Below are 57,126 nucleotides of genomic sequence, written 5' to 3'. Positions count from 1 at the left end.
CTCGCTCTGTGCAGCCAGCGCCTGCTGGAACGGCTGGCGGAAATCTTCGTAGCTGCCATAGCCCACCGCGCGGGCCAGCCGCAACATCGTGGCCGGCGCCACCCCCAGCGTCTGTGCCTGCCGGCGCATCGACCACAGTCCCACCAGCGCGGGATTGGCCACCACCCAGCGCGCCGCCCGCTGCAATTCGGGTGGCAGTTGCTCCAGCTTTTCCTGGAGGGTGGCGAGCAGGGAGGACGGCAGGGACATGTAGACAAGGCCGGATAAAACCGTAAAAAACATATGATAAATAAAACATCATGAACAAAACATATGTTTTTTAGTGGGGCTTGCCCGCAGGTGGATGTGCCTCGCTGGCCCCCGGCACAGCGGAATCGGCGTGCTGACAAGTCCATTCATACTGCAGTCATCCTCGCCAAATCCACGTTCATTTATTTACATCGTGCCCGGGTTTTTGTTTGACTCGAATAAATCGGGCGCATATGATTCGTGTAGAAATGATTTTGCCCGAACCTTCCGTATCCATGACTGACGCCGCGAAAACAGAAACCACTCAGCAGTACGACCTGCGCATTTTGCGAGCCCTGCGCCGCATCACGCGTTCGATCGCGCTGCATTCGCGACAGTTGTCCGCGGTCAGCCACATCACTGCACCGCAATTGATGTGCCTGCGCACTGTGATCGCCAACGGTCCCATGACCGCTACGGCGATCAGCCGCGAGATGCACGTCAGCCCCAGCACGGTGGTCGGCATCCTGGATCGCCTGGAAGACAAGGCGCTGATCCGCCGCGAGCGGGGCCGTGAAGACCGCCGCATCGTGTTCGTCACCGCCACCGAGGCGGGACATGAATTGGCGCAAGGCGCGCCGTCGCCGCTGCAAAAGCATCTGGCTGACGCGCTCAATGCCTTGCCGGAATTGGAACAGGCCACCATCACCCTGTCCTTGGAGCGCATCGTGACGCTCATGGAACAGGACGGTCAGGCCGCAGTCGACACGCATGGAGACGTGTCGTCGCCCATCCTTGAAGTGCCCACGGGCGGGGCACCCCCAGAATCGGGAATCGTTGCATGAAGAAAAACGAACTGGATACCCCCACACTCTCAAGTGCCGTGGCGCCGGCGGTCAGCGCGCAGACCCATACCATGCGTCTGCCCGACCGCAAAGACGGCGCCGCGATCCACCGCCTCATTTCCGAGTGCCCGCCGCTCGACCTGAATTCCCTCTACGCGTACCTGCTCCTGTGCGAGCACTTTCGCGACACCTGCGTCCTGGCTGAAAGCGCCGGGGGACGCATCAATGGTTTCATCTCCGCTTATGTGGACCCGTCCCGCCCTGACGTCCTGTTCGTCTGGCAGGTTGCGGTGCACGCCCGCGCTCGCGGCCAACGCCTTGGCCGCGCCATGCTCCGGGAACTCTTGCAGCGCAAGGGCCTGGCGCATGTCCGCTATCTTGAAACCACGGTGGGGCCTGACAACCAGGCTTCGCGCCGCACCTTCGCCGGCCTGGCCGCCGAAGTAGGCGCCCACGTTTCCGAACAGCCGTTCTTCGACCGGCAACTCTTCGGCGGCGCGGACCATGACGACGAGATGCTGTTAAGGATAGGTCCGTTCGCCTTGCCGTCCCCTTAGGGGCGCCAAAGGCCTGACGGTCTTATCGATTTACCGGGATGGTTCGAACTGTCCAGGTGCGCTTGCCGCACTTGGCGGGATCAGGCCGTCCGTCAATTAATGAGTTGAAAAGGGAGGATTAATCATGGACTTGAAGATCTTTGACCGCATGGAGTCTGAGGTGCGGGGCTACATCAGGTCGTTTCCCGTGATATTCAATCAGGCCCGTGGCTCGACGCTCATCGATGAAGATGGCACCGAATACATCGACTTCTTCAGCGGCGCAGGCACGCTGAACTACGGCCACAACAATCCTGTTCTCAAGGAAAAGCTGCTGGAGTATGTGCAGGCGGACGGCGTCGTCCACGGCCTGGACATGGCCACCAGCGCGAAGAAGCGTTTCCTGGAGACGGTGGATCGCGTGCTGCTCAAGCCGCGCAACTGGCAGTACACCCTGCAATTCACCGGCCCGACCGGCACCAATGCCGTCGAAGCCGCGCTGAAGATCGCGCGCCAGGTCAAGGGCCGCCCCAACGTGATCTCGTTCACCCACGGCTTTCATGGCGTCAGCGGCGGCTCGCTCGCCGCGACGGCCAACATGAAGTTCCGTGAGGCCGCCGGCTACGCGCTGGGCAACACGACGTTCATGCCCTATGACGGGTACTTTGGTCCGGACGTGGACACCATGTCGTACATGGAACGCATGCTGGAAGATCCGAGCAGCGGCATGGACAAGCCGGCCGCCGTCATCGTGGAAACGGTGCAGGGCGAAGGCGGCGTCAACGTGGCCACGCTGCGCTGGCTCAAAGAGCTGGAAAAACTGTGCAAGCGCCACGACATGCTGCTGATCGTGGACGACATCCAGGTCGGGTGCGGCCGCACCGGCACCTTCTTCAGCTTCGAGACCGCTGGCATCCGCCCCGACATCATCACGCTGTCCAAATCGCTGTCGGGCTTTGGTCTGCCGATGTCGCTGGTGCTGATGAAGCCCGAGCTGGACATCTGGAAGCCCGGCGCTCACAGCGGCACCTTCCGCGGCAACAACCTCGCCTTCGTCACCGCCACGCAGGCGCTGGAAACGTACTGGACCAACGCCGCATTCACCGCCGACGTCCAGCGCAAGGAGCGCCTGGTCGGCGACTGGCTCGAAAACCTGGTGCACAGCTATCCCAACGCCGGCCTGTCGGCGCGTGGCCGCGGCCTGATCCAGGGCCTGGTGTCCAACAGCAATCCCGCGCTGTCCAACCGCATCGCGCAATGCGCCTTCAAGAAGGGCGTCGTGATCGAAACGTCGGGCGCGCACGATGAAGTGCTGAAGCTGCTGCCCGCGCTGACGATCGAGGAAGATCTGCTCGCCAAGGGCCTGGATCTGATCGAGGCCAGCGTGGCCGAAGCGCTGGCCGATGAGGGGCAGTCCGCCCGCATCCTGAAATTTGGAGGAAAGCGTCAATGATCGTACGTAATGTCAAAGATGTGATCGGCACTGCCGACGAAGTCCGCACCGACACCTGGGTCAGCCGCCGTGTGCTGCTCAAGAAGGACGGCATGGGCTTTTCATTCCACGAGACCACCATCTTCCCGGGCGGCCGCACGCACATCCACTACAAGAACCATCTTGAGGCGGTGTGGTGCATCGAGGGCGACGGTTCGATCGAGACCATCGCCGACGGCAAGAAATATGACCTCGGACCCGGCGTGGTCTACGCGCTGAACGAAAACGACGAGCACTGGCTGTGCGGCGGCAAGGAGCCGCTGCGCGTCATCTGCGTCTTCAATCCGCCGCTGACCGGCCAGGAAGTGCACGACAAGGAAGGTGTCTACGCGCTGCCCGATGCGGTCGCGGCCTGATAAAAGGAGGTTCGCATGATCTCACCCGCGCAGGATCCGTACGCCTCCCGTACGGATCGCAGTTCCGCCATCATTTCCCGCCAGGACCCCGTCGTCTATGAAGACGGCAAGTATGCCAACGCCCTGACCAGCGAGCAGGTCGGCCAGTACGACCGCGACGGCTTCCTGCTCTTGGAAAACCTGTTCACGGAGGCCGAGGTGCGTGCGCTGTCGGCCGAGGTCGAGCGCATGACGCGCGACCCTTCCATCGTCCGCCGCGAAGAGGCCATCACCGAGCCGGGCAGCAATGCCGTGCGTTCCATCTTTCTGGTGCACGTGCTCAATCCCATGCTGGCCCGCCTGGTGCGAGATCCGCGCCTGGTCAACGTGGCGCGCCAGATTCTCGGCTCCGAGGTCTACATCCACCAGTCGCGCGCCAACATGAAGCCGGGCTTCAAGGGCAAGGAGTTCTACTGGCACTCCGACTTTGAAACCTGGCACGTTGAAGACGGCATGCCGTCGATGCGCGCGCTCAGTTGCTCGGTGCTGCTGACCGACAACAACGAGTGCAACGGCCCGCTGATGCTGGTGCCCGGATCGCATCGGCAGTTCATTTCGTGCGTCGGCGAGACGCCGAACGAGCACTATAAACAGTCGCTGAAGAAGCAGGAATACGGCGTGCCGGATCCGGTCAGCCTGCAGTTGCTGGTGGAGCAGGGCGGCATCAGCACGATGACGGCCAAGGCCGGCTCCGTGGTGTTCTTCGACTGCAACACGATGCACGGCTCGAACAGCAACATTTCGCCGTGGCCCCGCGCCAACGTCTTCATGGTCTACAACAGCATGGAGAACACCCTGAACCCGCCCAAGTATGGGCTGACCCCGCGTCCCGAGCACATCGCGACGCGCAAGGGATTCAAGGCGGTCACGCCGCTGGACACCTTGAAGCTGGTCGGCGGCTGAGCAACCGCCACCTTATCTGGCCCGGGCTTGTCCCGGGCTTTTTTTGTCTCTTTCGGGCGGTCCGGCGCGCCGCATTTCTTGTATTCTCTGCGGCATTCGCCACTCGTTGAGCCACCGCCGCCATGTCCGCCCGCATCCTCAGCCTGCATATCTACCCCGTCAAATCCTGTGCGGGCATCGACCTGAACGAATCGCCGATCGACCGCGCGGGCCTGGCCCATGACCGGCGCTGGATGGTGGTGGACGCCGCGGGCCAGTTCATGACGCAGCGGCAATGGCCGGCCATGGCGCTCATCCGCACCGCGCTCACCGCGGACGCGCTGCGGCTGTCGGCGCCCGGCATGGCGGACCTGGACGTCGCTCTGGACGGCTCGGGTCTGCAAGGGGATGCCCTCACGGTAGGCGTCTGGAGCGACACCACCACGGCCCGGCGCGAAGGCGACGCCGCCGCACAGTGGCTGACCCAGTTCCTGCAAACGCCTTGCGGCCTGCTCAAGGTGGACGCCGCGGCGCGCCGCGACGCCAAGCCGGATTGGGTGTCCCGCTGGGTTGATGTGCACCCCGACCTGGCCGAGGCCTTCGTGGGCGAGCACTGCTTTGGCTTTGCCGATGGGTTCCCGCTACTGATCGCCAACCAGGCGTCGCTGGACGACCTGAATGCCCGCCTGCAGGCCAAGGGCGCTGACCCTGTGCCCATGGACCGCTTTCGTCCCAACATCGTGGTCGAAGGCGAATGGGAAGCCTTCGAAGAAGACCACACCGCCATGATCACGGCGGCCGGAGTGCGGATGGCGTTCGTCAAGCCGTGCACGCGTTGCTCGATTCCCGACATCGACCAGCGCACGGCCAAACAGTACGAGGAACCGGGCCGCACGCTGGCGAGTTACCGCAATCTGGACATCGGCGTGGTGTTCGGCCAGAACGCCATTCTGGATGCGCCGGCGGGGACGCGGCTCAAGGTGGGCGACGCGGTCGAGATCGAACTGGATTTCTGACGCGCCGCCCTTGGGGGGCGGGTCCTGGGCCTAGGCCTTAGGGCGAGGACAGCTTCAAGCCAACCAGGCCCAACACGATGAGCGCGACGCTGGCGATGCGCAGCCAGCTCGCCGACTCCCCGAACAGCACGATGCCGGCCACGAAGGCGCCGATCGTGCCGATGCCCACCCATACGGCGTAGGCGGTGCCCAGCGGCAGGGTTTTCATGGCCAGCGCCAGCAGCCAGAAGCTGACCAGCATGCCGGCCACGGTGCCCACGGACGGCCACAGCCGGGTGAATCCGTGGGTGTATTTCAGGCCGACGGCCCAGACGATTTCAAACAGGCCAGCCAAAACCAGGATGATCCAGGTCATTCACGACTCCCAAGATTGCGTTGCCGGCGGGGTGCCGGCATAAATGGGGTCGTCCCCGGAAAACGCGCAAGCCGTTTGACGGTGCGCGGCAACGGGCCGTCCCGTTGCGGCAAAAATTATAGAATACCGGCTTTCGACGGCAAATCCGGATGCCGGGCATCAACCTTGCAACACTTCGCGGTCCGGGCCGCGAAACCAGGAAATTCTTTATGCAACGCATCATGCTGCGGGCAAAGCTGCACCGCGTCACGGTCACCGAAGCCGACCTTCACTACGAAGGCTCTTGCGGCATCGACGAAGACCTCCTCGACGCTGCCGGCATGCGCGAGTTCGAACGCATCGAACTCTACAACGTGACCAACGGTGAACGCTTCGACACCTACATCATCAAGGCCGCACGCGGCAGCGGCGCCATCTCGCTGAATGGCGCGGCCGCACGCCGGGCCCAGGTGGGCGACCTGCTCATCATCTGCACGTACGGTCCGATGTCCGAAGAAGATTCGGCCACGCACAAGCCCCAGGTGGTGCTGGTGGACGACGCCAACCGCGTCAAGGAAATCCGCAAGTTCCCGGCATGACGCCGGGCCGGGCGGAGCGCCATCCTGGCATCGCCGGATAGCGCTTCGTCGCCTCTGAACCGTTTCATCATGAGCTTCCAGGTCATCATCCAACCCAGCAAGCATCAATTCCCGGTCGAGCCCGGCCAGACCGTGCTCGACGCCGCGCTGGCGGCAGGCATCGTCCTGCCTTACAGCTGTCGCAACGGCGCGTGCTCCACCTGCAAGGGCAAAGTGGTTTCCGGGGAGTTCGACGCCGGCCAGTACCCCGCGCAGATCCTGTCGCCCGAGGAACTGGCCGACGGCTACACGCTGTTCTGCCAGGCTCGTCCCGAGTCCGACCTCGTGGTCGAGTCCACCGAAGTCCGGCTCGCCAGCGACATCCAGATCCGCAAGCTGCCGTCGCGTGTCCAGACCATGGAGCGCGTGGCGCCCGACGTCACGGTCCTGAAGCTGCAACTGCCGGCCTCCGAGCAGTTCCGCTATTACGCCGGTCAGTACGTCGAAATCATCCTGAAGGACGGCCGCCGCCGCAGCTATTCGATGGCCGGCGCGCCGCACACCGGCAGCCCGCTGGAATTGCACATCCGGCACATGCCGGGCGGGCTTTTCACCGATCACGTGTTTGGCGCCGGCGACACGCAGATGAAGGAACGCGAGATCCTGCGCCTGGAAGGGCCCTTCGGATCGTTCTTCCTGCGCGAAGACAGCGACAAGCCGATCGTTTTGCTGGCCAGCGGCACGGGCTTCGCGCCGGTCAAGGCGATCGTCGAACACATGATCCACAAGAACATTGACCGGCCCGTCGTGCTGTACTGGGGCGGCCGCCGTCCGCAGGACCTCTACATGGACGCGCTGGCGCAATCGTGGTCCGCGCAGCTTCCCAACTTCCGCTACGTGCCGGTCGTGTCCAACTCGCTGCAGGAAGACAACTGGACCGGCCGCACCGGCTTTGTCCACGAAGCCGTGATGCACGACATCGCGGACCTTTCCAGGCACCAGGTCTATGCCTGCGGCACGCCGCTGATGGTCGACGCGGCTCGCCGCGAGTTCAGCGCGCAGAACGGTCTGCCGCCGGAAGAGTTCTACGCGGATGCCTTCACGTCAGAGGCCGATCTGGCGAAGGCCGGGTCTTAAGTAATATGTTTTTTATTACTTAGGCGGCTGCAAAACGGCAAGGTAAACTGCTTTGGCAGCGGCCTGCCGGGGCACGCGGACATCGGGTCCGCGTACGCAACCGGCATGCAAGGAGCGATGCGGGCATGAAAGTAGCGGTATTGGGTAGCGGCATTATCGGCATCTCCAGCGCCTGGTGGCTAAGCCAGGCGGGTCATGACGTCGTGGTCATAGACCGCTGCACCGGCCCCGCCCAGGAAACCAGCCTCGCCAATGGCGCGCAGATTTCCGTCTCCTACGCCGAACCCTGGGCCAATCCCCAGGCGCCGATGAAGCTGCTCAAGTGGATGTTCCGGGACGACGCGCCGCTCTTGTTCCGTCCGCAGCTCGACTGGCGGCAGTGGATGTGGGGTCTGGCATTCCTGCGCGAATGCCTGCCCGGCCGGCTGGCTCCCAACATCCGGGCCATGGTTCGCATGGCCGAATACAGCCGAGCCACGCTGCGCGGCATGCGCGCCGAGCTCGGCATCCAGTACGACCACCTCGAACGCGGCATTCTGAATTTCTACCGCGATCCCCACGAATTCGAAAACTCGCAGCGCGCCGCCGGCCTGATGCGCGACTTCGGCGTCGAACGCCGCGTTGTGTCTGCCGACGAAGTCATCGCCATCGAGCCCGCGCTGGCGCCGCATCGCGCCACGATCGTGGGCGGCGACTACACGCCCGAGGACGAAAGCGGGGACGTACACCTGTTTACCGTCGCGCTCGCCCAGCTCTGCGAGCGCGCGGGCGTCGAATTCCGCTACAGCACGCGCGCGACCCGGCTGCTGACCATGGGCGGGACCGTCACGGGCGTCGAACTTATCGAGCCCGACGGCCGCTATGCTACCGTGTCGGCCGACGCCTATGTCGTCGCCATGGGCAGCTTCAGTCCGGGGCTGCTGCGCCCGCTGGGCATCCCGTGCAACGTGTACCCGGCCAAAGGCTATTCGGCCACGTTCCCGGTACTTGATCCGGCTGCCACCCCCACTGTCAGCCTTACCGACAGCAGCCACAAGATTGTCTTCTCGCGTCTGGGCGACCGGCTGCGCATGGCAGGCACGGCGGAACTTTCCGGCTACTCGCGCAGCCTGAATACCGGCCGTTGCGAGGCCTTGACCCGCCTCGCCAAAGAACTTTTTCCCGACGCGCTCGATTTCGAGCGCGTCAGCTATTGGTCGGGCTTGCGTCCGTCCACTCCCTCGAACGTGCCCATCATCGGCCGCAGCCGTATCCCGAATTTGTATATCAATACTGGACACGGTACGCTTGGCTGGACGATGGGTGTTGGCTCGGGCCGGGCATTGGCCGATCTGCTCAGTGGACGGCGGCCAGAACCGGAATTCCCTTTTCTTGGTCTGTGAACCTATGAAGAAACTGCAATTGGCGGGCGTTGCCCGCGCGATGTTCGCCAGCCGGCGTGCATGGGTGTTTGGCGCCGCGATGGCGATGGCTGGCGTGGCAAACGCCGCGCCCGTCGAAATCCAGGTCTGGCACACGCTGACAGATGCAAACAAGGCCGAGTTCGAAAAGCTCGCCAAGCAATACAACAAGGAACAGGACGACGTCAAAGTGACGCTGCGCGGCTTTGCGTCGCCGAACGCCCTGGAGCAAGAGGCAGTGTCCGCGGTCAAGGCCAAGAAGGGCCCGAACCTGCTGCAACTGTCCGACAACCATTCCCCCGAAGTCGTGGCCCAGCACAAAGCCGTGCTGCCGCTCTACGAACTGCTGGCCAAGTATCCGATCAAGGACCTGAACTGGTTCGTGCCGGCCACCAGCAGCTTCACCCGCGACAGCAAGGGCCGCCTGCTGGCCTTCCCGTGGATGGCCGAAGTGCCGGTGATGTTCTACAACACCGCCGCCTACAAGAAGGCCGGTCTCGATCCCAACAAGCCCGCACGCACCTGGACCGCGCTGCAGGCCGAACTTCTGAAGCTGCGCGACGTGGCCGATATCGACTGCCCCTACGCGTCCAGCGACCAGGTCGCGGTCCACCTCGAGAACCTGGCTCCGATCAACAACCAGCTGTTCACCAGCAACAACAACGGCCTGGATGCGGTCACCAAGAAGTCCGCCGCGCCCGCCATGCAGTTCGACACGCTGTACATGCGCCACATCTCGCTGATGGTCAGCTGGAAGCGCTCGCTGCTGTTCACGGCATACTCCGGCGACAACGCCTCCGACAAGCTGTTCGCCAAGGGCGAATGCGCCGTGCTGACGGCCAATTCGGGTGCGTTCGGCCAGTTCCTCGCCACCAAGTCGCTGTCCTTCGGCGTCTCGCCGCTGCCTTACTACGAGCAAGCCACCAAGGAGGGCGGCAAGCCCTTCGTCAGCGGCTCGGCGCTGTGGGCCCTCGAAGGTCATCCTCAGGCCCAGGAAAAGGCCACCGCGCAGTTCCTGGCGTGGCTGTCCAAGCCGGTCGTCGCCGCCGAATGGCATCAGCGCACGGGTTACCTGCCGCTGACTGAAGCCGCCTTCCGCGCCTCCGACGTGTCGTTTTACAGCAAGATCCCGGGCGCGCAGGCTTTTGTTGCCTCGATGAGCGCCAAGCCCGTCCAGAACAGCCGTGGTTTCCGCATGGCCAACTACGAGCGCATCGAGCCTGTGCTGAACAAGGAACTCACCGATGCCTTCGATGGCAAGGTGCCGCCCGTTTCCGCGCTGAACAACGCCGCCGCGCAGGCGCGCACCATCGCCACGCAGCGCTGATCGCAGTCAATGGCGCCGCGCTCCCGCAGCGCCGCGCAGCAGGACAAAGCCTGGTCTTCGGACCGGGCTTTTTTGTTTTTTTGATTCGTTGCGCACAGGGTGGATGAATCCGTCCGTGCGTACATGCCAGTCTGGCGGCGCCACCGGCGCTCGGCCACCATGCCGTTCAAGCGTGTCGCTTCCGATGCGCGCTTTGTTCGCGGTGAGGCATGGTACGAATCTTCTTTCTGGCGGCCGGGCTGTCTTGCCTTGGCGCATGCACGTGGTCGGGGCCCGGCCCGGGCGCATCCTCCTGGCAGGCGGCCAACCCGCCTTCGCAAGGGTTCCGCTTCGACTGGCAGTTATCCGGCGATCCCGCCGTCGCGCCGCTGCAGGTCTTCGACGACGGGCGCGAGACCTGGCTGCAATTTCTGCCGGGCCAGCCGTTGCCGGCCATCTTCGGTGCAGGCGATGGCGGTGAACACGCGTTGCCGTACGTGCGGCGTGATCCTTATGTGGTGGTTGCCGGCGCATGGAAAGCGCTGAGCTTTCGGGGCGGCAGGCTGACCGCTCGGGCGCAGCGGGCGCATGTTGCGGCGGACAGTCCGGCGCAATTGGCTCAATCCGCCTCGCGCAAGGTGCAGACCTCGGCGGCTGCCGTGGACGCATCGGAACGTCCGCATGTGGATTCCACCGCACACACCAGGCTCGTCGCTGACACGGCGCCGCGTTCGGAAGCGGGCGCGCTGGCCGGCGCAGAAGCGCCGAGCCGTCATGCCGCGCCGTCCGCCACGCATGCGGGGGCCACATCCACCGACACGCACGTTGCCGCGCAGGCCGCCCCGTTCCGTGCCGCGCCGCCCGACGCCACGCTGCGCGCCGTGCTGGCACGCTGGGCCGACGCGGCCGGCTGGACGTTCCAACCTCAGCATTGGGCGGTGGACGTCGATATCCCGCTGGCCGCCACGGCCGAATTCTCCGGCGACTTCAAGGCGGCCGTGCGCGGCCTGCTCGGCGCCACCGAACTGGCCGACCGGCCCTTGCAACCGTGTTTCTACGGTAATCGCGTCCTGCGCGTCGTGCCGCTTGCGCAATCGTGCTCACGCGCGGCCACGCCTAAAGGAGCCGCGGCATGACATTCCGCCTGTTAGCTTGCGCCACGCGCTTCCCAACTTCCAGAACGCTTGCTTACGCTGCGCTCTCGTGCGCCATCGCTGGCTGCTCGGTGTCCGAGCAGGTCACGGACATGCGCCGCGCGGCCAGCGGCAGGCATGCCGACGCCGCTGCCCGCCATGAGGCCTTTGCCGATGGTTTGTCCGACCATCAGGCGCGCATCGCCGCGCAGGAAGTCTCCACGCCCTGGCTGGCCGGCAAGCCGCAGCCGCTCGCGCGCGAGGTCACGCTGCCGCCCGCTTTGCGTGAAAACGTCAAAACCACGCTCATGCTGGCTGACGACGCGGACCTTCCCACGCTGGCACAGCGCCTGACCGCCGCCACCGGCATCGCCGTGCGGGTGCGCCCCGACGCGCTGCTTGCCCACGACCAATTCCTGCCGCGTCTGGCCGTCACCGGCGCGGTGGCCCTTGCCGCGCCGGCGCGCATCGAGGTGCGCGCGGATCCGCAACCGCTCGCCGATCTGCTCGACGCGCTGGCCGCGCGCTTTTCGGTGCACTGGCGCTACGAACACAATGCGCTCGAGTTCTACCGCACTGAAACACGCGTCTTCGATCTGCGCGCCCTGACGCTCGCCAGCAAGGTGGACGTGCGGCTTGGCCGCTCCGGCAGTGCGGAAGGCGAGGGCTTCGAAAGCACCTCCAACACGACGCTGTCCGCGGGCGAGCACAACACGCTGGCCATCCTGCGTGCAAACGTGCTGCCGTTCCTCACGCGATCCGGCGTCATTGCAGAGCCGGTGGAAGGCGCGGCCGCGCTGGTGGTCACCGATACGCCTGACGCCCTGGACCGGGTCGCGCGCTATCTGGAACGCGAGAACAAGGCGCTGACCCGCCGCGTTCGCCTGCTTTTCGAGGAAATCACCTTTATCGCCAACTCGGAGGCCGCGGGCGGCCTTGACTGGAATGCCCTTTATGCGGCGGCGGGCGCCACGGCGCGGCTGGCCGTGCCCGGTGTGCCGGCTACCGGCGCGGGGCTGCTTCAAGCCGCGTCGGGCGCGGGGCCATTCCAGGGATCGCAAGCCATCGTGTCCGCGCTCAGCGCCATGGGCGCGGTCGTGCGGCACAGCAAGATTCCGGTCCTGACTTTGAACCGCCGGCCGGTCTCGCACGCCGTCAGGACCACGTTCTCCTACATAGACCGCGTGCAAAGCACCGCCATGCCGGGCATGACCGCCACCGGGGCGAACGGTTCGCTGCCCGCGGTCTCCATCAGCCAGAAAGAAGAAACCGTCGGCTCGTTCCTCACCCTGGTGCCGGACATCCAGGAAGATGGGCAGATCCTGCTTTCCATCGCGTATGACAACGCCGTCGCGCAACCTCTGAAAACAATCACCTTCGGCGAAAGCGCCAATCAGGTCCAGGTGCAGCAGATCACGGTCGATGGCAGCGGCACCGTGCAGCAGATCGAGCTGCGGCCGGGGCAGCCCATGATCGTGGCGGGCTTTGACCGCACGCAGGACCAGCACGATCGCCAACGGCTGGCGCCCGGACTGCCGCTGCTTTCGGGGGGCCTGGATAGAGCCGCCACCGAACGCCACACGACGCTGATCCTCGTGACGGCCCAGGTCGAGGAAGGGTACTGATCGTGAACCGGGCCCCTCAACTCTTGCTGATCGAATGCCCCGGCGCCGATCGAACGCTGGCGATTGGCCTGCGCTGGTTTGCGCTTATTGGTTCCAACGTCCCCAAGCTCGCGCGGTCACGCGGTCGACGCCTGCGGGCCACGCATTACGTGGTGGGCGGATCACCCGCGATGGTCGCGGGCTATGGGCGCGCTCGCTCCGGAATCGGGCGCGGGCGGCTCACGCGCCGCGCCGGCGCATCGGCAGCGACGCCGCCGCAATCGGCCGCGCAATTGTTTGCCTTGCTGTACCCCGAGGGCGGCCACAGCCTTGTTCGCCTGCCGGACGGGCGCCATTGGCTTGTCGCCGCGCATGGCGGCGCGGTCCTGTCGCAGACCGACCGGGTATTCGGTTCGCTTGACGACGCGCTTCAGGAGCAGCGGGCGTTGCTCGCGCAGCGTCCCTCCTTGAAGGAACACGCTTCGGATCAAGTGTGGACGGCACTGGCGCAGGCCGTGGATGCCAGCGCGGCGCTGAATCCGCTGCCCTCGCGCTGGGCGGAGTTGCCTGCCGCACTGCGCCTCTTTCTGGCCTGCATCGGGTTTGCCGCCGTGGCGCCGTCGCTATGGAACGCCAGTGTCAGTGCGTTCTCGCGCAAACCTGCTGCGCCGCCGGCGACCGTTGCGGCTCGCGACCCGATGGCCGATGCCTACGAGGGAATGCTGCGCGCAACGACCGTCCATCCGCCAACGGCGCTGACGCGCCTGCTCGCCAGCGTGGCCGCGCTGCCGGTGCAGGTGCAAGGCTGGGCCTTGCGCCGCGCGCACTGCGATGCCGGACCGCAGCAATGGGACTGCGCGGCCGTGTATGCCCGGGTTCATCCGCTGGCCACCAACCACGGCCTGCACGCGTTGCTGCCAGCTGGTTGGCAGGTGTCGTTCAAGCCGCTCGAGGAAGCCACACTGGCGTGGCGCGTGGGGTCCGCCCCGATCCGGGTGGCCGACTTGACGTTGCCTTCGTCGCTGCACGTCGACACGCGAGTGGCGGGCGGACTGCAAGGGGTGCGCGCGGCATTCGCTTCCGTCGCGCTATCGCCGTCCGTGCCACTCATGCCGCACATGCCGCGTCAGGCTGCGGCCCAACTTGGAGCGGCCGGGCAAGCGGCGGCCGGTCAGTCGGCCGGGCACGCAACGGCGGTTCAGGCCAATCCCGTGGGGTTAAGCATGCCCGTCGTCCGGCGGCGCAGCCTGATCTTGCATGGGCCATTGCGCTCCATGGCGTTGATGCCGGGGCCGATATCCGCGGCCCGTTGGTCGCGCCTCGTGGTGAACGTGCAGTCGCAACCGCGGCCCAGTCTCGTCGCCAGTGCGCTTGTTGCCGAATTGCAGGGGGAACTTTATGAACAGGAATGAGCTTTGCATCCCGCGCCGGCACGCTGCCGCTCGAATGCTTGCCGGTATCGCACTGAGCGCCGCGGCGGTATCGGCAGGCCATGCCCAGCCCGCCGATCAGGCGTCCGCGCCGCAACCTTGGCCGGAGGTGGAGACCGTGCGCACGTTGTTGCGCGCGGATGCGGCCGCGGCTTTGTCCGACTGCCGGGTGCCGGGCCTTTGCACGGTTGGCGAAGGGAAGGGCGCCGCGATGCCGCCCGCCGGGCGCGCGGCGGACGACATCCGCGTGACCGCAATATTCGGCACGGTGCGCAGCTTGAACGTGGACATCGTGGTCAACGGCACGTTGCAGCGCTACCGGGCGGGCCGCGCCGATCCCGTGGCAGGCGGCGCCCTGGCTGCGCCGTATCGTCTGGTGGCCGTCGATGGCGCCTGCGTGCGCCTGCACCGCGAAGGCCGCTCCCAGACCGCGTGCCTGGACGCCGGGGGCGCACACCCATGACAACGCAGCCCCTGCCCGTTGCGGGCACGCCCGCTCGCCCGCCCGAGCTGCATACCCCCGAAGACATCGCGGGCATGGATCCGGCCTTCGTGCGCGCGCTGGGCCGTCAGTTCGATCTGGCTGCGCTGGCCGGACGCTTGTGCCCGGTCCTGCTCGAAGGCGGCCAGGCCGCGATCTTCGCCGTCAAGGAATACACCGTCGGCGACCAGATCGACGAGGTCGAACGCATGGTCAAGGCGGCCGGTTACCGCATGGCGCGCCCCGCGCGATATGTCGTTCCGGCGCCACTCCTGCTGATGATCGCGCGCGGCCAGTACACGGCGTCCGGCCCGGGGCGCACGGCCAGGGTCAACCCGGCCGAGCGCGCCTCGGCGCTGGCAGCGCTGTTTCTCGACATCGTCCGCTGGGGCGTGCTGCAGGGCGCCAGCGACGTCCACATCAACGTGGACCAGAGGCGCGACGCCGGCGACATCCGCTACACCATCCATGGCGAGTATGTCGGCTCGGATCGATTCGCCGGCCTGTCCAGCGCCACGTTGCTCGAAGTCCTGGCCGTGGCATGGATGGACGTGCGTGGCGGCAACGGCGCCGTGTTCGATCCGGCGCTCGAGCAGCAGGGACGTATTTCGCTGACGGTGGATGCCGCCCCAGTCGTGCTGCGCTGGGCCTCGCTGGCCGCGGACGCGGGGCCTTCCGTGTGCCTGCGGATCCTGCGGCTGGATGCAACCGTCAACGGCGACCTTCTGGCGTTGGGATACTTGCCCGGACAGGCCGAAACGCTATTGCGGGCGCGCGAGCGCGAGGGCGGGGCCATCGTGCTGGCGGGCGTGGTGGGCTCGGGCAAGTCCACCACCATCGCCACGCTGATGCGCGGCATCGCGCCCACGCGCAAGGTCATCACGCTTGAAGACCCGGTGGAATACCACATCGGCAACGCGCTGCAGAACACGTTGACGGGCGCGCTGGCGGACGCAGCGTGGCCCACGCTGGACGCCAAGCTCAAGACCATCAAGCGCTCGGCCATGAACGATCTGCTGATCGGCGAGATCCGCGACACGCAGACCGGCCGCGCGTTCATGGACCTCGCCAGTTCGGGCGTCAGTCTGTACGCCACCACGCACGCCGGCTCGGCCGTGATGATTCCCGAGCGCCTGGCCTCCGATGCGATCGGCGTATCGCGCGAATTCCTCGCGTCGCCCGGCATCTTGAAGCTGCTCATCTATCAGACGCTATTGCCTCGCCTGTGTCCCGGCTGCGCGCTGCCCGTCGACAGCCTGTGGTCGGGCTTGCACGCGCGGCATGCGCATGCATGGGACTGGCGCGGCTGGGTTCGCGGCTTGCAGGAAGCGTTCGATCTGCACTCCGATTCGCTCAGGGTCAGAAACGAAGCCGGCTGTCCCGCATGCCGGCGCGATCACATGCCGGAACTCAACGGAACCGCGGGGCGCTGCGTCGCCGCTGAAATGATCGAGCCCGATCGCGTGCAGGGTTTTCTCGATCAAGTGCGGCAGCGCGACAACCACGGACTGAAGCAACAGTTCCAGCCTGCCACGGGTGGCGCTTGGCGAGAAGCCGCCACCCGCGGCGCGCGGGCGCTCGATTGCGCGCTATACCGCGCCCATCTCGGCGAAATCGATCCACGCACCCTGTTGCGCCGGTTCGAATTGCCTGTCGTGCCGAACATGAGCACGGCGCCGGCCCCGTCGTTGCAATCCCCATCGTTGCAGGCCGCGTCGCCTGCGCAGACGGGCGCGGCCAAGTCCGGTGGAGCGCACCATGGCTGAGCTCGCACATCGCTTTTCGCGCGGGTCCCCACGGTCTGTTGGCGTGTACCGCTTGCGGCTGGACGCGCTGCGCTTTCGCTCGCAGCGCGCGGATTACTACGAATACCTGGCGGATGTCGTCGAAGGCACGCAAGGGCGAAAGAGCCTGCGCGACATCTTCGAGGACGACGCCAGCCGGTACGGGCCGGACACGGTTCGCGGACGCCTCTGCCAGCACTGGGCCGCCGCGTATCTGGGCGCGGGTGGAGACCTGGGAGTCGCCTGGTCCGACACGCTGCCGCACAACGAATGCCTGCTGCTCAGTTGCGTGCAGGAAGAGGGCGGCGACCTGGCCGCGGCGTTGCGCGATCTGGCGCGCGCCGTCAGGTTGGCGTCCGAGGCCTGGGCGGCGTTGCTGTCGGCGGCCGCCACGGGTGTCATTGCCGCCATTGTGGCCTTCGCGTTGCTGTGCGCCATCCCGTTTTTCAGCGTGCCACGGTTGCAGCAGGTATTCCAGGCCGTGCCTGCCGAAGACTACGCGCCGCTCACGCGCGGGTTGTTTACGTTGGCAGGGGGCCTGAAGCAGTGGCTTGCGCTGTGGGTCGTCCTGATATTCGGCGCGGTCTTGCTCGCCCTCTGGTCGCTGGCGCACTTCACGGGCGATCTTCGCGCCGTGCTGGATCGCTGGCTGCTCTGGCGGCTGTACCGCGATTTCCAGGCCATCCGCTTTCTGTCGTTGCTGGCGGTGCTCATCAGGCAGCACGGCGCGGCCGACACGCGCTTGCGCCGTGCGCTGTCCGTGCAGGCGCGCGACGCCTCGCCGTGGCTGCTTTCGCACCTGCAGGCCATGTTGGGCCGTATCGACGGGGGCGCCAGCGGCGCGGAAATCTTTGGCACCGGACTGCTGGATTCCCAGACGTGGTGGTACATGGCGGACCTGATGGACGCGCTCGGGGTCGAGCCCGGCCTGGCGCGCGTGCGCCAGCGCGTCGAGGTCCGCCTGCTGGCGCGTGTGCGGCGCCAGGCGCTCGTGCTGCGCTGGTCCTTGCTGATCGTGTCCTTGTCCACGGTGCTGGGCATCACGCTGTGGCATTACGCAGTGATAGACGAGCTACGCCAGGCGCTGACCAATTTCTATGCCAGCCAGTAGTGGACCGCGGGTTGGCGGCAACGGCGCGGTTCGCCGCGCACTTTAATCAATGAGGATATTCATGAAAGCAGTCAGTCTGTCTCGATCCTTTGGTGGGACTCAGCGCGGGTTTTCGTTGATGGAAGTCTCCATCGTCACAGCCATCGTGCTGCTCATCGCCATCGTCGGCATCCCCGCCATCGGCGGTTACGTCATCGAAAACAAGGTGCCCAAGGTCGGCGAAGAACTGCAGCGGTTCATCGCCAGCATGAAGATCAACGCGCAAGGCGGCGGCGTAACGCCCTACACGGGGCTGGACACCGGCGCCCTGGCCAATGCGCTGCGCGACTCCTCGGTGCTCTCGGTGCAGGGCACTGGCGCCGCGGCAAGCGTGGCCCACGGGCTGGGCGGCTCCGGCACCGGCGGCAGCGGCGTGGTCCAGGTCGAACCCGCATCCGTCGACGGTGCGGGCATGGGCTCCGCATTCACGCTTACCCTCACCAGTGTCAGCCACGCAGCCTGCCCGGCGCTCGCGTCAGTCCTGCAGCGGGTGTCGGAAATTATCTCCATCAGCGGCAGCAGCGGCGCCAAAGTCGTCAAGGATTCGATCACGAACCCCGCGACCCCGTACCGCGCGGCACAGGCCCAGGCGCAGTGCACCCAGGGCGATGTGAACACTTTCGTTTTCACCGCACGATGAGCGCGCCCCGCAGCGGCCGGCGCGCAGCGGGACGGCGGCAGGCAGGCTTTTCGCTCGCCGGGATGGCCCTGGCGCTCGCCATCACCACCGCCGTTGCCATCTGGGCGTCCAACGAAGTCGTTCGCGGCATCGAGGCCTCGGCTGCCCGCTCCACGGGCGTGTGGATGACGCAGATCCGGCTGGCGTTGATGGATGTGCTGTCGCGGCATTCCGAAGCCCTGTCCCAGGGAGATACGCCCGCGGCCAGCGACGGCCAGCCGCTCTTTGCCGACGCCCTCCACCCCACGCTGTCCGAACTGCGCGCCCAGGGCCATCTGCCCGCTGACTTTCCCGACCAGTCGGCCCTCGGCTTCGGCGCGGACATCCGCATCCTGCGCAGCCCGGCCTGTCCCGACGAACCCTGCCGGGTCGACGGCATCGTCTACGCCGACCAACCGCTGCTGAAAAAAGGGACGCAATTACCGGACGAAGTCGCCATGGCGTCCGTCATCACCGCCGCTGCCGGCTACGGCGGGGCCGTGTGGCCGCAGGTGCCATTCCAGTTGCGCGGCGCGGCGTTCGGCTTTCCCAATCCCGTGGCCGCCGAGGCGCCCACGTACGCGCCCGGCACGCTTGCGCTGTGGGCGGGCGCCGGCGCGGGGCTGCCTGACCTGACCGGCTACGTCAAAATGCGCGACACCCGCAATCCCGACCTGCAAGGCGGCTTGTCGGTGGCAGGCAACGTCGAAGCGGGCGGCTACATCGACGTGGGCGCCCGGGAAATCCCCGGCCATGCCTGCGGGGTGCAGCCGGGCGCGCTCGCCAAATCCGCCGCCGGCCAGTTGCTGTCGTGCGAATCCGGCGTCTGGATGCAGGCGAGCGGCGGCTTCGGCGGCGCCTTCAGCGTGAACTACCCGCTTGGCTGCTTCCATTACACCGGCATCTCCACCGCCAACCCCCGCACGGGCCAGTGCGCCTGCCCTGTGGGCTATGAAAGCGTGGTCGTGTCCTCCGGCGGCGTCTGGAAGGGAACCGAGGGCTGGACCATCGGTTATGTCTGTGTGCGGTGACCACTGTCCTGCCCGTTACCGCGTATTTCCGCCAACCCTCTATAATTGGCGATTCGCCCTAAATTCTGCTTCATCCACGATGAAATCCTCCGAGATTCGCCAGCAGTTCCTGCAATTCTTCAAGTCCAAGGGACACACCATTGTTCCCTCGTCGTCGCTCGTCCCGGGCAACGACCCGACCCTGCTCTTCACCAATTCGGGCATGGTCCAGTTCAAGGACGTCTTCACGGGCAAGGAATCGCGGTCGTACACGCGTGCCACCTCGTCGCAGCGCAGCGTGCGCGCCGGGGGCAAGCACAACGACCTGGAGAACGTGGGCTACACCGCCCGCCACCACACGTTCTTCGAAATGCTGGGCAATTTCAGCTTTGGCGACTACTTCAAGCGCGACGCCATCCAGTACGCCTGGGAGCTGCTGACACAGGTCTACAAGCTGCCGGCGGAAAAGCTCTGGGTGACGGTCTACCAGGAAGACGACGAAGCCTACGACATCTGGGCCAAGGAAGTGGGCGTGCCGGCCGAGCGCATCATCCGCATCGGCGACAACAAGGGCGCGCGCTATGCGTCCGACAACTTCTGGCAGATGGCCGATACCGGCCCCTGCGGTCCGTGCTCCGAAATCTTCTTTGACCACGGTCCCGAGATCTGGGGCGGCCCGCCGGGATCCCCCGAAGAAGACGGCGACCGCTACATCGAAATCTGGAACCTGGTGTTCATGCAGTTCGAACGCGACGCCGAAGGCAACATGCCGCGCCTGCCGCGTCCCTGTGTCGATACCGGCATGGGTCTGGAACGCATCGCCGCCGTCCTGCAGGGCGTGCATTCCAACTACGAAATCGATGTCTTCCAGCACCTGATCGCCGCTGCCGCGCGCGAAACCGGCATCAAGGACCTGGAAGACAACTCGCTCAAGGTCATCGCCGACCACATCCGCGCCTGCTCGTTCCTCATTGTCGACGGCGTGATTCCCAGCAACGAAGGCCGCGGCTACGTGCTGCGCCGCATCGTGCGCCGCGCGCTGCGCCACGGCTACAAGCTGGGCCAGACCAAGCCGTTCTTCCATCGCCTGGTGCCGGATCTCGTCGCCGAAATGGGCGAGGCCTATCCGGAACTGGCCGCCGTGGCCGACCGCGTGGCGCAGGTCCTCAAGCAGGAAGAAGAGCGCTTCGGCGAAACCCTCGAACATGGCATGCGTATTCTGGACACCGCCTTGGCCAATGTGCCCAAGGGCGGCGTGCTGGACGGCACCACGCTGTTCACCCTGTACGACACCTACGGCTTCCCGGTCGACCTCACGGCCGACATCTGCCGCGAACGCGAAGTCGACGTCGACATGGCCGGCTACGACGTCGCCATGGAGCGCCAACGCGACCAGGCCCGCGGCGCCGGCAAGTTCAAGATGGCCGAAGGCCTGAGCTACGAAGGCGCCGAAACGCGCTTCGAAGGCTACGAAAAGCTTGAGCTGGACAACGTCAAGGTCACGGCCCTGTACGTGGACGGCACGCAAGTGCAGGAAGTCAAAGCCGGCCAGAGCGCCGTCGTCGTGCTGGACGCCACCCCGTTCTATGCGGAGTCGGGCGGTCAGGTGGGCGACACCGGCCTGCTCGAAGCCGATGGCGTGCGTTTCGCCGTCGCTGACACCCTCAAGATCCAGTCCGGGGTGTTCGGCCATCACGGCACGCTGGAATCCGGCTCGCTGGCCGTCGGCGACACGCTGCTGGCCCGCGTGGACGCCGTCCGCCGCGCCCGCACGGTGCGCAACCACTCGGCCACCCACCTGATGCACAAGGCGCTGCGCCAAGTGCTGGGCGCGCACGTTCAGCAGCGCGGCTCGCTGGTTGACCCCGACAAGACCCGTTTCGACTTCGCGCAGGATGCGCCGCTGACGGCAGAGCAGATCGCCCGCGTAGAAGCCATCGTCAACGCCGAAGTCCTGGCCAACCATCCCACCGTCGCCCAAGTCATGGGCTACGACGATGCGGTCAAGGGCGGCGCCATGGCGCTGTTCGGCGAAAAATACGGCGATACCGTGCGCGTGCTCGACATCGGTTTCTCGCGCGAACTCTGCGGCGGCACGCACGTCACCCGCACCGGCGACATCGGTCTGTTCAAGATCGTGTCCGAAAGCGGCGTGGCCGCAGGCGTGCGCCGCATTGAAGCCATCACTGGCGATAACGCGCTGGCCTGGGTGCAGAACCAGAACGCCTTGCTGACCCAGGTCGCCGGCATGCTGCGCAGCACGCCCGCCGATCTGCCGGCGCGCATCGCGCAGGTGCAGGACCAGGTCAAGGCACTCGAAAAGGAACTTGAGCAGTCGCGCAACAAGCTTGCGGCCAGCGCCGGCAATGACCTGGCTTCCAGCGCCGCGGTCGACGTCAAGGGCATCAAGGTTCTTGCGGCCAGCATTGGCGACGTTGATCCCAAGGCGCTGCGCGGCATGGTCGACAACCTGAAGGACCGCCTGAAGCCTGCCGTCGTGCTGCTGGCTACCGGCTCCGCCGATGGCAAGATCAGCGTGGTCGGTGGCGTCACCGCCGACCTGACCGACCGCATCAAGGCCGGCGATCTGGTGGGCTTTGTCGCCAGCCAGGTGGGCGGCAAGGGCGGTGGCCGTCCTGATATGGCCATGGGCGGCGGCACGGATATCGCCGCGTTGCCCGCGGCCATTGCAGGCGTGCAGAAGTGGGTGGACGAGCGCCTCTGATGAGCGATGCCGATTCCCGTCTTGATGCCGGCGCCGAGGCGCCGGTGTTCGACCAAGACGTCGATGCCAGCGGCCTGACGTGTCCTTTGCCCATCCTGCGGGCCAAGAAGGCGCTTGCGCAGATGGAAAGCGGGCAGGTGGTGCGTGTCATCACCACCGACCGCAATGCGATCCGCGATTTTCAGGCGTTTGCGCGCCAGACCGGCAATGCGCTCGTCGCGCAGCAAGAGGCCGACGGACGCTGCGTGCATTTTCTGCGCCGGCGCTAGCCCGCCCGGCAATCGCCCCATGCAGTAGGCCCGCTCAACGAGCCCGCTGAATAGGCGAATAAGTCCGCTCAATGGATCGCTCAAAAGGCCCGCTCATGCAGCGGGCCTTTTTCTTGGCGTGCCGTTGCGCCTAACGGTGGATGGCCGCGGCGACGGCCTGCGTGATCGTGAAGTCCACCAGATCGCCTTCCTTCAATTGTTGAAGCTTCTGGCGCAGGGCCGGATCCCTGACCTGGATGGTGCGCCTGCCGCCTTGGGGACCCTTGAGGATCACCAGGTTCGCGCTCCGGTTGATGTGCCAGATCTCGGCCGTGATCGTGGTCTGGCGGCCAACCGCGCCGCCCGGCATCGCACCCTTGGCCGACCGGGTCGCGGCGGTCTCGGTGACGACTTCAGGCGCGCCGGAGCCTGCGGGGCGCACGTCCACCGCCACCGACTCGTAGTAGTCCAGCGTCAACGTGTCGCCGGGCTTGATCTGATTGAAATTGCGGATGTCCGGTCCGGCCACGATCTCCACGGTATTGCCGTCGGCGCCGCGCAGTGTGATGGTCCGGTTGGCCTGATCAACCGCTGCCACCTGCCCGGAGGCCGTTGTCAGCGCCGCGCCAATGACCCGCGCGGGCGCGTCCGTGGGCAAGGCCAGCGCGCCCGCCAGCAATCCAGCTACAGCCAGGCGCGCAACGGGTGCGAAGACTGATTTTTGGTTCTTCATGGTGTGCACACTCCAGTTAAAGGACTTTTTGTGGGGAAAAAGCGGAGTCAGGCAGGGGCGTGGCAACGCCGCCCGGATCTTCGGGGCGCTCGCGGCAAAGGCGGGGTATCAGGGATAGGCTGTCGCTTCCAAGCGGCCAGCAAGGCCAGGGCGTAGAGTTTTGCGCGGGTCGACATGAAATCCGATCTCTCCAATCAGATTGCTCTTCAGACGCACCAACTGCTCAAACGCATGACAACGGGGCAGGCTGCAGGCCAGGTCACTTGCACCCGCACCCGCCTGACGACGGACAGGGGGACGACAACACGACGTCCGGGCCTCCTGCAGATCGAGCCGCAGCAGGGCTGGGCTCGTGCTTGTAGAATACCCGGATGTGGTGTTTTGGGATACAAATCGCACCGCATCACAGATTCTTCGGCACTCGCATTTGCCAGCAGGCTCCTTTCAGTGCTAGAATTTCCCGTTTTTCACAACTAATTCAAGGGATTACCTATGGTGGTGATTCGCCTGGCCCGCGGTGGGTCCAAGAAGCGTCCGTTCTACAACCTGGTGGCCACCGATTCGCGTAACCGTCGCGACGGCCGTTTTATCGAGCGCGTGGGTTTTTACAACCCCGTGGCTAGCGAAGGCACGGAAAACCTGCGCATTGCGCTGGATCGCGTGCAGTACTGGACCGGCACCGGCGCGCAACTGTCGCCCGCCGTCGAGCGTCTGGTCAAGGAATACTCGGCCAAGGTTTCCGCCGCGGCCTAATTGCCCGCGACGCACATCCTTAGTTGAATTCTGAAGCAGCTGGTTTTTCGACGTTGAAAGCCTCGCGCTTGAAAGCGGACATTCCTAGCTGCTTCATCGCTATCCAAGCCTGATAAAGAGCACGATAAATGCCTGATGCCGCAACCTCCAACGCGGCGCCTACGGATTTGGTCGAGCTGGGCCGCATTACTGCAGCCTACGGTGTGAAAGGCTGGGTTAAAGTGCAGCCGCATTCGGCCAACGCCGAAGTGCTGCTCTCAGCGTCTCAATGGTGGTTGACTCGCCCTGTGCCTGAATTGGCGCGGGGCGCTGTCGCGTCTGCGCCTGTCGCATTCAAGATCTTGCAATCCCGTTCGCAGGGAGCCACCGTGGTGGCGCAACTGCAGGGCATTACGGATCGCGATCAGGCCGAAGCGTTGCGCGGACATACCGTGCAAGCGCCGCGTGGATCATTCCCCGCGCCCGAGGAAGACGAATACTACTGGGTCGATCTCATTGGTTGCGCGCTGTATTCCAGCGCCAACGGCGAATCCGCGCGAATTGGCGTGGTCAGCGAGGTCCTTGATAACGGTGCTCACGCCGTGTTGAAGGTCCTGCTGCAGAAGGGCGAGGGCGAAAGCCCCGAGCCCGTCCTGGACGCCAAGGGCCGACCCGCCGAAATGCTTGTTCCGTTCGTACGCGCGCACATCCACGCCGTTGATCTGGCTGCCCGCCGCATCGACAGCGATTGGCCCGCGGATTTTTGATGCGTATCGACGTCGTTACGCTATTTCCCGAAATGTTCGGGGTGGTGCGCGACCTCGGCGTCACCGGCCGGGCCCATGCCCAGGGCCGGTGGCAGCTTCATGCCTGGAATCCGCGCGATTTCACGCATGACGTACACCGTACCGTGGACGACCGCCCCTATGGCGGCGGCCCCGGCATGGTGATGATGCCGGGTCCCTTGGAAGCCGCCGTCAACGCCGCCCAGCAGGCGCGCGCCGGACAGGGCCTGGGTCCTGCCCCGGTGGCGCTGCTTGCGCCGGTCGGCCGGCGCTATGACCAGGCCGGCGCCGAAGCGTTGGCCGCCAGCGATGGCCTCATCCTCATTTGCGGCCGTTACGAAGGCGTGGACCAGCGCTTCATTGATCGCTGCGTCACGCAAGAGATCTCGCTGGGCGACTTCGTGCTCTCCGGAGGTGAAATCGCGGCGCTGGCCGTGATCGATGCCGCCGTGCGTTTATTGCCCGGCGTGCTCAACGACGGGGATTCCGCCCTGCAGGATTCCTTCAATGACACTTTGTCCGGCCTGCTGGACAGCCCGCACTACACACGCCCGGAAGTCTATGACGGCGAAGCGGTGCCGGCGCCCCTGCTGAGCGGGCATCACGCCAATATCGCCCGCTGGCGGCGCGAACGCTCGCTCGCGTTGACCGCCGCACGCCGGCCCGAGCTCATCGAATCGGCGCGCGCAAAAGGCTGGCTAAGCAAGCTGGACGAACGCTATCTGGCCGAGTTGGCCGGCACGCCGTTGCCTGCGGAGCAGGGTGCGAGACGCCGCCGGCCGCGCAAACCCGCCGTCGATGCCGCGCCCACGGGGCAGACCCAGCCCAGCCCCAAACCCGATCCCAACCGCGATCCGTCCGACGCTTCCTGACCGACGCGCCGGCCCGAAACGCCCGTAAACGCCCACTACGCTAGGGAAGTCCCTGGATTGTGGGCGTTTTTGCGGCTCCTTAGTATTGAAAATTACATGCACATGAAATTTTCATATGACCCGCTCCGCCGCCGTTCGCCGTGCCCGTGCAGCGCCCGCGTCCCCCGCTCATGCGGAACGACCGGAGTCGGCCGTCGATCTTTGGCTGGGTCAGCAGTTGCGTCAGTTGCGCAAGCAGCAGGGCCGGTCGCTCGCTGACGTCGCGCGAGCCTGCGGCATGTCGCTGGGGCTGCTAAGCCAGATCGAAAGAGGGCTGAGTTCGGCGTCCATCAAAGTCCTTCATCTCCTGGCGCGCGAGTTTCGCGTGTCGGTCAATTCGCTGTTGCGCAACGCCGAGCATACCGGCGGCGAGGAAGACGGGCGCGTGGCCCGCGCAGGCACGCACCGCCACATCGACCTGAAGGAAAAAGGCATCAGCAAAGAGATGTTCACGCCCGCGGCATGCCGCAGCATGGACCTGTGCCGCGCGTCCATTGCGCCCGGCGGATCGACCGGCAACGAACTGTTCGTAACGGGGCAGGGCGAGCAGATCGGCCTGGTGCTCAAGGGCGTGCTCGAGCTTTGGGTGGGCGACCGCGTCATCCGCCTGCAAGCTGGCGACAGCTTTTGCTACGCCAGCAGCACGCCGCGCCGCTGGTGCAATCCGGGGACCCAGACGACCGAAGTCATCTGGGCCATATCCAACATCACTCACGCCGCGGAGGACGACACGCCACAAGCGCCCTGAGCGCGCAGCACGCAAGCGGCGGAACGCGCGGGGAGCGTGCCGCCACCGGGCGCGCCACGCGCGGCCCGGCCTTCTTTGCCACGATGAGGATATGTCATGAAATTCAAGACTCTTGTTGTCTCTGTATTCGCAGCATTGTCCATGGCGGCGGGCGCCCAAGCCCAGACGGTGTTGAAGGTGGGGTCCACGCCCACCGGCAGCCCGTTCACGTTTCTCGATACCAAAACCAACAGCATCGAGGGCGTGATGGTAGACATCGTGAAAGCGGTGGGTAAGGAGGCCGGATTCTCGGTGCAGATCGAGCCCATGGCGTTTTCCGCGCTGATCGGCTCGCTGACGTCCAAGCGCATCGACATCGTGTCGGCGGCGATGTTCATCACGCCCCAGCGCCAGCAGGTGGTGAGCTTTTCCGAGCCCGTCTATCGCTACGGCGAGGGCCTGATGGTGCTCAAGACCGACAACAAGGAATACAAGTCGTTCGCCGACATGAAGGGCATGACCGTTGGCGTGCAAGTCGGCACCGCCTTTGTCGAGCCGATCCAGAAGAGCGGTGTCTTCAAGGAAGTGAAGCTTTACGACAACCCGCCCGACATGATGCGCGACGCCAACGCAGGCCGGATCCAGGGCGGCTTCATGGACTATCCCATCGCCGCGTATGTCCTGTCGCAGGGCAACTATCCCAACCTGAAAATGGCGCAGTCATATCAGCCGACGATCATGGGCAGCCTTGGGCTGGCCACGCGCAAGGACGACACCGAGCTGCTTGACCGCATCAACAAGGCGCTGGCCAAGCTGAAGGCCGATGGCGCCATCGACGCGATCCTGAAGAAGTGGGGCCTGGGCGGCGCCTGATGCCAGCCGGGCAATCTGAGCTCAAGCATTCGCGACATCCCGCTGGCGCCTCCACGCGCGCCGGCGGACGCAGCCCATCCGCAGCGCTTCTCGGGCTGTATCCCAAGCTGTCATCGCGGGCGGTCTTCTCGAGGTAGGTGGACTCATGACGGAATTCTTGAAAGACGCGGCAGAATTCATGCCGATCCTGCTGGAGGGCGCCAAGCTCACCATCCTGGTGACGCTGGGCTCGCTCGCGCTGTCGACGGTGCTGGGCCTGGTGTGGGCGTTGATGCGGGTGTCGGGCAACAAGTACTTGTCGGGGTTCAGCGCGGGTCTGGTCAATCTGCTGCGCGGCATTCCGATCATCGTGCTGCTCTTCTACATCTACTTCGTGATGCCGGACATGGGCGTGTCGCTGAGTGCGGTGCACGCGGCCATCATCGGCCTGGGCATCGCGTATTCGGCCTATCAGGCAGAGAACTTCCGCGCCGGCATCCAGGCGATTGATCGCGGGCAGATCGAGGCCGCGATGGCCATGGGCATGGGCTGGGGCCTGACGATGCGGCGCGTGGTGCTGCCGCAGGCCGTGAAGATCGTTCTTCCGCCGTACGGCAACATCATGATCATGATGCTGAAGGACTCGTCGCAGGCCTCGACCATCACCGTCGCAGAGCTTGCTCTGCAGGGCAAGCTCATCGCCGTATCCACGTTCAAGAACGCCACGGTGTTCACGCTGGTGGCGCTGATGTACCTGGTGATGTGCGTGCCGCTCATCCTGCTGGTGCGGCATCTGGAAAAACGGAGCGCAACCAAATGATCAGCCTGCAAGGCGTGAGGAAGAGCTTTGGCCCGCTCGAGGTCTTGAAGGGCATCGACGCCGAGGTCGAGCAGGGTGAGGTCGTGTGCGTCGTGGGCCCGTCCGGCTCGGGCAAGTCGACCATCCTGCGCTGCATCAACGGACTGGAGCGCTACAACGCTGGCCGCATCACCGTGGACGGCGAGCTCGTGGATTGCGATGCGCCCTCCATCGTGTCGATTCGCACGCAGGTGGCGATGGTGTTCCAGCGCTTCAACCTGTTTCCGCACCGCACGGCGCTGGAAAACGTGATCGAAGGTCCTATCTTCGTCAAGAAGGAACCGCGCGCTCAGGCGGTGGAGCGCGGCCGCGAATTGCTGGCCAGCGTGGGGCTGGCGGACAAGGAGCACGCGCATCCGAACCAATTGTCGGGCGGCCAGCAGCAGCGCGTGGCCATCGCGCGCGCGTTGGCGATGAGACCGAAGGCGATCCTGTTTGACGAGCCCACCTCGGCGCTCGATCCGGAGCTGGTCGGCGACGTGCTGGGGGTCATGCGCAAGCTGGCCGAAGCCGGCATGACGATGGTCGTCGTCACGCACGAAATGAGCTTTGCACGCGAGGTCGCCGACCGCGTCATGTTCTTCGATGGCGGTGTCATGGTGGAGCAGGGCGCTGCCCGCGAAGTCCTGAATCATCCGCAGCATCCGCGCACGCAGGACTTCCTGCGGCGCGTGTTGCATCCCATGTAAGGAAGGAAGCCCCATGCAGCCAGCGCCGTTTCCTCTTTCCCCGTCACTGTGGGCGGCCACCGCGGCGGCGCCGCCCCCCACCGCGCCGCTCGACGCTTCGGCGCAGGCAGACGTCGCCGTGATCGGCGGCGGCTACGCCGGCCTGTCCACCGCTTTGCACTTGGCCGAGCGCGGCGTCAAGGTCGTGCTGCTGGAAGCGCGCGAGATCGGCTTTGGCGGATCGGGCCGCAATGGCGGCCAGGTCATTCCCGGCTTGAAGTACGACCCGGACGATCTGATTTCGATGTTCGGGCCCGAGCGCGGCGAGCGGCTGACACGATTCGCCGGCGCGACGGCGGATGTCGTCTTTGACTTGATCGAACGCCATGCGATGGACGTGCCGCGCGTGCGCGCCGGGTGGATCCAGGGCGCGCACACGCCGCAGGCGCTGCGCATCGCGCAAGGCCGCGCGGCGCAGTGGGCGCGCCTTGGCGTGGACGCCCAGCCGCTCGACCGGTCGCAGGTCGCGCGTCTGATCGGCGCCGACAAGTACCTGGGCGGATGGGTGGACCGGCGGGCGGGGGCGGTGCAGCCGTTGAGCTACGCGCGAGGTCTGGCGCGCGCCGCGCTGAATGCGGGCGCGATGCTGCACACCGACACGCCCGTCACTGGACTGAGGCGTGACGGTGGCAAATGGACGGTGTCCACGGCACGCGGCCCCTCGGTCAGCGCCGATCGCGTGGTGATGTGCACCAATGCCTATGGCGGCGATCTGTGGCCCGGACTCAAGCCGTCCATCATCGACGCCAATACGTTTCAGGTGGCGACCGTGCCGCTGCCGGACCGCATCCGCGCGGGCATATTCCCCGAGGGCCACGTCACCTCGGACACGCGCAACCTGCTCCTGTACTTCCGTCTGGATCACCAGGGCCGGTTGCTGATGGGCGGCCGCGGCCCCTTCCGCGAGCCCAAGGGCGAGTCCGACTGGGCGCACCTTGAACGCGTGATGGTGAAGATGTTCCCGCAGGTGGCGGGCACGCCCTTCGAATTCCGCTGGTGCGGCCGGGTCGCCGTCACGCGCGACTATCTGCCGCATCTGCATGAGCCGCAGCCCGGACTGCTGGTGGACATCGGCTGCCAGGGCCGTGGCGTCGGCCTGCAGACGTGCATGGGCGCCGCGATGGCGCAATACGTGGCCACGGGCGATGCCAACGCATTGCCCGTGCCCCTGTCGCCTATCGTGCCGTTTCCGCTTTATCCGCTGCGCCGGCTGTACGTCAACGCGGTGGTGAGCTGGTACCGGATGACGGACGGCGGTGTTTGAAGGCCGCCAGGTCCACCGCCCAACTCCCGTCGTCACTCCCAAAGCAAAAACCCCGGAACGGCGTCCGGGGTTTCTGGGATTGCACTTAAAGCGCGGGGATCAGTCGCCCAGCTTGGCGCGTTGCTCCTGCACCTTCTGCAGCGTCTCGCCGAATTGCGCCATGCGGGCCTTTTCCTGTTCGACGACCGCGGCGGGGGCGCGTTCGACGAAGCTCGCGTTGGACAGCTTGCCCTGCGCTTTGGTGATCTCGCCGGCGAGGCGGGCGATTTCCTTGTCCAGGCGCACGCGCTCAGCGGCCACGTCGATTTCAACGTGCAGCATCAGGCGGCTGCCGCCGACGACCTGCACCGGCGCCCCGGCGTCGGGCAGGACGTCCAGCACGTCGACCTGGCTCAGCTTGGCCAGCGCGGCCAGGTACGGCGCGTTGCGCGTCAGCATGGGTGCGTCGCCTTGGGCGCACAGCGGCACCTTCTGGGCGGGCGACAGGCTCATCTCGCCGCGCAGCGCGCGCACGGCCTCGACCTGCGCCTTCAGTTCGGCCACGTCGGCTTCGGCGGCGGTGTCCACCGCATCCGGATTGGCCTTCGGGTAGGGCTGCACGCTGACGCTGTCGGTGGCGCCTTCCTTGCGCTTGCCGGCCACGACAGACACCTTCTGCCACAGTTCTTCCGTGATGAACGGAATGATCGGGTGCGCCAGGCGTAGCACGCATTCCAGGACGCGGATCAGCGTGCGGCGGGTGCCAAGCTGCTGGGCCGGCGTGCCGGTCTGGATCTGCACCTTGGCCAGTTCCAGGTACCAATCGCAGTATTCGTCCCACACGTAGCGGTAGATCGCGTTGGCGATGTTGTCGAAGCGGTAGTCGGCAAAACCGCGCGCGACGTCGGCTTCCAGCGTCTGCATCTGGCTGATGATCCAGCGGTCCACGAAGGACAGTTCGCCGGCATCAGCCACCGTCAGGTCATGGCCTTCGGTGTTCATCAGCACGAAGCGCGTGGCGTTCCAGAGCTTGTTGCAGAAATTGCGGTAGCCCTCGCAGCGCTTCAGGTCGAAGTTGATGTTGCGGCCCAGCGTGGCGTAGGCTGCCATGGTGAAGCGCAGCGCGTCGGTGCCGTAGGCGGGGATGCCGTCCGGGTACTGGCGGCGCGTGGCCTTTTCGATCGCGCCGGCCTGCTTCGGATTCATCAGGCCGTAGGTGCGCTTGCCCACCAGACCGTCCAGGTCGATGCCGTCGATCAGGTCCACCGGGTCCAGCGTGTTGCCCTTGGACTTGCTCATCTTCTGGCCGTCGGCGTCGCGGATGAGGCCGTGCACGTAGACGTGCTTGAACGGGATCTGGCCGGTCAGGTGCGTGGTCAGCATGACCATGCGCGCCACCCAGAAGAAGATGATGTCAAAGCCCGTGACCAGGACGCTGGAGGGCAGGTAACGCTGCAGATCCGGCGTGTTTTCCGGCCAGCCCAGCGTCGTGAAGGGCACCAGGCCCGACGAGAACCACGTGTCCAGCACGTCGGGATCGCGCGTGAGCGGACCCGTGACGCCGGCGGCGCGCGCCTGTTCGATTGCGCCGGCTTCGTCGTGGGCGACGAATACCTGGCCGTCTTCCGCGTACCAGGCCGGAATCTGGTGGCCCCACCAGAGCTGGCGCGAAATGCACCAGTCCTGGATGTTGTTCAGCCACTGGTTGTAGATGGTGGTCCAGTTGTCCGGGTAGAACTGGATGCGGCCGTCGGCCACGACTTCCAGTGCGACCTCGGTGATGCTCTTGCCGGGGTTCAGCGTGCCTTCCGGCGCGGGCTTGCTCATCGCGACGAACCACTGGTCGGTCAGCATGGGCTCGAGCACGACGCCGGTGCGGTCGCCCTTGGGCTGCATCATCTTGTGCGGCTCGACCTTGACCAGATAACCCTCGGCGTCCAACTGCGCGACGACGGCCTTGCGGGCCTCGTAGCGTTCCATGCCCTGGAACTGCTGGGGACCGTTTTCGTTGATGTGCGCGTCCAGCGTGAAGATCACGATCAGCGGCAGATCGTGGCGCATCGCGCAGGCGTAGTCGTTGAAGTCGTGGGCGCCCGTGATCTTCACGCAGCCCGTGCCGAATGCGGGGTCGACGAAGTCGTCGGCGATGATGGGAATGTTGCGGTCGCAAAGCGGCAGCTCGACCTGCTTGCCCACCAGGTGCTTGTAGCGGGGGTCATCGGGATGCACGCACAGCGCGCCGTCGGCCAGCATGGTTTCAGGGCGGGTCGTGGCGATGGTCATGCCGCGCAGAGTGACAGTCTGGCCCTCGTTGTCGACGATGGTTTGCGGGCCGTCGACGAACGGATAGAGGATGTGCCACATGTGGCCATCGGTCTCTTCGGACTGCACTTCCAAGTCGGAAACGGCGGTCAGCAGCTTGGGATCCCAGTTGACCAGCCGCTTGCCGCGATAGATCAGTCCCTGTTTATGCAGGCGGACAAAGGTCTCCACCACGCCGCGCGACATGCGGTCGTCCATGGTGAAGTATTCGCGCGGCCAGTCGGCCGACGCACCCAGGCGGCGCACCTGCCCGGTGATGGCGCTGCCAGACTTTTCCTTCCATTCCCACACTTTCTCGACGAATTTCTCTCGGCCCAGGTCGTGGCGCGAAACCTTTTGCGCGTCGAGCTGTCTTTCAACGACGATCTGCGTGGCGATGCCGGCGTGGTCGGTGCCGGGAATGAACACCGTGTCGTCGCCCGACATCCGGTGGTAGCGCACCAGCCCGTCCATGATGGTCTGGTTGAACGCGTGGCCCATGTGCAGGGTGCCCGTCACGTTGGGCGGGGGGAACTGGACGACGTAGGGCTGGCTTTCCGTCCCCGTTTTCACGTGCTGGCCGGCGGCGAAGTAACCGCGCTTGTCCCACTCGGCGTACCAGCGGGATTCCAGTTCGGAGGGTTCGAAGCTCTTGGAGAGTTCCGGGGTTTCGCCGGCGATGGGCGCGGCGTTCGGGGGAGCAGCTTGAGTCATTACTAAGTTCCGGCAGACAGGGGCGCCCGGGTAGGACGCGGGCAGCAAACCGCTCATTTTAAGATGTAATGCGGTCTTCTCAGCGTGTTAGAATACCGGGTTACTGTAAACCTTTTAGAAGTCCCTGAATTCATTGAGGATTCCTTCGGAAATGCGCGCAGAATCATTGGATTCGCCTGCATCCGGAATCCCGCTGGCATTCCAGGATGCGTCCGACAGGTCGGCAGTGTCGAATCCTGTCTTGGTCGGTGGTTCAGGACGGCCCGAGACACCCATACGTTTCGGACCTCCTGCGTGCCAACGGCGCGATGGCGCTTGACGTGGCACCGAAGGGTGGCACCCAAGGGCGGCATCGGCAAGCACAGAGCCCCGCCAGGCAATTAATTAGAAACCCGTCAGAAATCAGTTTTCGGAGTCCTTTATGTCCATTCAACGCACCCTCTCGATCATCAAGCCCGACGCCGTCGCCAAGAACGTGATCGGCCAGATCGTCGGCCGTTTCGAGCAAGCCGGCCTGAAGGTCATCGCCGCCCGCCTGACCCAACTGTCGCGCGCCGACGCCGAGCGTTTCTACGCCGTGCACGCCGCCCGTCCCTTCTTCAAGGACCTGGTCGACTTCATGATCTCGGGCCCCGTGTTCGTGCAAGTGCTGGAAGGCGAAGAAGCCATCCAGAAGAACCGCGACCTGATGGGCGCCACGGACCCCAAGAAGGCTGACGCCGGCACCATCCGCGCCGACTTCGCCGACAGCATCGACGCCAACGCCGTTCACGGCTCCGACGCTCCGGAAACGGCCGCTGTCGAAGTGGCTTTCTTCTTCCCCGAAATCAACATCCACAGCCGTTAATTTTTGGCTTAAGTTGTTGAAAGCGCTTTAAGTTTTACCTGGTTATGGAATCCGTCGAACGAATCAATCTGCTGGGGCTGGACGGCTCCGCCCTGTCCGAACTGGTCGGGCAGTGGGGCGGCAAGCCGTTTCGTGCCCGCCAGTTGCAGCGCTGGATGCACCAGCGCGGCGCCGATTCGTTCGACGCCATGACCGACCTGGCCCGCGATTTCCGCAGCCAGCTTGCGTCGCAATGCCGCATCGAGGCATTGCCCGTCAACATCGAGCAGCGCTCGACCGACGGCACCCGCAAGTGGCTGTTTGATGTGGGGCAGGGCAATGCCATCGAAACCGTCTTCATCCCCGAAGACGACCGCGGCACGCTGTGCATTTCCAGTCAGGCTGGCTGCGTGGTGAACTGCCGCTTCTGCTCGACCGGGCACCAGGGCTTCAACCGCAACCTGAAGACCAGCGAAATCATCGGCCAGTTGTGGTGGGCCAAGCGCGTGCTAGAGGCCGACATCGGCACGGCCCGCCTTGAAAGCGCCCGCGCCACCGAAGACACGCGCGTCATCAGCAACGTCGTCATGATGGGCATGGGCGAACCCCTGCTCAATTACGATCAGGTCCTGCCTGCGCTGCGCCTGATGCTGGACGACAACGCTTACGGGCTGTCGCGCCGCCGCGTCACGGTGTCCACCTCTGGCGTCGTCCCCATGATGGACCGCCTGTCGCAAGACTGTCCCGTGGCGCTTGCCGTTTCGCTGCACGCGCCCAACGACGCGCTGCGCGACGAGCTCGTGCCGCTGAACAAGAAATACCCGCTGAAGGAGTTGCTGGCCGCCTGCGAACGCTATCTCGCATTTGCGCCGCGCGACTTCATCACGTTTGAATACTGCATGCTGGACGGCATCAACGACACCGACCAGCACGCCAAGGAACTGATCCACATTGCACGCCAGGTGCGCTGCAAGCTGAACCTCATTCCGTTCAACCCATTCCCCGCGTCCGGCCTGAAGCGATCGGCCTCGGCGCGGGTGAAGGTGTTTGCCCAGCGTCTCATGGACGCCGGCATCATCACCACGGTCCGCAAGACCCGGGGCGACGACATCGATGCGGCTTGCGGCCAACTGGCCGGAGAGGTGCGGGATCGCACTCGGATCACCGAGCGCAATGCCGCACAGCGCCAGACCATACCAATTAAACAGGTGCACGCATGACGCAGGATTTCGCTTCTGCAGTTTCCGACTCGTCCGCCGGTTCGGTGGGCAGCGTGGGCGCCGCCTTGCGCGGTTTGCGCCAGTCCAAGGGCTGGTCGCTCGACGAAGTCTCCAGCCGCATCAAGTTTTCCACCAAGCAGATCGAAGCCCTTGAAAACGAACAGTGGGATCATCTGCCCACCGGCGTTTCCTTGCGCGGCCTCGTCCGCAACTACGCGCGCCTGCTTGGCGCCGACGCCGAGGCCATCGTCGATTCGCTCGACCCCAAGGCTCGCGTCACGGGGCCGGCCAAGCTTAGCCCCAGTTCGCTGCACTCGGCGCATTCCATCCCCCAATCCAGCGCCGACGACGACCGCTCGTCCACGACGTCCTGGGGCTGGCTGATCGCCATTGTGCTGGTGCTGGCCGCCGGCGTGGCGTATGCCTTCTGGCAAGGTTGGCTGCCGCAGCAGTGGCTGCCGGCCGACTGGCTGCCGAAGCCGACCAAGTAACCCGGTTCCACCCGATGCAAGATTCTTCTCTGCCTTGCCAGGACGCGCCGCCTCCCTCGGTGGGAGCCGCGGCGCGCCGCGCCACGCGTTCCGTCGCGGTCAAGTGGGGCGAACGCGTCGTGACGGTGGGCGGAGACGCCCCGGTCGTGGTCCAGTCCATGACCAACACCGACACCGCGGACGCCATTGCCACCGCGATCCAGGTCAAGGAACTGGCGCAGGCCGGCTCCGAGCTCGTGCGCATCACCGTGAACACGCCGGAAGCCGCCCGCGAGGTCGTCGCCATCCGCGAACAGCTCGACCGCATGGGCGTCAACGTGCCGCTGGTGGGAGACTTCCACTACAACGGCCACAAGCTGCTGACGCAGTTTCCGGAATGCGCGCAGGCGCTGTCCAAGTACCGCATCAACCCCGGCAACATGGGGGGCGGCAAGCGCCGCGACGACAACTTCGCGCAAATGATCGAAGTCGCCTGCCGCTACGACAAGCCGGTGCGCATCGGCGTCAACTGGGGCAGCCTGGACCACGAACTCATGGCGCGCAAGATGGACGAAAACAGCCGGCGCGCCCAGCCCTGGGAAGCGCAGGCCGTCATGCGCGACGCGCTGGTTGTCTCGGCCATCAGCAATGCCCAGCGCGCCGAAGAACTCGGCCTGCGCCGCGACGCCATTATTCTGTCGTGCAAGGTCAGCCATGTTCAGGATCTCATCGCGGTCTACCGCGATCTGTCCGCCCGTTGCGACTATCCCCTGCATCTGGGCCTGACCGAGGCCGGCATGGGCAGCAAGGGCATCGTGGCCTCGACCGCCGCGCTTGCCGTGCTGATGCAGCAAGGCATCGGCGACACCATCCGCATATCGCTCACGCCTGAGCCGGGCGGCGATCGCAGCCGCGAAGCCATCGTCGCGCAGGAAATCCTGCAAACCATGGGCCTGCGCGCCTTCACGCCCATGGTCGTCGCCTGCCCGGGCTGCGGCCGCACCAGCAGCACGTTCTTCCAGGAACTGGCCGACAGCATCCAGTCGTTCCTGCGCCGGCAGATGCCGGTGTGGCGTGCGCAGTATCCCGGCGTCGAATCCATGAACGTCGCGGTGATGGGCTGTGTGGTCAATGGGCCGGGCGAAAGCCGTCATGCCGATATCGGCATCAGCTTGCCGGGCACCGGCGAAGTGCCGGCCGCGCCGGTGTTCGTCGACGGCGAGCGCACGGTGACGCTCAAGGGCGACCATATCGCCGAAGAGTTCCAGGCCATCGTTGAAGAATACGTTGCGCGCCGTTATGGCGCGCTCGCCTCTCACTAAAGTAAGGGTGTAGCCACTGGCGCGCTTCTCGGGCGCGCCAGCGGCATGATCAAGATGACTCAAGCTTTCCAGAAAGTCGCCGCCATACGCGGCATGAATGACCTGCTGCCGGGGGCAAGCGCCCGCTGGGAGCAATTCGAGGAAATCGTGCGCGGGTGGCTGCGCGGCTACGGCTATCGCAATGTGCGCACGCCGGTGCTTGAGCATACGCGCCTGTTTGCGCGCGGTATTGGTGAAGTCACCGACATCGTCGAAAAAGAGATGTACACGTTCACCGACGCGCTCAACGGCGAGTCGCTGACCATGCGCCCCGAAATGACCGCCGGCATCGTGCGCGCCTCCATCGAGCACAACCTGCTCTACGACCGCCCGCAACGCGTCTACTCCATCGGTCCCGTGTTCCGCCACGAGCGCCCGCAACGCGGCCGCTATCGCCAGTTCCACCAGATCGACGTCGAAGCCCTCGGCTTTGCCGGTCCCGATGTGGACGCGGAACTCATCGTCATGCTGGCCCGCCTCTGGAAGCTGCTGGGCCTGAAGGACGTGCGCCTGGAACTGAATTCGCTGGGCCAGCCGGCTGAACGCGCCGCCCACCGCGCCGCTCTGATCCAGCATCTGGAAAAGCACCGCGACATCCTCGACGAGGACGGCCAGCGCCGCATGTACACCAATCCGCTGCGCGTGCTGGACACCAAAAACCCCGCCATGCAGGAAATGGCCGACAGCGCGCCGCGCCTGTTCGACTTCCTGGGCGAAGAATCCCGCGCGCACTTCGAGGGCGTGTGCCAGCGCCTGACCGACGCCGGCATCGAATACCGCCTGAACCCGCGCCTGGTTCGCGGCCTGGACTACTACAACCTGACCGTCTTCGAATGGGTCACGGACCGCCTGGGATCCCAAGGCACGGTCTGCGGCGGCGGCCGCTACGACGGCCTGGTCGAACTGCTGGGCGGCAAGACCGCGCCGGCCGTGGGCTTTGCCATCGGCATGGAGCGCCTGCTCGACCTGTGGGAACAAAGCGTTGAAATCGCCGCGCCGGCCGAGTGCGATGTCTACATCGTGCACCAAGGCGAAGACGCGCAGCGCCTTGCCGCCCGGGTCGGCGAAGACCTGCGCGACGCGGGCCTCTCGGTCATCGTGCATGCCGGATCGGCGGGGTTCAAGTCGCAATTCAAACGCGCGGACGCCAGCGGCGCCCGCGTTGCGGTTATCCTTGGCGCCGACGAAGTGGCGTCGCAGACCGCCAGCGTCAAGTTCCTGCGCGCAGAAGAGCAGGGCGATGCGGCGCAGCAACAGGTTCCGCTGGCAAAGCTGGCCGACGCATTGAACAACAAGGGTTAAGGCATGGCATACGATCTTGAAGAACAGGAAAAACTCGACGCGATCAAGGCGTGGTGGGCCCGCTACGGGACGCTGCTGCTGGCGCTGACGACGGTGGTGCTCCTGGCTTGGGGCGGCTGGTGGGGCTGGAAGGCGTACGAATCGCACCAGGCCAACCAGGCCATGGGTTACTTCGAAGCGCTGGAAGATGCCGCTCGACTGGGCGGCGCCGATTCCTCGGTGCGCATCAAGACCGCCGCCGCGACCCTGCGCGAAAAATATCCCAACACCGGCTACGCCGCGCGTGGCGCCCTCGTGGCCGCGCAGGCCCTGCAGGCGCAGAAGGATGATGCCGGCGCCCGCGAACAGCTCGAATGGCTGGCTGCCCAAGGCAAGAACCCCTCCATGCAAGCCGTGGCGCGCCTGCGCCTGGCGGGCATGATGCTCGACCAGAAGCAATACGACGCCGCGCTGGCGCAGCTGAACAATCCGCCGGCTGCCTTTGCCGCCTTGTTCGCTGACCGCCGCGGGGACGTGCTGGCTGCGCAAGGCAAGCGCGAGGAAGCGCGCGCGGCCTGGCAGAGCGCCATCGATGGCCTGGGCCTGGCCAATCCCCTGACCCAGGTTGTGCAACTGAAACTGGATGCCTTGAGCGGAGCGTGACTGTAATGCGTAAATTTGCACCTGGCCGTACGTGGCGCGGCGCCGTCCTGCTGGCAAGCCTGCTTGCCCTGGGCGGTTGCGGTATGTTTTCCCATGACGACGGCCGCTACGATCCGGCACCCCTGACTGAATACAAGGCCGGCATGTCCGTGCGCCAGGTCTGGTCCACGTCCATTGGCAGCGGCTCCGGCCTGGGCTTCGCGCCCACCGTGCTCGGCGACGCCGTCTATGCCGCGACGCCTGACGGCTCCGTCGGCAAGTTCGATCTGCAAAGCGGCCGTGCCATCTGGAAGGCCAAGGCCGACACCAAGCTGTCGGCCGGCGCCGGCAGCGACGGCACCACCACCGCCGTGGCGTCGCCCAACGGCGATGTCATCGCCTTCGACGACACCGGCAAGGTGAAGTGGAAGGTCCGCGCCACCAGCGACGTCGCGATCCCGCCCGCGGTCGGCTACGGCATCGTTGTTGTGCGCAGCGGCGACTATCGCATCCAGGCATTCGATGCCAACAGCGGCGAACGCGTCTGGAGCGTGCAGCGTCCCGGCCCGTCGCTCGCCTTGCGCAGCGTTTCGCAAATGGTCTTGGCCGAAGGCTTGGTCATCACCGGCCTGCCCGGTGGCAAGCTCATGGCCATCGCGTCCAACAGCGGCAACGTGCAATGGGAAGGCACCGTGGCAACGCCGCGCGGCGCCAGCGACCTCGAACGCCTGACCGACGTGGTCGGTGCGCCGCGCATTGCGGGCAACCTGCTGTGCGCGGTCGCCTATCAGGGACGCATCGTCTGCTTTGACGTCACTGCCGGTGGCCGTCCGCTCTGGACGAAGGACTTCTCCAGCGTCAGCGGCCTGTCGCTCGATGACCGCTTCGCCTTTTCTGCCGACCAGAACAGCGTGGTCAACGCGTTTGCGCTGGATAATGGCGGTAATCTCTGGAAGCAGGCCGCCCTGAAGAACCGCCAGCTCACCGCTCCGGCTATGCTGGGGGGAGCGCTGGCTGTCGGCGATCTGGACGGATATGTGCATTTCCTGTCGCGCAGCGACGGCAGCCTGATGGCGCGCCTGTCGGTGGGCGGCGGCGCGGTCGTGTCACCGCCGCAGACGACGCCCCAAGGCGTGCTGGTCCAGACGGGCAATGGCAATCTCGTCCTGATCGGCACCAACTGAACCTTATAAAACAAAGCCTTTTACCGTGTCTTTCAAGCCTGTCGTTGCCCTGGTCGGCCGCCCCAATGTGGGGAAATCGACCCTTTTCAATCGCCTGACGCGATCGCGCGCCGCGCTGGTGGCCGATTATTCCGGCCTGACCCGCGATCGCCATTATGGCGAGGGCAGGGTGGGCGATATTCCGTTCATCGCCATCGATACCGGCGGTTTCGAGCCCGTGGCCAAGGACGGCATCCTGCTCGAAATGGCCCGCCAGACCCGGCAGGCCATCGCCGAGGCGGACGTCGTCGTGTTCCTGGTGGATGCCCGTGCGGGCATCAACGCGCATGACCACGAAATTGCGCAGCTGCTGCGCAAATCCGGTCAGCAGCGTGTGCTGCTGGCGGTGAACAAGGCTGAAGGCATGGGCCTGGGCCCCGCCATCGCCGAATTCCATGAACTCGGCCTGGGTCAGCCCTATCCCATTTCGGCGGCGCACGGCGACGGCATCGTTGACCTGATCGAGCTCGCGCTCAAGGATCTGGCCGAACCGCCCGCCGAAGAAGAACCGGTCGAAGAAGGCGAGCACGATCACCGCATCAAGCTGGCGATCGTGGGACGCCCCAACGTGGGCAAGTCCACCCTCATCAACACGTTCATGGGCGAAGAGCGCGTGATCGCGTTCGACATGCCGGGTACGACGCGCGACGCCATCGAAATCGATTTCGACCGCGATGGCCGCCGCTATACGCTGATCGACACGGCTGGGCTGCGCAAGCGCGGCAAGGTCTTCGAGGCCGTCGAAAAGTTCTCCGTCATCAAGACGTTGCAGGCCATCGAGGCCAGCAACGTCGTGCTGCTGATGCTCGACGCGCAGACCGAAATCTCCGAGCAGGACGCGCACATCGCCGGGTTCGTGCTGGAAACCGGTCGTGCCGTGGTCGTGGCCATCAACAAGTGGGACGGCCTGGACGGCGAAGAGAAGGAACGCATCGAGCGCGAATTCAACCGCAAGCTGCGTTTCCTGTCGTTCGCGCGCGTCCACACCATCTCGGCGCTGCGCGGGCAGGGCATCAAGCCTGTGCTCAAGTCCATCAACGCCGCACACGCCGCCGCGTTTGCCAAGCTGTCCACGCCCAAGCTCACGCGCGAGTTGCAGGCCGCGGTCGAGCAGCAGCAGCCTCCGCGCAAGGGCATCTTCCGTCCCAAGCTGCGCTATGCGCACCAGGGCGGACAGAACCCGCCGCTGGTCGTGATTCACGGCAATGCGCTGGACGCGATTCCCGATTCGTACCGCCGTTATCTCGAAACGCGTTTCCGCAATGCGTTCGACCTGGCCGGCACGCCGCTGCGTATCGAATTCAAGTCCTCGCACAACCCCTACACGCAGGAAAGCTGATCCATGAGCCGTTTCTGGAGTCCCGTTGTCGGGACGCTCAGTCCGTATGTGCCGGGCGAGCAGCCCAAGCTTCAGAACCTGGTCAAGCTGAACACCAACGAGCATCCTTACGGGCCGTCGCCCAAGGTGCTCGATGCGATCCGCGCGGCCTGCGACGACACGCTCAAGCTTTATCCGGACCCGTCCTCGGACCGCTTGCGCGAGGCCATCGCCGCAGCCGTCGGCGCGCAGCCGCAGCAGGTCTTTGTCGGCAATGGCTCCGACGAGGTCCTGGCGCATGCGTTCCTTGCGCTGCTCAAGCATGACCGTCCGCTGCGTTTTCCGGACATCACGTACAGCTTCTATCCGGTGTATTGCGGCCTGTACGGCATCGCGTTCGAAACGATGCCGCTCACCGCGGATTTCCGCATCGACGTCGAAGACTACCTGCCGGCGCGTCACGGCCAGGCAGGCGCCATCATCTTCCCGAACCCCAATGCGCCCACCGGCCGCGCGCTCAGCGCCGCCGAGGTCGAACGCATCGTGGCCGGCAATCCGGACACGGTCGTCGTCGTGGATGAGGCATACGTGGATTTCGGCGCTGAGTCGGTAATCCCCCTGGTCTCGCGGTACGACAACCTGCTGGTGGTGCAGACGCTTTCCAAGTCGCGATCGCTGGCCGGTTTGCGGGTGGGCTTCGCTGTAGGCAGCGCCGCGCTCATCGACGGGCTCGAGCGGGTAAAGAACAGTTTCAACTCCTACCCCATCGACCGGCTGGCATCCGTCGGCGCAGTGGCGGCCCTTGAGGATACGGAGTATTTTGAGCAGACCCGCAATGCCGTGATCGAGACCCGGTCGCGCATGACGGCAGGGTTGGAGGCGCTAGGCTTCGAGGTGCTCCCGTCGGCGGCGAACTTCGTGTTCGCGCGCCATCAGGCGAAAGACGCCGCGATGCTCGCCACCGCCTTGCGCGAGCGCAGCATCATCGTGCGCCATTTCCGGCATGCGCGGATCGACCAGTTCCTGCGCATTACGGTGGGTACCGAAGGCCAATGCGATCAGCTTCTGCAAGCGCTCGAGAAGATCCTGCAGGGTTGATTTCAGAGGCTTTTCAGCTGGAAAACTCTGGTCTCATTTTTGCTTCCTGGCCAAGTAGCACGGGCCGGGAAAACCCTGTAGAGTACGTGTTTCGGCGTGCTCCACCAGTACAAAAAGCGCGTCATCATTCAATAACAAACAAATGGAGCCTGGCCAATGAGCAATAAAGGGCAAACTCTGCAAGATCCGTTCCTCAACACGCTGCGCAAGGATCATGTGCCCGTGTCGATCTACCTGGTGAACGGCATCAAGCTTCAAGGGCAAATCGAATCCTTCGACCAATACGTGGTGCTGCTGCGCAATACGGTCACCCAGATGGTCTACAAGCACGCCATCTCGACTGTCGTTCCCGCGCGTGCCGTCAATTTTCAAGTGGAAGTCCCTGCTGAGTAATCTCGCTCCAGCTTTACCTTTTATTGCCCGCCAGACGGTTCCCGTCGGCGGGCATTTTCGCTTTGGCTCGAATATGGTGCATGTATGCGTGCTCTGATCATCAGTGTGGATCTCGGTGATCCGGACTTCACGGCACATGCCGAGGAATTCGCCATGCTGGCCAAGGGCGCGGGCGCCGAAATCGTCGGCACCCTGACGGCCCGCCGCGATCGGCCCGACGCCAAATTCTTCATCGGCTCCGGAAAGGCCGACGAAGGCGTCGCGATGGCGCAAGCGTTGCTTGCCGATATCATCCTTTTCGACCAGCCCCTGTCGCCGGCCCAGCAGCGCAACCTCGAACGCGCCTTCAACCTGCGCGTCGTCGATCGCGTTGCGCTCATCCTGGACATCTTTGCGCTGCGCGCAAAGAGCCACGAAGGCAAGCTGCAGGTCGAGCTGGCTCAGCTCCAGCATCTGGCCACACGCCTCACGCGCATGTGGAGCCACTTGGAGCGCCAGCGTGGCGGTATCGGGATGCGCGGCCCGGGCGAATCCCAGCTCGAAATGGACCGCCGGATGATCGGCGTGAAGGTCAAGACGCTGCGCGAGCGGCTCGACAAGGTCGAACGCCAGCGCATTACTCAGCGTCGTGCCCGCGCCCGGGGCGGCGCGCTGTCGGTTTCCCTGGTGGGCTATACCAACGCCGGCAAGTCGACGCTGTTCAATGCCTTGACGCGGGCCGATGCCTACGCCGCCGACCAGCTCTTCGCCACGCTGGATACGACGACGCGCCGCATCTGGATCGAAGGCGCCGGATCGGTGGTGGTGTCAGACACTGTGGGCTTCATCCGCGACCTGCCTCACAACCTGATCGCCGCCTTCCGGGCCACGCTCGAAGAAACCGTGCATGCCGATCTGCTCCTGCATGTGGTGGACTCGGCCAGCCCGCAGCGGGATGAGCAGATTTTCGAAGTGAACAAGGTCCTCGCCGAAATAGGCGCTGCCGCGATTCCCACCATTCTGGTATACAACAAGATCGACCGGGCGGGCCTGGAACCGCGGGTGGAGCGCGACGCACATGGTACGATTGCGCGAGTATTTGTAAGCGCCACCGAGCGCGCCGGTTTGGATGCGTTGCGCGGGGCAATTGCGGAGACCGGACAGATTGTGGGAAACAATGCCGCGAATTATCAAACTCTTCAATCTGAATGACCCCGGCTGGGGTCGTGGAAACAACAACGGCTCCGAGCCGCCGCCTAAGCGGCCCCAAGGCAATGGAGACGGCCCTCCTGACCTGGACGAGGTCTGGCGCGATTTCAATAATCGCATCGGGAACCTGTTCGGGCGCAAGGGCGGTGGCGGCAACAACCGTCCCGGCAACCGTGGCGGCATGACGCCGCCATCCCCGCGTGGCACACGCATCGGCCTGGGCGTCATCGCCCTGGTCGCGGCGGGCATCTGGCTGGCCAGCGGCTTCTACATCGTGCAAGAAGGCCAGGTCGCGGTCGTGACCCAGTTTGGCAAGTACAAGAGCACGTCGCAGGCCGGTTTCCAGTGGCGCATGCCTTATCCCATCCAAAGCCATGAAATCGTCAACGTGTCGCAACTGCGCACGTTCGAAGTCGGTTTCCGTGGCGGCGCGCGCAACAAGGTCCTGCCTGAAGCGCTGATGCTCACGACGGACGAGAACATCGTCGATATGCAGTTCGTCGTCCAGTACCGCCTGAAGGCGGACGGCGCGCCCGACTATCTCTTCAAGACGCGCGACCCGGACGAGTCCGTGCGCCAGGCATCTGAAACCGCCATGCGCGAAGTCGTGGGCAAGCAGTCGATGGACTTCGTGCTGTACGAAGGCCGTACGACCGTGGCTTCCCAAGTCCAGGCGCTGATGCAGCAGATCCTCGATCGCTACCTGACGGGCGTGCAGATCAGCACCGTCGCCATCCAGAACGTGCAGCCTCCCGAGCAGGTGCAGGCCGCGTTCGACGACGCCGTCAAGGCCGGTCAGGATCGTGAGCGCCAGATCAACGAAGGCCAGGCTTACGCCAATCAGGTCGTGCCGCTGGCCAGCGGTCAGGCATCGCGCATGACGGAGCAGGCAGAAGGCTACAAGGCCAAGGTCGTGGGCGATGCGCAAGGTAATACCTCGCGCTTTACCAGCATCCTGGGCGAATACGAGAAGTCGCCGCAGGTCATGCGCCAGCGCATGTACCTGGACAGCATGCAGGAAATCTTCACTCGCGCCAGCAAGGTCATGGTCGACACCAAGAGCAACAACAACATGTTGTATTTGCCCCTGGACAAGATCATGCATCTGGCGGCTCAGGACGCAGGCAAGTCGAACATCGGCAGCTCCGGCTCGCCGGTGACCAACCCGCCTGTCCAGCAGCCCTCGCGCGGTACGGCCGCGCCGGTGCCGCAGCCTTCCGGCAGCAGCAATAGCAACACGCTGCCCCGCGACCGTATGTCGCGCTAATCCGGAGGAGTCCTGAACATGAATCGTCTTATGCCCATCCTGGTCGGCCTGCTCATCGTGCTGGCCCTCCTTTCCTCCAGCGTTTTCGTGGTGCGCGAGCGCGACTATGCCTTGGTGTTCTCGCTGGGTGAAGTCCGTCGCGTCATCAGCGATCCGGGCCTGTATTTCAAGGTTCCGCCGCCTTTCCAGAACGTCGTCACGCTCGACAAGCGCATTCTGACCATCGAAACCAACGAAGCCGAGCGCATCCAGACTTCCGAAAAGAAGAACCTGCTGATCGACTCCTACGTCAAGTGGCGCATTGCGGATCCCCGCCTGTTCTACGTGACGTTCGGCGGCAACGAGCGCGCGGCGCAAGAACGCCTGCAAGCTCAGATCCGCGACGCCCTGAACGCATCGGTCAACGTGCGTACGGTGCGCGACGTGGTCTCCACCGAACGCGACAAGATCATGACGGAAATCCTGACCAACGTCGCCAAGCGGGCTGAGCCTTTGGGCGTGCAGATCGTTGACGTGCGTCTGCGCCGTATCGAGTTCGCGCCGGAAATTTCCGAGTCGGTGTACCGCCGCATGGAAGCCGAGCGTACCCGCGTCGCGAACGAGTTGCGCTCCATCGGCGCCGCCGAAGGCGAGAAGATCCGCGCCGAAGCCGACCGCCAACGCGAGGTCATCGTGGCTCAGGCTTATGCCAAGGCTCAGGGCGTCATGGGTGAGGGCGATGCTGCCGCGGCGGCCATCTACGCCCAGGCCTATGGCAAGAACCCGGACTTCTACACGTACTACAAGAGCCTGGAAGCCTATCGTGCCTCGTTCTCGAAGCCGGGCGACGTGCTGGTCGTGGACCCCAGCTCCAGCTTCTTCCAGTTCATGAAGGATCCGGCGGGCGCGGCCCTGGCGCCGGTCACCGTGCCGGCCAAGTGATCCACCGCAGCTAGCACGAACGAAAAGCCTCTCGGGTTCCCGAGGGGCTTTTCTGCTACTGGCGGGACGATTCCTGCCGGGTATCGGGGACGCGGCCGAGCCGCCCGGCACGCCTGTGCCGCGGGTGGCGCTCGCCGCTGAACCATGTACAATACCGCGTAAGCTAGAAAACATTCCGCAGCGGCTGAGCGGGCTTACGCCCCTCAGCCGCTTTTCGTTTGGGCGACGCCCACGCATCACTTGGCGTTATTCAGGTAAACACATTCATGGGTAACTGGCTGCTGCCCGAAAGCCTTGCCGACGTACTTCCGGCAGAGGCCCGGCGCATCGAGGAACTGCGCCGCGAACTTCTCGATCTCTACCGTACATACGGGTTCGAGCTGGTCGCGCCGCCCCTGGTCGAGTACATCGATTCATTGCTGTCGGGTACCGGCAGCGATCTGGATCTGCGCACCTGCAAGCTGATCGATCAGCTTTCGGGCCGCACGCTGGGCGTGCGCGCGGACATGACTCCCCAGGTCACGCGTATCGACGCGCACTTGCTGAACCGCGCGGGCGTTACTCGCCTGTGTTACTGCGGCAATGTGCTGCATGCGCGTCCTTCGGACTTGCTGTCCAGCCGCGAACTGCTGCAGATCGGCGCTGAAATCTACGGCCATGCCGGATTCGAAGCCGACCTCGAAATCATTCAGCTCGTGCTGGAAACGGTGGCAATCGCTGGCGTTCGCAATCCGCGTCTGGATCTCTGTCATCCCGGCGTGCTGCGCGCCATCCTGAAATCGGACCCGGCGGCGGCTGAGCTGGCGCAGGACGCCATCCGGCTGATGCGCGACAAAGATGTACCCGGGCTGGGCGAACTGGCGGCGCGCGCGCCCGGCACTCGTCCGGAAACGCTGAAGGCGCTGCAGTTGCTGCCCACGTTGTACGGCGGCCCGGATGTGCTGAAGATCGCCCGACGCGACCTGCCGGCGTTGCCGGGCATCGCCCAGGCGCTCGACGCCCTGCAGGCGGTGGTCGACGCCATGCCCAACGTGTCGTTCAGTGTGGACCTGGCCGATGTCGGTGGTTACGCTTACCACTCGGGTGTCAAGTTCGCGCTGTACGCCGAGGGCTGGCACGATGCATTGGTCAGCGGTGGCCGCTACGACGACGTCAGCCACGCATTCGGGCGGTCGCGTCCGGCGACGGGCTTCAGTCTTGATTTACGCAAGCTGGCGGCGGGATTGCCGCCGGCGGAAAGGGCGCGAGCGGTTCGCGCGCCCTGGGGGCAGGCCCCCGCTCTGACCGAGGCGGTTCGCCGCTTGCGCCGGTCAGGGGAAATCGTCGTTCAGGTATTGCCCGGTCACGAGCAGGATCAGGACGAATTCGTTTGCGATCGCGAGCTGGCGCTGCAGGATGGCGTCTGGACGGTCAAAACGCTGTGACTAACTCCCTCTCGGAAACGAGAGGGCCGCGGGGAGATTTCCGGATTTCCCGAGAAACTCGAAATTGATTCGTATCATGAGCAAGAACGTAGTCGTAATCGGCACTCAATGGGGTGACGAGGGCAAGGGCAAGATCGTCGATTGGCTGGCGGAATCCGTCCAGGGTGTGGTCCGCTTCCAAGGCGGTCACAATGCCGGCCATACGCTGTGGATCAATGGCAAGAAGACGATTCTTCGCCTGATCCCGTCGGGCATCATGCACCCCGGTGTCACCTGCTTCATCGGCAATGGCGTCGTGCTGTCCCCGGAGGCCCTGCTCAAGGAAATCGAAGAGCTGGAAGCCGCCGGCCTGGACGTGCGCTCGCGCCTGCAGATCTCCGAGATCTGCCCGCTGATCCTCCCTTATCACGTTGCCATCGACAAGGCGCGCGAAGCGCGCAAGGGCGAAGGCAAGATCGGCACGACCGGCCGCGGCATCGGCCCGGCCTACGAAGACAAGGTCGCCCGCCGCGCTCTGCGCGTGCAAGACCTCTTCAATCCTGCGCTGTTCGACGAAAAGCTCGCCGAAGTGCTGGATTACCATAACTTCGTGCTGACCAAGTACCTGGGCGCTGAAGCCGTCTCGGCCAACGAAGTGCGCGATCAAGCCATGGCGCTCGCGCCGGCCATCGCCCCGATGGTCAAGGATGTCTCCAGCAACCTGTACGCCATGCAGCAGGAAGGCAAGCGCCTCCTGTTCGAAGGTGCGCAAGGCGCGCTGCTGGACGTTGATCACGGCACGTACCCGTTCGTCACCAGCAGCAACTGCGTGGCGGGCGCGGCCTCGGCTGGCGCCGGCGTCGGTCCCCAGCAGCTGGATTACGTCCTGGGCATCACCAAGGCGTACACCACGCGCGTTGGCTCGGGCCCGTTCCCGACGGAACTGGTCGACGAGATCGGCACGCGCCTGGCGACCATCGGCAAGGAATTCGGTTCGGTCACGGGCCGTCCGCGCCGCTGCGGCTGGTTCGACGGCGCCGCGCTGAAGCGCTCGGTCCGCCTGAACGGCATTTCCGGCCTGTGCATCACCAAGCTGGACGTGCTGGACGGCCTGGAAACCATCCAGTTGGGCGTCGGTTACCGCGTCAACGGTGAATTCCGCGACGTGCTGCCCTATGGCGCGCACGCCGTGGCCCAGGCGCAACCCGTCCTGGAAGAGCTGCCCGGCTGGAGCGAGTCCACCGTCGGCATCACCGAATACGCCAAGCTGCCCGCCGCAGCGCGCCGCTATCTTGAGCGCGTGGCGGAAGTCTGCGGTGTGCCGATCGACCTGGTGTCTACCGGTCCGGACCGCAACGAGACCATTGTTTTGCGTCATCCCCTGAAGGGCTGACATCGGGTTATTATTCCCAAGGCCGCCGCCGGTCATACCGGCGGCGGCCTTTTCGTATTTTTGTGCAGGAGATGCTTGCCTATGAGCACGCCGACCAGTGACGATAGCCACCTGTGGGTAACGTGGGACGATTACAACCGCTTGATCGAGCGCCTTACCTTGCAGGTGCACCAGTCGGGCTGGAAATTTGACAAGATTCTGTGCCTGGCACGTGGCGGCATGCGTGTGGGCGACGTCATGTCGCGTATTTTTGACGTGCCGCTGGGCATTCTTGCCACCAGCAGCTATCGCGAGGCGGCCGGCACCAAGCAGGGCGACATGGACATCGCCCAGTTCATCACCATCACCCGCGGCACGCTGTCCGGCCGGGTGTTGCTGGTGGACGACATGGTTGATACCGGCAAGACGTTCAACAAGGTCTTCGATCACCTGAAGAGCCAGTTCGCCGACATCACCGAATTGCGCAGTGCCGTGCTGTGGTGGAAGGGGCATTCGCAGGCGACGCCCGACTACTACGTCGAGAAGCTGCCCACGAATCCTTGGATTCACCAGCCGTTCGAAGACTACGACAGCTTGCGTCCCCATCAGTTGGAAGCCTGGATCCGCAAGGGTTCCCAGAGCTGAGCGCAGTCGGGGCAGGGGCGGGGTGCTGGGCGCAGTCAGGCTCTGGCAGTAGTCAAACCGTCCTTGACCATGCTAGAATCGCTGGTTATCGCTAAACCGAACTTGGCTTGTTACTCTCTGGGTAGTCTTTGGGTAACGGAAACAGCCAGCTCAAACCCGGGTGAACGCATGCCCGGGTTGCGCTTTCAAGGTTCACAGTTCGCGGTACTTGCCTATTGGTGGTTTGCAGGTCTTATCGCCAAAGGCCGTCTTCGCGTACCTGGGCCGCGCAGCGTTGCTGGAAAAGCAAGCCAGGTTTGTCATCAACTTTGTTACCCTACAAGCAGGCCAATTACTTTATGCCTATCGTTCGACTGAAGGAAAACGAACCGTTTGAAGCCGCTCTGCGCCGCTTCAAGCGCACCATCGAAAAGACCGGTTTGCTCACCGAACTGCGCTCGCGCGAGTTCTACGAGAAGCCCACCGCCGAGCGCAAGCGCAAGCATGCTGCCGCCGTGAAGCGCCACTACAAGCGCATCCGTAGCCAACAACTGCCCCCGCGCCTGTATTGATTTCTGATTCCCGAATCTATTGATTCCAGAATCATTCATCCAGGATTTGCTCGCCCGAGTCGACGTCGTCGACGTTGTCGGGCGATATGTGCAGTTGCGAAAGGGTGGGGCCAACTTGCTTGGCCTGTGCCCCTTTCATAACGAAAAAAGCCCGTCGTTTACTGTCAGCCCCACCAAGCAGTTCTATCACTGCTTCGGATGTGGTGCACACGGCAGCGCCATCACCTTCCTGATGGAACACACGGGCGCCAGTTTCCCCGACGCCGTGCGCACGCTCGCGGCGTCGGCGGGAATGACGGTCCCCGAAGAAAACCGCAGTCCCCGCCAGCAGCAGGAATCCGCGCGCCGCAAGGCCGAGGAGTCCCGGCACACGCAGGTGCTTGACGCGGCCCAAGCCCACTACCTGAAACAGTTGCGCGCTTCGCCCGCCGCCGTCCGCTATTTGAAGCAGCGCGGCCTGACGGGCGAAATTGCCGCACATTTTGGTTTGGGCTGGTCCGGCACGGACCGCCATGGCCTGTCCCAGGTATTTCCCAACTACGAAGACCCCACGCTGGTGGAGTCTGGACTCGTCATCGAATCCGAAGACGGACGCCGCTACGATCGTTTCCGCGAACGGGTGATGTTCCCGATCCGCAACGCGCGCGGCAGCCTCATCGGGTTTGGCGGCCGGATCATCGGCAAAGGCGAACCCAAGTACCTGAATTCGCCCGAGACGCCCCTGTTTTCAAAAGGGCAGGAGCTCTACGGTCTGTGGGAGGCGCGCCTGGCCATCCGCCAGGAAGGCCAGGTCATCGTCGTCGAAGGCTACATGGACGTCGTCGGGCTGGCGCAGCAGGGCATCGCCAATGCCGTCGCCACGCTGGGCACCGCCACCACCCCGGATCACGTCAAGAAGCTGCTGCGGTCCAGCGACAAGGTCATCTTCAGTTTCGATGGCGACAAGGCGGGGCGGCGTGCTGCCTGGCGCGCGCTGCAGGCCTGTCTGCCGGTGCTCAGGGACGATATCGCGATTCGCTTCCTGTTCCTTCCAGCCGAGCATGATCCCGATTCGTACGTGCGCGAGTTGGGCGCCGAAGCGTTCCGCGCGTGCCTGGGCGACGCCGTGGCGCTGTCCCGGTTTCTCCTGGACGAGCTGGCGTCGCATCACAACATGAACGAAGCCGAGGGCCGCGCCAGTTGCCTTCACGAGGCCAAGCCGCTGCTGGCGGCGATTCCCGAATGTGCGCTGCGCGTGCAGATCGAACGGGAAATGGCCAAGCTGGTTCAACTGACGCCCGAGGAAATGGCGCAGGTCCTGGCGCAGCAACCCGCCAAACCGTTCGCGCCGGGTCCGCGGCCGGCGTCTAGCGCGGGCGAAGCGGGAATCGCTTCAGGCGGAGAGCCGGGTCATGACGGCGGTCCGCCCGACATGGGCTACGACTACGGCAACCACGATTTCAGCGACATTCCCGCAGACGAGTCAGACGTCTCCGATTACGGCCAGTATGCCTCGCTCGGCGACGAGCCTGGTGGGGGCGCGGCCGGTTGGCAATCCAGCGGCGGCAAGCAGGAATGGAAAGGCAAAAGCGACTGGAAAGGAAAAGGCGACTGGAAGGGCAAGGGCGACTGGAAAGGTGGCAAGGGCAACTGGAAGGGCCGGCGCGACAATGACGTCGGCGGCTTCGAGGGGCGCCGCACCATGCCCTCCCTGGCCAAGCGTCTGTTGAGCCTGCTGCTCGCCCATCCCGAGCTGGTTGATTCCATGGGCGACCAGCAGCTTGAAGTCATCGACCATGGCCCCCATCTAGGATTGGTAAGGGACCTGATCATGCTTGCGCAATCCAGCGGTGCGCGCCACGTTGGCGCCTTGCTGGAGGCGGCAGAGCCGGACTCTGACCTTGCCACTGTCTTGAAAGGGCTGCGGGCAGACATGCTCGCGCAGGAAGACCTGCCCGATCCCCAGACGGAATGGGACGATGCCCTGCGGAGAATAGAGTTCGACTCGGCGAGAACAGAAATGGCCAAGCTTGCGGCTGCGGGACTTGCCTCGGAAGAGGCGCGCAAACGCTATCTTGAGCTGTCTAGCCGGATGACGGTCTTGAAAGGTGCTGGGTTGCGCTAAATACGCTAAAATCAAAGGTTTTCCGCGTATGCGAGGTGCCGTATACGGTACCTTCGCGGCTAGTGGAGCCCGAGCACAGGCAGCACTAGTGGCTTGGCAGGCGGCACTAATGGCTTGGCAGGCAGCACTAATGGCTTGCCGCCATTGCCAGTTGTACCCCGACTGTTGCATGATCGACAAAGATTCGAGTTGGGTATGGGGTTGATTGTTAGCCGTACCGAAACAGAGGCAATGCAGCAGTGATGCCGCAGTAGCAGGAAAGTGAAATGTAGTTTTGGCATCGGAATCTATTTCGGATGCCGGAATCTAATAAATATTGTGCCAAATTGACGAGAGCGGCTTGCTGCTCGGGCACCCGGTAATTGAGATTCAAAAAACCGGGACGCGTGCGTCAAGATTGTTACATAGTTAATTAATATAGCTGAGCGGTGGATCAAAAGCAGTTCAGCGGCGGTCATTCAGCGTGGCGTTAGTGGTTCGGGTGCTGTGTATACCTAGCTGCTTGGGGCAATGGCCCGATAAGCGAGCAAAGCCTATTTATAGGCAGGCAGCCCCCCCAACGTCCGGAAACCGCCGATGAATGAGTCATGCACGTCTTGCGCCAGAACGGTTACGCACCAAGTACGGCGTCAGAAGGGCTCGCAAGGGCCGGTGCTGCGAACAACGCAGCCGCGTGAACTCTGCCGATCCACCAGATTTACCCGTATTCCATGCCGCACCGGGTCCGTACCCGGCGCGGCGTTATGCGGTGCAACATGCCCAAACGGGTTGCGACGACCACGGAAGCGACTATGACCAAATCCACCGGCAAATCCTCCTCTGCACTTGATGCGGCCGAAACTCAGGCTGTGGCTGCCAAGCGCGCCGTCAGCATGGCCGCTGAAAAAGCGCCCGCCAAGACGGCGGTGAAGGTCGCCAAGCCCGCTGCCAAGACGGCCGCCAAAAAGGCAGCCAAGACGGCTGTCGCCGCGGACAAGCCTGAAAAGGTGACGAAGGCCCGCGCCAAGAAGGCCGAAGACAAGCTTGCCGACCTGGTCGGCAGCGCGCGCCCCGTGCCCAGCGGTCGCCGTCCGGGCCGCCCCGCCAAGAACGCCAACAACGACTCCGACGGTTTCGACGATACGATGGACGGCGAAGGCGAAGTCCTGCCCGACCTGAAGCCGCCGAAGCGCGGCGGCAAGCGCGGCAAGGCCGATCCCAAGGATCTGATCGCCCGCGGTCCCGTCACGCCGGAAGAATACGAAGCGCGCCGCAATCGCCTGAAGCAGCTCATCAAGCTGGGCAAGGACCGCGGCTACCTGACGTACGGCGAAATCAACGACCATCTGCCTGACGACCTGGTCGACGCGGAAGCCATCGACGGCATCATCAGCACCTTCAGCGACATGGGTATCGCGGTCTATGACCAGGCCCCCGACGCCGAAACGCTGCTGATGAGCGAGAACGCGCCGGTTGCGTCCAACGACGACGACGTCGAAGACGAAGCCGAAGCCGCGCTCACCACCGTGGACTCCGATTTCGGCCGCACCACCGACCCGGTCCGCATGTACATGCGCGAAATGGGCTCGGTCGAGCTGCTGACCCGCGAAGGCGAAATCGAAATCGCCAAGCGCATCGAAGACGGCCTGAAGCACATGGTCATGGCCATCTCGGCCTGCCCGACCACCATCAACGAAATCCTGGCCCATATCACCCGTGTGCGTGAAGGGCAGGCGCAGATCGACGAAGTCGTCGACGGCCTGGTCGATCCGGAAGACGGCGAAGAGTACGCCGGCGCCGGTGTCACCGCGGACGAAGACGAAAGCGACGACGGCCCCGCTGGCGGCATGTCCAGCAAGCAGCTGGAAGACCTGCGCGTCAAGGCGCTGGCCAAGTTCGACGAAGTGAACAAGCAGTTCGACAAGATGCGCCTGTCGTACGAGAAGGACGGCTACAAGTCGGACATCTACGTGCGCGCCCAGGAATCCATCCAGAACGAACTGATGGGCATCCGCTTCACCGCCAAGATGGTGGAAAAGCTGGCCGACACACTGCGCAACCAGGTTGAAGAAGTCCGTCAGCTCGAGCGCGCTGTCCTGCACACGTGTGTGGACCGTGCCGGCATGCCGCGCCTGCACTTCATCAAGGTGTTCCCCGGCAACGAAACGAACCTGCAGTGGGTCGTCGACGAAGTGGCCGCTGGCCATCCGTACGCCGAAACGCTGGAGCGCCAAATCCCGGCCGTGCAGGAACTGCAGCAAAAGCTGATCGACCTGCAAACGCGCGTCGTGCTACCGCTGAAGGACCTGAAGGACGTCAACAAGCGCATGGCCACCGGCGAAGCCAAGGCCCGCAAGGCCAAGCGCGAAATGACCGAGGCCAACTTGCGTCTGGTGATCTCGATCGCCAAAAAGTACACGAACCGTGGCCTGCAGTTCCTGGACCTGATCCAGGAAGGCAACATCGGTCTGATGAAGGCCGTGGACAAGTTCGAATACCGTCGCGGCTACAAGTTCTCGACCTACGCAACGTGGTGGATCCGTCAGGCCATTACGCGTTCCATCGCCGACCAGGCGCGTACCATCCGTATCCCGGTTCACATGATCGAAACGATCAACAAGATGAACCGCATCAGCCGCCAGATCCTGCAGGAAACCGGCGCTGAGCCGGATCCCGCGACCCTGGCGCAGAAGATGGACATGCCCGAGGACAAGATCCGCAAGATCCTGAAGATCGCCAAGGAACCGATCTCCATGGAAACGCCCATCGGTGACGACGACGATTCGCACCTGGGCGATTTCATCGAAGACACGTCCACGCTGGCGCCTTCCGACGCGGCGCTGCACGGTTCCATGCGTGACGTGGTCAAGGAAGTGCTAGACTCTCTGACCCCGCGTGAAGCCAAGGTTCTGCGCATGCGTTTCGGCATCGAAATGAGCACGGACCAGACCCTGGAAGAAGTGGGCAAGCAGTTCGACGTCACGCGTGAGCGCATCCGCCAAATAGAGGCTAAAGCGCTGCGCAAGCTGCGTCACCCCAGCCGGGCCGACAAGCTGAAGAGCTTCCTGGAAGGGCAGTAAATTTCCTGGGCCTCTAGCTCATGCCTGGTTAGAGCAGCGGACTCATAATCCGTTGGTGCCGAGTTCGACTCTCGGGGGGCCTACCAAAGAAATCCTGTGAAATCAGGTACCTACAGCCGCCAGCAATGGCGGCTGTTTCGTTTCCAGCTCCGACATTGACGTAATCTTGACGTTCTCGGCGTGGTGGGCGAGATGAGTGGGAGCGAGGTGAGCGTACTTCTGCACCATCTCGATCCGCTCCCAGCCGCCCAGTTCTTTCAAGACCATCAGCGGTGTGCCGGCCTGCACATGCCATGACGCCCAGGTGTGCCGGAAGTCATGGAAGCGAAAGCCGGTAATTCCGACTTGCTTGCAAGCGGCGGCGAGAATCGAAGAATCGATCTGGCTGATCTGGGCGGGCTCTCGTCCAGGTCGTGGGCGCCGGCTGAAGATCAGGATTGGATGAGTCCCCTGGCGGCGCTGCAGCACAGCCATCGCGTCAGAGTTGAGCGGGACAGCTCGCGCCCGCTTATTCTTTGCTCGGCCGTGCGTGATCCACGCGTGACGCTTACCCATGTCGACCTGCGACCAGGACAGGGACAGTACTTCTGTTGCCCGCATTCCAGTGGCCACTGCGAATAGGCTGACCTCACGCATCCAATCAGTGGACATGGCTTGGATCAACTGAACGATCATGGCCGGTGGCTCCCAGCGCACCCTTACGTCGGGTTCGACGAACTTCCGAAGCTTCGGTGATCGGTTCAACCAGCCCCATTCAACGCATAGGGACAAAATGCGTTGAATGGTCGCAAGGTATCGGTTCTTCGCCGCCGCTGTTAGGGGTTTGGGTTTTCGGTGCGCATGAGTGGAATGCGTCGGCAGGCCCTGAAGAATGGAGCCGCTTGTTAAAGAGCTGACCGCGGCGCCGCCGCCAAGTACGCCACGCCAATATTTGACGTGACGTACTTTGGTCTCGTAGTCCCGTTGACCTTCGGAAAGCCGGAGCATTTGCAATGCAGCTTCGTCGAAAGTATGGGTCGGTTCTTCCCCAAACTTCGCCTTCCGCCATGCTTCGGCTTTCAGTCGATCGTGGTACTCCTGCGCGGCCTTTTTTTCTGTGGTTCCAGAAGAGCATCTAATTCTCGGGATGCCTGGCGAGCAGATGTCGATCTGCCATACCCCGGATGCTTTGTTTCTGCGGATTGACATGGTGAATCTCCGTCGACCTGCAGCGATAGCCGGGTCACATTGTTGCTTTTCTGCCCTAACTGGGCAAGTTGAGAGGGCCAGACGCGCCATGCGCGACCGCCCGGCAGTCTGAAGCCGATCTGCTTTCGCCTGGCGAAGACGGTTTGGTAAGACAAGCCCAGCCGCCTCGCCGCCTCGCTCAGGGAAATGGCGATCTCCTCGCTCATTCCCCGCTCGCCTTATCAAAGAGCCTTTCCAGGCCGGCTCGTGCTGTACGGGCAGCTATAGGATCCCGGCGGCCCGGAGGTCGACTCGTCCGCTGGGCGTGTGCGTTGCGGGCAGACGCGGCCGGGATGTCGCTACCTTCTAGCGGGCTTGCAGCAGCTACGACTCGCCGCGCATCGTCCATCGCAGCATTCCAGCCGCGCACATACACACGGATCTCGGCGTCGACGTGCTTCGGCAGCAGAAGGCTCCACACCACGTCGTCTTGCTTGGTGAGCTGGTTGCGCTTGGTGTGGGCCCCACAACCTGGCCACTGACGCTCGAGCTCTTGAATCAGAAGTGCGCGGCGCCTTTGGTTGATGAGATCGATGATCGTAATCACGTCGTCCTCTCCTTGTTGGTGGTGCGCCCCGCAGTGTTCAGTAGGGTGCGCGC

Annotated in this window: 54 protein-coding genes and 1 tRNA gene (2 of these 55 only partly in view); 48 read left to right on the top strand and 7 right to left on the bottom strand. The window is 64.5% G+C overall.

The window, feature by feature from the left end; genetic code table 11:
• Positions 1-249: the 5' portion of a MurR/RpiR family transcriptional regulator gene (locus ASD71_RS26540; RefSeq protein WP_056571611.1), read on the bottom strand. The gene continues 684 nt to the left of window position 1, outside the view; 249 of the gene's 933 nt are visible here — the first part of the coding sequence; its start codon is at positions 247-249; the stop codon falls past the left edge of the window.
• 275 nt (positions 250-524) lie between these two features.
• Here ASD71_RS26540 and ASD71_RS26535 point away from each other — a divergent pair, with 275 nt between their 5' ends.
• The 6 genes from ASD71_RS26535 to ASD71_RS26510 all read left to right on the top strand — a co-directional run bounded on the left by ASD71_RS26535 (position 525) and on the right by ASD71_RS26510 (position 5,394).
• Positions 525-1,073, top strand: a complete 549-nt coding sequence (locus ASD71_RS26535; protein ID WP_056571608.1) for a MarR family winged helix-turn-helix transcriptional regulator — start codon at positions 525-527, stop codon at positions 1,071-1,073.
• Positions 1,070-1,630, top strand: coding sequence for a diaminobutyrate acetyltransferase (gene ectA, locus ASD71_RS26530; protein ID WP_056571512.1), 561 nt, complete (start codon positions 1,070-1,072; stop codon positions 1,628-1,630). The genes ASD71_RS26535 and ectA overlap by 4 nt, the downstream gene beginning before the upstream one ends.
• Before the next feature lie 124 nt (positions 1,631-1,754).
• A complete protein-coding gene (gene ectB / locus ASD71_RS26525; RefSeq protein WP_056571509.1) occupies positions 1,755-3,062 on the top strand; it encodes a diaminobutyrate--2-oxoglutarate transaminase in 1,308 nt (435 codons plus the stop codon).
• Positions 3,059-3,457 carry an ectoine synthase gene (locus ASD71_RS26520; protein WP_056571502.1) on the top strand — a complete coding sequence of 133 codons (399 nt, stop codon included), beginning with the start codon at positions 3,059-3,061 and terminating at the stop codon, positions 3,455-3,457. Before ectB ends, ASD71_RS26520 begins: the two co-directional genes overlap by 4 nt.
• A gap of 15 nt (positions 3,458-3,472) precedes the next feature.
• Positions 3,473-4,399: an ectoine hydroxylase gene (gene thpD, locus ASD71_RS26515; RefSeq protein ID WP_056571498.1), complete on the top strand. Its 927-nt coding sequence runs from the start codon at positions 3,473-3,475 to the stop codon at positions 4,397-4,399.
• 122 nt (positions 4,400-4,521) lie between these two features.
• Positions 4,522-5,394, top strand: coding sequence for an MOSC domain-containing protein (locus tag ASD71_RS26510; protein WP_056571495.1), 873 nt, complete (start codon positions 4,522-4,524; stop codon positions 5,392-5,394).
• Between the two features lie 37 nt (positions 5,395-5,431).
• Here ASD71_RS26510 and sugE read toward each other — a convergent pair whose 3' ends face one another.
• A complete protein-coding gene (gene sugE, locus ASD71_RS26505; RefSeq protein ID WP_056571491.1) occupies positions 5,432-5,749 on the bottom strand; it encodes a quaternary ammonium compound efflux SMR transporter SugE in 318 nt (105 codons plus the stop codon).
• 209 nt (positions 5,750-5,958) lie between these two features.
• On the opposite strand from sugE, the gene panD reads away from it, so the two are divergent.
• The 14 genes from panD (at position 5,959) to ASD71_RS26435 (ending at position 22,393) form a co-directional block, all read left to right on the top strand.
• Positions 5,959-6,327 (top strand): aspartate 1-decarboxylase, encoded by a 369-nt coding sequence (panD, locus tag ASD71_RS26500; RefSeq protein WP_050446262.1) that lies wholly within the window; start codon positions 5,959-5,961, stop codon positions 6,325-6,327.
• A gap of 69 nt (positions 6,328-6,396) precedes the next feature.
• Positions 6,397-7,443: a CDP-6-deoxy-delta-3,4-glucoseen reductase gene (locus tag ASD71_RS26495; RefSeq protein WP_056571487.1), complete on the top strand. Its 1,047-nt coding sequence runs from the start codon at positions 6,397-6,399 to the stop codon at positions 7,441-7,443.
• Positions 7,444-7,568: 125 nt separating this feature from the next.
• Positions 7,569-8,825 carry a D-amino acid dehydrogenase gene (locus tag ASD71_RS26490; protein WP_056571484.1) on the top strand — a complete coding sequence of 419 codons (1,257 nt, stop codon included), beginning with the start codon at positions 7,569-7,571 and terminating at the stop codon, positions 8,823-8,825.
• A gap of 4 nt (positions 8,826-8,829) precedes the next feature.
• Positions 8,830-10,170: an extracellular solute-binding protein gene (locus ASD71_RS26485; RefSeq protein ID WP_056571481.1), complete on the top strand. Its 1,341-nt coding sequence runs from the start codon at positions 8,830-8,832 to the stop codon at positions 10,168-10,170.
• Positions 10,171-10,379: 209 nt separating this feature from the next.
• Positions 10,380-11,285 (top strand): TcpQ domain-containing protein, encoded by a 906-nt coding sequence (locus ASD71_RS26480; protein ID WP_056571478.1) that lies wholly within the window; start codon positions 10,380-10,382, stop codon positions 11,283-11,285.
• Positions 11,282-12,907 carry a hypothetical protein gene (locus tag ASD71_RS26475; protein ID WP_056571476.1) on the top strand — a complete coding sequence of 542 codons (1,626 nt, stop codon included), beginning with the start codon at positions 11,282-11,284 and terminating at the stop codon, positions 12,905-12,907. Before ASD71_RS26480 ends, ASD71_RS26475 begins: the two co-directional genes overlap by 4 nt.
• A gap of 2 nt (positions 12,908-12,909) precedes the next feature.
• On the top strand, positions 12,910-14,298 hold the full coding sequence (locus tag ASD71_RS26470) for a hypothetical protein (protein ID WP_235512362.1): 1,389 nt from the start codon (positions 12,910-12,912) through the stop codon (positions 14,296-14,298).
• A gap of 34 nt (positions 14,299-14,332) precedes the next feature.
• Complete coding sequence (locus ASD71_RS26465; protein WP_235512361.1) at positions 14,333-14,779, top strand: hypothetical protein; 447 nt, start codon at positions 14,333-14,335, stop codon at positions 14,777-14,779.
• Positions 14,776-16,563 (top strand): ATPase, T2SS/T4P/T4SS family, encoded by a 1,788-nt coding sequence (locus tag ASD71_RS26460; protein WP_082579071.1) that lies wholly within the window; start codon positions 14,776-14,778, stop codon positions 16,561-16,563. The genes ASD71_RS26465 and ASD71_RS26460 overlap by 4 nt, the downstream gene beginning before the upstream one ends.
• A complete protein-coding gene (locus ASD71_RS26455) occupies positions 16,556-17,692 on the top strand; it encodes a hypothetical protein (RefSeq protein WP_056571472.1) in 1,137 nt (378 codons plus the stop codon). The genes ASD71_RS26460 and ASD71_RS26455 overlap by 8 nt, the downstream gene beginning before the upstream one ends.
• A gap of 61 nt (positions 17,693-17,753) precedes the next feature.
• On the top strand, positions 17,754-18,371 hold the full coding sequence (locus ASD71_RS26450; RefSeq protein ID WP_156395326.1) for a type 4 pilus major pilin: 618 nt from the start codon (positions 17,754-17,756) through the stop codon (positions 18,369-18,371).
• Positions 18,368-19,420 (top strand): hypothetical protein, encoded by a 1,053-nt coding sequence (locus ASD71_RS26445; protein WP_056571470.1) that lies wholly within the window; start codon positions 18,368-18,370, stop codon positions 19,418-19,420. Before ASD71_RS26450 ends, ASD71_RS26445 begins: the two co-directional genes overlap by 4 nt.
• A gap of 79 nt (positions 19,421-19,499) precedes the next feature.
• Complete coding sequence (gene alaS, locus ASD71_RS26440) at positions 19,500-22,124, top strand: alanine--tRNA ligase (RefSeq protein WP_056571468.1); 2,625 nt, start codon at positions 19,500-19,502, stop codon at positions 22,122-22,124.
• Positions 22,124-22,393 carry a sulfurtransferase TusA family protein gene (locus ASD71_RS26435; RefSeq protein WP_056571465.1) on the top strand — a complete coding sequence of 90 codons (270 nt, stop codon included), beginning with the start codon at positions 22,124-22,126 and terminating at the stop codon, positions 22,391-22,393. Before alaS ends, ASD71_RS26435 begins: the two co-directional genes overlap by 1 nt.
• 130 nt (positions 22,394-22,523) lie before the next feature.
• Here ASD71_RS26435 and ASD71_RS26430 read toward each other — a convergent pair whose 3' ends face one another.
• Entirely contained in the window at positions 22,524-23,105 is a 582-nt protein-coding gene (locus tag ASD71_RS26430) for a hypothetical protein (protein WP_056571463.1), read from the bottom strand.
• Between the two features lie 492 nt (positions 23,106-23,597).
• Between ASD71_RS26430 and rpsP the strand changes: the two genes are divergently transcribed.
• The 8 genes from rpsP to ASD71_RS26390 all read left to right on the top strand — a co-directional run bounded on the left by rpsP (position 23,598) and on the right by ASD71_RS26390 (position 29,963).
• A complete protein-coding gene (gene rpsP, locus ASD71_RS26425) occupies positions 23,598-23,858 on the top strand; it encodes a 30S ribosomal protein S16 (protein ID WP_008165084.1) in 261 nt (86 codons plus the stop codon).
• 128 nt (positions 23,859-23,986) lie between these two features.
• Positions 23,987-24,604 (top strand): ribosome maturation factor RimM, encoded by a 618-nt coding sequence (gene rimM, locus ASD71_RS26420; RefSeq protein WP_056571461.1) that lies wholly within the window; start codon positions 23,987-23,989, stop codon positions 24,602-24,604.
• Positions 24,604-25,494, top strand: a complete 891-nt coding sequence (gene trmD / locus ASD71_RS26415) for a tRNA (guanosine(37)-N1)-methyltransferase TrmD (RefSeq protein ID WP_056571459.1) — start codon at positions 24,604-24,606, stop codon at positions 25,492-25,494. Before rimM ends, trmD begins: the two co-directional genes overlap by 1 nt.
• 115 nt (positions 25,495-25,609) lie before the next feature.
• A complete protein-coding gene (locus tag ASD71_RS26410; protein ID WP_056571457.1) occupies positions 25,610-26,281 on the top strand; it encodes a helix-turn-helix domain-containing protein in 672 nt (223 codons plus the stop codon).
• A gap of 96 nt (positions 26,282-26,377) precedes the next feature.
• Complete coding sequence (locus ASD71_RS26405) at positions 26,378-27,133, top strand: ABC transporter substrate-binding protein (RefSeq protein ID WP_056571455.1); 756 nt, start codon at positions 26,378-26,380, stop codon at positions 27,131-27,133.
• Between the two features lie 145 nt (positions 27,134-27,278).
• Positions 27,279-27,932 carry an amino acid ABC transporter permease gene (locus ASD71_RS26400; protein ID WP_056571453.1) on the top strand — a complete coding sequence of 218 codons (654 nt, stop codon included), beginning with the start codon at positions 27,279-27,281 and terminating at the stop codon, positions 27,930-27,932.
• Positions 27,929-28,660 (top strand): amino acid ABC transporter ATP-binding protein, encoded by a 732-nt coding sequence (locus ASD71_RS26395; RefSeq protein ID WP_056571452.1) that lies wholly within the window; start codon positions 27,929-27,931, stop codon positions 28,658-28,660. Before ASD71_RS26400 ends, ASD71_RS26395 begins: the two co-directional genes overlap by 4 nt.
• Positions 28,661-28,673: 13 nt before the next feature.
• Positions 28,674-29,963 (top strand): FAD-binding oxidoreductase, encoded by a 1,290-nt coding sequence (locus ASD71_RS26390; protein WP_056571450.1) that lies wholly within the window; start codon positions 28,674-28,676, stop codon positions 29,961-29,963.
• 99 nt (positions 29,964-30,062) lie between these two features.
• Here ASD71_RS26390 and ASD71_RS26385 read toward each other — a convergent pair whose 3' ends face one another.
• Entirely contained in the window at positions 30,063-32,957 is a 2,895-nt protein-coding gene (locus ASD71_RS26385) for a valine--tRNA ligase (protein WP_056571448.1), read from the bottom strand.
• Between the two features lie 421 nt (positions 32,958-33,378).
• On the opposite strand from ASD71_RS26385, the gene ndk reads away from it, so the two are divergent.
• From ndk to ASD71_RS26285, 20 genes are all read left to right on the top strand, one after another.
• Positions 33,379-33,804, top strand: a complete 426-nt coding sequence (gene ndk, locus ASD71_RS26380; RefSeq protein ID WP_056571446.1) for a nucleoside-diphosphate kinase — start codon at positions 33,379-33,381, stop codon at positions 33,802-33,804.
• 44 nt (positions 33,805-33,848) lie between these two features.
• Entirely contained in the window at positions 33,849-35,003 is a 1,155-nt protein-coding gene (gene rlmN / locus ASD71_RS26375) for a 23S rRNA (adenine(2503)-C(2))-methyltransferase RlmN (protein WP_056571444.1), read from the top strand.
• Positions 35,000-35,494: a RodZ family helix-turn-helix domain-containing protein gene (locus ASD71_RS26370; RefSeq protein WP_056571441.1), complete on the top strand. Its 495-nt coding sequence runs from the start codon at positions 35,000-35,002 to the stop codon at positions 35,492-35,494. Before rlmN ends, ASD71_RS26370 begins: the two co-directional genes overlap by 4 nt.
• Before the next feature lie 14 nt (positions 35,495-35,508).
• Positions 35,509-36,795 (top strand): flavodoxin-dependent (E)-4-hydroxy-3-methylbut-2-enyl-diphosphate synthase, encoded by a 1,287-nt coding sequence (ispG, locus tag ASD71_RS26365; protein ID WP_056571439.1) that lies wholly within the window; start codon positions 35,509-35,511, stop codon positions 36,793-36,795.
• A gap of 54 nt (positions 36,796-36,849) precedes the next feature.
• Positions 36,850-38,136: a histidine--tRNA ligase gene (hisS, locus tag ASD71_RS26360; protein ID WP_156395324.1), complete on the top strand. Its 1,287-nt coding sequence runs from the start codon at positions 36,850-36,852 to the stop codon at positions 38,134-38,136.
• A gap of 3 nt (positions 38,137-38,139) precedes the next feature.
• Positions 38,140-38,778: a tetratricopeptide repeat protein gene (locus ASD71_RS26355; RefSeq protein ID WP_056571434.1), complete on the top strand. Its 639-nt coding sequence runs from the start codon at positions 38,140-38,142 to the stop codon at positions 38,776-38,778.
• A gap of 5 nt (positions 38,779-38,783) precedes the next feature.
• Positions 38,784-39,941, top strand: coding sequence for an outer membrane protein assembly factor BamB (gene bamB / locus ASD71_RS26350; RefSeq protein WP_056571431.1), 1,158 nt, complete (start codon positions 38,784-38,786; stop codon positions 39,939-39,941).
• A 25-nt stretch (positions 39,942-39,966) separates the two neighbouring features.
• Positions 39,967-41,319, top strand: coding sequence for a ribosome biogenesis GTPase Der (gene der / locus ASD71_RS26345; RefSeq protein ID WP_056571428.1), 1,353 nt, complete (start codon positions 39,967-39,969; stop codon positions 41,317-41,319).
• 3 nt (positions 41,320-41,322) lie between these two features.
• The gene (gene hisC / locus ASD71_RS26340) at positions 41,323-42,396 is read left to right on the top strand and encodes a histidinol-phosphate transaminase (RefSeq protein ID WP_056571423.1); all 1,074 of its coding nucleotides are present in this window, start codon (positions 41,323-41,325) and stop codon (positions 42,394-42,396) included.
• Positions 42,397-42,552: 156 nt separating this feature from the next.
• Positions 42,553-42,789 (top strand): RNA chaperone Hfq, encoded by a 237-nt coding sequence (gene hfq, locus ASD71_RS26335; RefSeq protein WP_006218585.1) that lies wholly within the window; start codon positions 42,553-42,555, stop codon positions 42,787-42,789.
• A gap of 84 nt (positions 42,790-42,873) precedes the next feature.
• Positions 42,874-43,980, top strand: coding sequence for a GTPase HflX (hflX, locus tag ASD71_RS26330; RefSeq protein WP_056571420.1), 1,107 nt, complete (start codon positions 42,874-42,876; stop codon positions 43,978-43,980).
• Positions 43,946-45,244 (top strand): FtsH protease activity modulator HflK, encoded by a 1,299-nt coding sequence (gene hflK, locus ASD71_RS26325; RefSeq protein ID WP_056571417.1) that lies wholly within the window; start codon positions 43,946-43,948, stop codon positions 45,242-45,244. Before hflX ends, hflK begins: the two co-directional genes overlap by 35 nt.
• Before the next feature lie 18 nt (positions 45,245-45,262).
• Positions 45,263-46,165, top strand: a complete 903-nt coding sequence (gene hflC, locus ASD71_RS26320; protein ID WP_056571414.1) for a protease modulator HflC — start codon at positions 45,263-45,265, stop codon at positions 46,163-46,165.
• Between the two features lie 266 nt (positions 46,166-46,431).
• Positions 46,432-47,589, top strand: coding sequence for an ATP phosphoribosyltransferase regulatory subunit (locus ASD71_RS26315; protein WP_056571411.1), 1,158 nt, complete (start codon positions 46,432-46,434; stop codon positions 47,587-47,589).
• Between the two features lie 76 nt (positions 47,590-47,665).
• Positions 47,666-48,961, top strand: a complete 1,296-nt coding sequence (locus ASD71_RS26310; protein WP_056571408.1) for an adenylosuccinate synthase — start codon at positions 47,666-47,668, stop codon at positions 48,959-48,961.
• An 81-nt stretch (positions 48,962-49,042) separates the two neighbouring features.
• On the top strand, positions 49,043-49,585 hold the full coding sequence (locus tag ASD71_RS26305; protein WP_056571405.1) for a phosphoribosyltransferase: 543 nt from the start codon (positions 49,043-49,045) through the stop codon (positions 49,583-49,585).
• A gap of 338 nt (positions 49,586-49,923) precedes the next feature.
• Complete coding sequence (rpsU, locus tag ASD71_RS26300) at positions 49,924-50,136, top strand: 30S ribosomal protein S21 (RefSeq protein WP_006218592.1); 213 nt, start codon at positions 49,924-49,926, stop codon at positions 50,134-50,136.
• A gap of 19 nt (positions 50,137-50,155) precedes the next feature.
• Positions 50,156-52,240 (top strand): DNA primase, encoded by a 2,085-nt coding sequence (dnaG, locus tag ASD71_RS26295; RefSeq protein ID WP_056571402.1) that lies wholly within the window; start codon positions 50,156-50,158, stop codon positions 52,238-52,240.
• 791 nt (positions 52,241-53,031) lie between these two features.
• Complete coding sequence (rpoD, locus tag ASD71_RS26290) at positions 53,032-55,299, top strand: RNA polymerase sigma factor RpoD (RefSeq protein WP_056571399.1); 2,268 nt, start codon at positions 53,032-53,034, stop codon at positions 55,297-55,299.
• A 7-nt stretch (positions 55,300-55,306) separates the two neighbouring features.
• Positions 55,307-55,385, top strand: a tRNA-Ile gene (locus ASD71_RS26285).
• A gap of 16 nt (positions 55,386-55,401) precedes the next feature.
• Here the strand turns inward: ASD71_RS26285 and ASD71_RS26280 are convergent.
• From ASD71_RS26280 to ASD71_RS26270, 3 genes are all read right to left on the bottom strand, one after another.
• Positions 55,402-56,487, bottom strand: a complete 1,086-nt coding sequence (locus ASD71_RS26280) for a site-specific integrase (protein ID WP_056571396.1) — start codon at positions 56,485-56,487, stop codon at positions 55,402-55,404.
• Positions 56,488-56,689: 202 nt separating this feature from the next.
• Positions 56,690-57,073 (bottom strand): hypothetical protein, encoded by a 384-nt coding sequence (locus tag ASD71_RS26275; protein ID WP_056571393.1) that lies wholly within the window; start codon positions 57,071-57,073, stop codon positions 56,690-56,692.
• Positions 57,070-57,126, bottom strand: partial view of a hypothetical protein gene (locus ASD71_RS26270; RefSeq protein ID WP_056571390.1) — the final stretch only. 222 nt of this gene lie beyond the right edge of the window; 57 of the gene's 279 nt are visible here — the last part of the coding sequence; its start codon lies off the right edge, out of view; it ends in the stop codon at positions 57,070-57,072. Before ASD71_RS26270 ends, ASD71_RS26275 begins: the two co-directional genes overlap by 4 nt.

Source organism: Achromobacter sp. Root565 (assembly GCF_001427425.1).
GTDB classification, from domain to species: domain Bacteria; phylum Pseudomonadota; class Gammaproteobacteria; order Burkholderiales; family Burkholderiaceae_B; genus Achromobacter; species Achromobacter spanius_D.
The sequence above is the reverse complement of the archived record's forward strand: the minus strand, read 5'-3'. Positions and strand labels throughout refer to the sequence as shown.

Bases quoted from the DNA above. Each gene is read 5' to 3' on its own strand.
- ASD71_RS26410 (WP_056571457.1), top strand. From the start codon at position 25,610: ATGACCCGCTCCGCCGCCGTTCGCCGTGCCCGTGCAGCGCCCGCGTCC.
- ASD71_RS26535 (WP_056571608.1), top strand. From the start codon at position 525: ATGACTGACGCCGCGAAAACAGAAACCACTCAGCAGTACGACCTGCGC.
- ASD71_RS26485 (WP_056571481.1), top strand. From the start codon at position 8,830: ATGAAGAAACTGCAATTGGCGGGCGTTGCCCGCGCGATGTTCGCCAGC.
- ndk (WP_056571446.1), top strand. From the start codon at position 33,379: ATGTCCATTCAACGCACCCTCTCGATCATCAAGCCCGACGCCGTCGCC.
- ASD71_RS26385 (WP_056571448.1), bottom strand. From the start codon at position 32,957: ATGACTCAAGCTGCTCCCCCGAACGCCGCGCCCATCGCCGGCGAAACC.
- hflK (WP_056571417.1), top strand. From the start codon at position 43,946: ATGCCGCGAATTATCAAACTCTTCAATCTGAATGACCCCGGCTGGGGT.
- ectB (WP_056571509.1), top strand. From the start codon at position 1,755: ATGGACTTGAAGATCTTTGACCGCATGGAGTCTGAGGTGCGGGGCTAC.
- hflC (WP_056571414.1), top strand. From the start codon at position 45,263: ATGAATCGTCTTATGCCCATCCTGGTCGGCCTGCTCATCGTGCTGGCC.
- ASD71_RS26490 (WP_056571484.1), top strand. From the start codon at position 7,569: ATGAAAGTAGCGGTATTGGGTAGCGGCATTATCGGCATCTCCAGCGCC.
- ectA (WP_056571512.1), top strand. From the start codon at position 1,070: ATGAAGAAAAACGAACTGGATACCCCCACACTCTCAAGTGCCGTGGCG.
- ASD71_RS26465 (WP_235512361.1), top strand. From the start codon at position 14,333: ATGCTTGCCGGTATCGCACTGAGCGCCGCGGCGGTATCGGCAGGCCAT.
- rpoD (WP_056571399.1), top strand. From the start codon at position 53,032: ATGACCAAATCCACCGGCAAATCCTCCTCTGCACTTGATGCGGCCGAA.
- hisS (WP_156395324.1), top strand. From the start codon at position 36,850: ATGACTCAAGCTTTCCAGAAAGTCGCCGCCATACGCGGCATGAATGAC.
- hisC (WP_056571423.1), top strand. From the start codon at position 41,323: ATGAGCCGTTTCTGGAGTCCCGTTGTCGGGACGCTCAGTCCGTATGTG.
- ASD71_RS26455 (WP_056571472.1), top strand. From the start codon at position 16,556: ATGGCTGAGCTCGCACATCGCTTTTCGCGCGGGTCCCCACGGTCTGTT.
- ASD71_RS26510 (WP_056571495.1), top strand. From the start codon at position 4,522: ATGTCCGCCCGCATCCTCAGCCTGCATATCTACCCCGTCAAATCCTGT.
- hfq (WP_006218585.1), top strand. From the start codon at position 42,553: ATGAGCAATAAAGGGCAAACTCTGCAAGATCCGTTCCTCAACACGCTG.
- rlmN (WP_056571444.1), top strand. From the start codon at position 33,849: ATGGAATCCGTCGAACGAATCAATCTGCTGGGGCTGGACGGCTCCGCC.
- thpD (WP_056571498.1), top strand. From the start codon at position 3,473: ATGATCTCACCCGCGCAGGATCCGTACGCCTCCCGTACGGATCGCAGT.
- ASD71_RS26520 (WP_056571502.1), top strand. From the start codon at position 3,059: ATGATCGTACGTAATGTCAAAGATGTGATCGGCACTGCCGACGAAGTC.
- ASD71_RS26445 (WP_056571470.1), top strand. From the start codon at position 18,368: ATGAGCGCGCCCCGCAGCGGCCGGCGCGCAGCGGGACGGCGGCAGGCA.
- ASD71_RS26315 (WP_056571411.1), top strand. From the start codon at position 46,432: ATGGGTAACTGGCTGCTGCCCGAAAGCCTTGCCGACGTACTTCCGGCA.
- ASD71_RS26390 (WP_056571450.1), top strand. From the start codon at position 28,674: ATGCAGCCAGCGCCGTTTCCTCTTTCCCCGTCACTGTGGGCGGCCACC.
- ASD71_RS26430 (WP_056571463.1), bottom strand. From the start codon at position 23,105: ATGAAGAACCAAAAATCAGTCTTCGCACCCGTTGCGCGCCTGGCTGTA.
- trmD (WP_056571459.1), top strand. From the start codon at position 24,604: ATGCGTATCGACGTCGTTACGCTATTTCCCGAAATGTTCGGGGTGGTG.
- ASD71_RS26400 (WP_056571453.1), top strand. From the start codon at position 27,279: ATGACGGAATTCTTGAAAGACGCGGCAGAATTCATGCCGATCCTGCTG.
- bamB (WP_056571431.1), top strand. From the start codon at position 38,784: ATGCGTAAATTTGCACCTGGCCGTACGTGGCGCGGCGCCGTCCTGCTG.
- ispG (WP_056571439.1), top strand. From the start codon at position 35,509: ATGCAAGATTCTTCTCTGCCTTGCCAGGACGCGCCGCCTCCCTCGGTG.
- panD (WP_050446262.1), top strand. From the start codon at position 5,959: ATGCAACGCATCATGCTGCGGGCAAAGCTGCACCGCGTCACGGTCACC.
- ASD71_RS26370 (WP_056571441.1), top strand. From the start codon at position 35,000: ATGACGCAGGATTTCGCTTCTGCAGTTTCCGACTCGTCCGCCGGTTCG.
- ASD71_RS26280 (WP_056571396.1), bottom strand. From the start codon at position 56,487: ATGTCAATCCGCAGAAACAAAGCATCCGGGGTATGGCAGATCGACATC.
- alaS (WP_056571468.1), top strand. From the start codon at position 19,500: ATGAAATCCTCCGAGATTCGCCAGCAGTTCCTGCAATTCTTCAAGTCC.
- ASD71_RS26355 (WP_056571434.1), top strand. From the start codon at position 38,140: ATGGCATACGATCTTGAAGAACAGGAAAAACTCGACGCGATCAAGGCG.
- ASD71_RS26395 (WP_056571452.1), top strand. From the start codon at position 27,929: ATGATCAGCCTGCAAGGCGTGAGGAAGAGCTTTGGCCCGCTCGAGGTC.
- ASD71_RS26460 (WP_082579071.1), top strand. From the start codon at position 14,776: ATGACAACGCAGCCCCTGCCCGTTGCGGGCACGCCCGCTCGCCCGCCC.
- rimM (WP_056571461.1), top strand. From the start codon at position 23,987: ATGCCTGATGCCGCAACCTCCAACGCGGCGCCTACGGATTTGGTCGAG.
- rpsU (WP_006218592.1), top strand. From the start codon at position 49,924: ATGCCTATCGTTCGACTGAAGGAAAACGAACCGTTTGAAGCCGCTCTG.
- ASD71_RS26475 (WP_056571476.1), top strand. From the start codon at position 11,282: ATGACATTCCGCCTGTTAGCTTGCGCCACGCGCTTCCCAACTTCCAGA.
- ASD71_RS26435 (WP_056571465.1), top strand. From the start codon at position 22,124: ATGAGCGATGCCGATTCCCGTCTTGATGCCGGCGCCGAGGCGCCGGTG.
- hflX (WP_056571420.1), top strand. From the start codon at position 42,874: ATGCGTGCTCTGATCATCAGTGTGGATCTCGGTGATCCGGACTTCACG.
- ASD71_RS26450 (WP_156395326.1), top strand. From the start codon at position 17,754: ATGAAAGCAGTCAGTCTGTCTCGATCCTTTGGTGGGACTCAGCGCGGG.
- ASD71_RS26310 (WP_056571408.1), top strand. From the start codon at position 47,666: ATGAGCAAGAACGTAGTCGTAATCGGCACTCAATGGGGTGACGAGGGC.
- ASD71_RS26305 (WP_056571405.1), top strand. From the start codon at position 49,043: ATGAGCACGCCGACCAGTGACGATAGCCACCTGTGGGTAACGTGGGAC.
- ASD71_RS26495 (WP_056571487.1), top strand. From the start codon at position 6,397: ATGAGCTTCCAGGTCATCATCCAACCCAGCAAGCATCAATTCCCGGTC.
- ASD71_RS26480 (WP_056571478.1), top strand. From the start codon at position 10,380: ATGGTACGAATCTTCTTTCTGGCGGCCGGGCTGTCTTGCCTTGGCGCA.
- rpsP (WP_008165084.1), top strand. From the start codon at position 23,598: ATGGTGGTGATTCGCCTGGCCCGCGGTGGGTCCAAGAAGCGTCCGTTC.
- ASD71_RS26405 (WP_056571455.1), top strand. From the start codon at position 26,378: ATGAAATTCAAGACTCTTGTTGTCTCTGTATTCGCAGCATTGTCCATG.
- sugE (WP_056571491.1), bottom strand. From the start codon at position 5,749: ATGACCTGGATCATCCTGGTTTTGGCTGGCCTGTTTGAAATCGTCTGG.